Raw genomic sequence first — 57,116 nt, 5'->3', positions numbered from 1 at the left:
GATGACAAGGGCGGTAGCGGTAGCAGCAACACCGACAGCGGCAGGACGTCGGGCGCGCCGCCCGACGACGCGTCGACCAGTCCGCTCAAGCTCTTCGAGAGCTCCCGCTTCACCCCGCAGATCGGCTGGCTGTACCCCCTCGCGCTGAGCGCCTTGGTCTACGGCCTGATACGGCACCGCAAGGGTCCCCGCACCGACGGGGCACGCGCCGGTTACGTGATGTGGGGCGTTTGGCTGATCGGTGTCGCCGCGCTGCTCAGCTCCTTCGACTTCCCCCACACCGCCTACCTGGCTCCCCTTGCGCCACCGCTCGCCGCGCTGTCCGCCGCCGGGACCGTCGCCCTCTGGCGCGCGCACCGCACGGCCGAGGGTGGCCGACGGGGCTGGGTGCTGCCCGCCGTCATCGCCGCCGAGACGGCCTGGGCCGTCCATCTCGCCTGGGACTACACGGACTTCGCTCCCTGGCTGATCCCGGTGCTCCTCGTGGCCGCGCTCACCGCCGTCGTCGCCCTCGGCCTGCGCCGGGGTCCGGACAGCGGGCCCGCCCGCCGTATCGGCGTGGTCGGGCTGCTGGCCGGCTGCGTGGCGATGTTCGCGGCGCCGGCCACGTGGTCGCTGTCGGTGCTGAACGAGCGGCGTGCGGGTTCGGCGTTCGACGCCTCCGCAGGGCCGCTGCCGGCCGGACTGCCGTCCGGGAAGGCGTCCATCAGCCACCGCCCCGGCGTGAGCGGCGGAGCGGGCGGCACGGCGGGCGGCACGCCCGACGGCATGGGCATCGTGGGCCGGGACGTGCGCACCACCCTGACACCCGCTGAGCGCGGGCTCTTGGAGTACGTCAAGGAGCACGACGGCACCGCGAAGCACCCCATGTCCACCGAGACGTGGGCAGCCGCGGCCCCCTACATCTACGCGGAGGGCGTGCCCGTCCTGCCCCTCAGCGGGATGCACTCGGCGTCCGTCACCCTCACCGAGTACCGGGAGCTCGTCGCCGCCGGCGACATCCGGTTCGCACTCGTGAGCGGCGAGCGCACGAAGGCGTCGGCGATCAGCTCCTGGGTCGCGTCGGCCTGTGCCGAAGTCGACCCGCAAGCGTACGGCGGGCCCCGAGGCGACGGCGCGCGGGACAAAGGCGTTCGGGGCGACGGGCCCCGAGGCGACCGCGCCCCGGACGAAGCCGGCCCGAAGGCACCCGAGCAGACCCTGTACCGCTGCGCGCCGTCCGACGCCACGAGTTCCTGACCGGGCGGCACCACGACCACGCGGCGTGCCGGCCACGGCACGCCCCTTCGGGAACGGGGGAGGAGCGGTGGCCGCCCCGGCGACACCCGCCGGTGCGGTCACCGCACCCCGCGTATCCGGCCCCCATCCGTTCGATATTGCAGCCCGGCGTGGGCTTTTCGTGGCCGGATCCCCGTGACGGAGCGCGAGGTACCCGCGCCGAACAGGACGCCACCCCGGCCGGGAGAGGGCGGCCCCGCCGACGGCACGGCGAATGGCAGGAAACGTCTTGTTGCACAGCCCCGCACCCACCCCCGTTCCTGCGTTTCTGCCTATCCGCCGTGCACATGCCGACGGCATGGTGTCCGAAAAGGGCGGAGCGGGGATGAAGTTCCCGATGCCTCCGGTTACGCGTGTGACCACAGTCGATTGACAAACCATCAGGTGGTCCGCGCTCCCTTTCGGACAGACCCCGGGCTTTCGATTTCTCGTTGAATCCGAACGGCCTACGGTTGTTTTCGTGGGGGCAGGCACTGACCATGCCGGAGAGACGGCCGCTGCGCAGACGTATTCGAGGGGGAATCCGTGCGGTCGACGCCGAACGCGCGCCGCAGGAAAGGAGTTACCGTCCGGTTTGACCAGCCGGTCGGTAAGCCTGCGTACTGCCTCTCGATGAAACCTGCCCCCTTGTCCGGCCGGCGCGTGCCGGAACAATCCATGTCGGGTGACACAGGGCTTTCCAAGGGGGGACCCCAGTGACGGAATCTCAATCGAGCGATCCCGAAGCGGAACGGAGGGGCTCACTGGCGGACCGGAGCGGCCTGTTGCTGGAAGCCTTTGATCCGCAGCAGTTCCGGGAGCATTCGGAGACCGCGCTCGCGAAACTGGAGAAACATCTCTCGGACCTGTCGATCAGGGGCCTCGAGCTGATCGAGCCCGCGACACTGTCCCAGGCCGCGAGAGCTCTCATGACGACCGAGCACGAGAAGATCACCGCCTTCGACGAGGAGCGTCTCGCGGGGATCATCGACCTGTACATCCGGACGGGCATCCAGGTCCACTCCCCCGGCTACATGGGGCGGCAGTTCTCCGGCGTCGTACCGCTCGCCGGCGTCATCGACTTCGTCAGCTCCGTGGTCAATCAGCCGGCGTCGTTCTACGAGGCGGGCCAGCTGCCCAGCGCCGTGGAGCGGATCATGGCCGACGAGCTGAACCGCTTCATCGGGTGGGACCCGGACAGCTTCACCATGATCACGACGTCGGGCGGCTCCCTGGCCAACCTGACGGCCCTGCTCGCGGCCAGGAACGAGAAACTGCCCGGGTACTGGTCACAGGGGGGTTCCGCGGTGCGCGGGCAGCCCAGGCCGGCCATCGCGGTGGGCGCCGACGTCCACTACAGCGTGGCGCGGGCGGCCGGCGTGCTCGGCATCGGCGACGCCCAGCTCGTACGCCTGCCGCTCAACCGGCAGCAGCAGATCTGCCCGAGCGAGGTGCGCGCCACCCTGGAGGCGGCCGAGCGGCAGAACCTCAAGGTGTTCTGCCTCGTCGCGTCGGCGGGCAGTACGTCGGTCGGCGCCTTCGACCCGCTCGACGAACTCGCCGACGTGGCCCGCGAGAAGGACCTCTGGCTGCACGTCGACGGCGCGCACGGCGCGAGCCTGCTCGTCTCGGACACCCTCCGCGACCGGCTCCGCGGGATCGACAGGGCCGACTCCCTGACCTGGGACGCGCACAAGATGATGTTCGTGCCCGCGCCCTGCACGATGCTCTTCTACCGGAACAAGGACACCGCGCTCTCCGCATTCCGGCAGAAGGCCAGTTACGTGTTCGAGGAGGAGCAGGACATCTACACCGCGTTCGACAGCGGGGGAAAGAACTTCGAGTGCACCAAGCGCCCGATGATCATGACCCTTTGGGCGCTGTGGTCCATTTACGGACGGGCCCTGTTCGCGGAGAAAATCGAGTATCTCTGCCAGTTGACGCGGGAGGCCCACGACACACTGCGGGCCGACCCCGACTTCGAGACCCTGCACCGCCCGGAAGCGAACATCCTCTGCTTCCGCTACCATCCGCCCGGCCTCGCCAAGAAGGAAGTGCACCGGCTGCAGATCGCCATCAGGAACCGCGTCAAATTCGAGGGGAACTTCTTCATCTCGAAGGTGAACGTCGACGGAGTGGCCGCACTGCGCGTGGTCATGATGAACCACCGGATAACCGGCGAGCACTTCCGCATGCTGCTCTCCGAAATCAGAAAGACGGCCGAGGATCTGCTCGCCGCCGAAGAAGCACCGGAAAAGGGCATGGCAGAGCACACAGCAAAAGGCACAGCAAAGGGAACAGGTAAAGCGTAGAGGGGACGGATGTTGAGTACATCTCACGCTCCACAGGCAACGCATGTCCCACCGCCCGCGCCGGCCCCCGGCGGCGCACGCGAACTGGCCAACTGGCTCATCCCCGACTGGGAGCTGCAGCCCGAATCCGTCGAGGCCGTCACCGTACTCCCCTCCTTCGCGAGCAAGATGCGCGAGTGCGAGCGGGTCTGCCAGACGCTGTACAGCGAGATCCCGCACGAGATCCAGGACGCGGTCGTGCTGCGCCGCCTCCAGCAGATGGTGAACACCGTGCTGCTCAACCCGCTGTGGCGGGAGCGGCTGCGGGGCGCCGGCATCACGCACGCCCCGGAGACGTACGAGGAGTGGCAGCGCGTCCCGCTGTCGGACAAGGACGTCCAGCGCGACTTCTTCATGGACACGCGGCCGGGCATGGTGGTGCCGCTCACCCGCGGCGAGTTCGAGATCGTCGCCAGCGGCGGCACCAGCGGCGGCAAACCGCTCGAAGTCGTCTACGCGTTGCGCGAGTTGAAGGACACGTACGAGATCGCGGGCCGCTTCATGGGGGCCTACCAACTCGCCGGGCACCTCGCGGGCACCGACCCCAAGTGGCTCTTCACCACGCTGGCGGACTACCAGATGTGGAGCAGCGGCACCATGGTCGGCGGCGTGCTCCAGCACGTGCCGGGCGTCAACTACGTCGGCGCAGGACCCGTCACCGCCCCCGTACTCGAGCACATGTTCTCCTACCGGGGCCCCAAGGCCCTCATGGGCATCTCGGCGGGCATCGCGATCCTCGCCGAACTCGGCGCGGGCATGCGCCAGGAGTACCGCGACAGCTTCCGCGTCGCCCTGTACGGCAGCGGTGTGCTGCCGCAGCGCAAGCGGGCGGAGCTCCAGGCGCTGTATCCGAACCTCGCGATCCTCAGCTACTTCGCCGCCACCCAGGCGGAGACCATCGGCCTCCAGCTCGACGCCGCGTCGCCCTGGCTGTCGGCGGTGCCGGGGCTGCACTTCATCGAGATCGTCGACGAGGAGGGGCGCCAGGTCCCCGAGGGCGAGGAGGGCGAGCTCGTCGTCACCCGCCTGCACGCGCACGAGACGCCGCTGCTGCGCCTGAAGCTCGGCGACCGGATGATCCACCGGCCCCGCACGGACGGCCCCGGCCTGAAGACGCGGCAGTTCGAGTTCGCGGGGCGCACCGGGGACGTACTGCATCTCAACGACAGCCAGTACTCGGCGGCGCGGGCCTACGCCGCGCTGCGCGACGAGCTGAAGGCCGCCGACGTGGTGGACCTGGACGCGGTGGCGCACGACGTCCAGTTCGTCAACCACCGGGAGGGCAGGACGATCACCCTCTACGCGGCGGTCGACGACGTGCTCGGCCTGACCTATCGCGCCGACACGGTGCTCGGCCCCTACGGCCTCCAGCAGGTCTTCGTGAACGCGCTGCCGCGCGCCCTGTCGCTGTTCAACCACGGCGAGGCGAACGCGGCGTCGATCGAGAGGACGGGATACACCCTCCAGCTCAAGTTCGTGCCCCGGCTGTCCGCGGAGATCGAGCGGACCGCCGTCGGAAAGGTCCCGCTGGTCCGGGACCGCGGCTAGGCACCCGAGAACAGGGAGAGGAATGAACAGGAGCGGAATGAAGTCGCAGGTCAACATCATCGCCGTCGTCGACGTCATCGGAGCGCTGTCGATCAAGTCGCTGCACGACGGCAACCTCTGCATGGTGGACGACAGCGCGTTCGACAGCACCCATCAGGGCACGCCGAATCTCGTCACCGTCGTCAAGCCCGGCCAGGTCGTGTCCTGGACCGCGCTCGCCGTCGACCTGCAGACCCCGGTCGAGATCAAGAGCATCTCGTTCGCGCCCGCCGAGGACCGGCAGGGGCAGCAGGGACAGCAGGGGCACGGCGCACCCAGTGGGCCCGCCGTCGCCACCGCCACGCCGAGCGCCCCCGGCATGGGCACGGCCGTCCCGGGCCCCACCGGCGCAACGGGCCCCACGGGCACCCAGACCCCGCAGCCCCACCAAACCCCTCAATCCCACCAGCCCCACCAGCCCCACAACTCGCAGGAGTCCGACGGCGAGAAGCTCGACCTCGACGTATGGACCGGAGTGGTGCCGCACTGGATGACGCCGGGCGTGCCCTACCAGTACCGCCTCGAGCTCCAGATGTACGAGGGCGCCAACAGCGTCATGACCATCGACTCACCCGCGTTGATGTGTCAGTAGCGGTCCGCACGACGACGGCAAGGCCGGGAACGACGACGAAGGCGGAATCATGCCCCAACAGTTGGCGATCATCGTGCTCGTGGACGTCGGCAACGCGCTGGCCACCAGCACCCTCGAAGGCAACACCTATCTGTTCGACAACATGAAGCTGCACGGTTCCGAGAACCAGGGGACCGGCGATCTGGTGACCGCGATCCACGGCTCCTACTGGCGGGACGGCTCGCAGGCCAGCGAGCAGGTCCTGAACTGGCTGCCGTACAGCCTCGGCTCCATCCCGCCGACCGTCCCGCGCGGCTACGAGGCCGAGCGGGCGCGGCAGACCGACGACCAGGCGCTGGCCGAACTGCAGGAGCTCGCCGCCAAGTCGACGGTGCCGAGCGCCGACGCGGCCGCGGAGCTCAACCGCATCCGGCGGAGCGTGGGCACCCGGGTCAAGACCACCCGGCGCACCCGGGGCCGGCTGTCCGGGCAGAAGGTCGTGGACGTCCAGGGCCAGGTCGTCACCGAGGACGCCACGGCGGCGGCCAGCCCCCCGGCGCCGGTGATCACCGACATCTACGGCGAGGCCGTGGACGCGAAGATCATGTACCCGGCGGAGTACGGCTCCCCGGACATGGTGACCGACGGCTGGTACTGGTCGGCGTCGGTCGACACGTCCCGCCCTGGGACGTACTCGTACATGATGCGCATCCAGCTGCACAAGCTGTCGCAGGCCAACGGCGAACTCCGGTGGGAACCGGTGAACCTGACGTGCGCGTCGGCCCTGAAGATCACATCCGAGCCGCGGCGCAACGCCTTCACCAAGGCGGGTCTGGGCCAGCTCCCCATCCCGCCCTCGCGCCCGGCCCGCGGCGCCTGACCCCCACCGGACGAGGAGGAGGACCCGATGACGACCAAATCGAAGCCGCGGGAGACCACGGCGAAGCGGCCGGTCTCCATCACCGCCGTCGTGGACTGCGTGGGCGCCCTGGCGGCCGGCGAGATGACAGGCCACCTGTACATGTACGACACGAACCGGGCCGGGGGATCCACCGGGTTCGGCACGGAGGAGCTCCGGACGAAGGTCCGGCGCGGCGACCAACTGCTCTGGAACTGCCTGGCGTTGGAGTGCGAGGCGTACGTGTCGATCGAGGACATCGTGATCGACCGTGAGATCTGCGAGCCGGTGCGGAAGGTGTATCCCGGCACCGACGTGTCGTACTGGGTCGCCACGGTGAAGAAGGCGAGCCTGGAGCCGGTCGCGTATCAGATCAAGTTCAAGCTGGGCACGAGGGACGAGCCGATCACCACCACCCTGTCGTCGTCCCTCGTCGGCTAGGGGTCAGTCATGACGGCGTACGCGAAGGAGGAACGGGTGAGCACCACTACGCGCGGTGGCGTGGAGAAGCAGAACCCCGGCCAGCTGAACTCGGTCCAGCTCAACATCGTGACGCTCATCAACATGGAGCGGGCGACGGCGACGGGTTCGCTGAGCGACGCGATGTACATGATGGACAACAGCATCGGCGGCAAGGGGCAGGGCACCTCGTCCCTGGAGACGGTGTGCAAGCAGGGGCAGGTGATCAACTGGATCGTCCGCCCCATCGACATGGAGAAGCGCCTCGACGGCACCTGGCCGCCCATGCCGAAGATCAACAACATCGTGTTCCTCGACACCGAGCTGGGTGACGAGGAGGACGTGGCGGAGCGGCGGATCTTCAACGAGCTGAAGATCTACGGAATGCCGGACCGCATGCGGGACAAGTTCACGCCGGTCTACTACTACTGGGCCGGCACGGTCATGAGCACCGCGAAGCCGGGCCTGTACCGGTACCGGCTCGTGATGGAGCTGGAGCAGGAGAACAAGAAGGAGCGGCTGTACCTGAACACGGCCATCCACCCGTCGATCCGGGTGATCCCCGTCTAGCCGACGCCACAGTCACGTAGGGCCGCAAGCACTATGAACCGGGTGTATACGCCCTGTGTATAGTGCTTGCATGCCTGCCGTGAACACACCTTCCGCCTTCAAGACGACGCGCTCGGCCAAGAGGTTGCGTCGCACCGCCCCCGTCCTCGCGGCGGGGGCGGCTCTCGCCCTCGCGCTGACCGGGTGCACCCAGCTCGACACCACGTCGCCCAGCTCCGTGCGCAAGGACGGGGCGGCGGCGAAGGCCGCGGACCAGGGGAAGTTCGGCACCGTCGACTGCCGCAAGGCCAAGTGCGTGGCGCTGACCTTCGACGCGGGCCCCAGCGAGAACACGCCCAGACTCCTGAGCATCCTCAAGAGAGAGAAGGTCCCCGCCACCTTCTTCACGCTCGGCAAGAACCACATAGAGAAGTACCCCGAGCTGGTGAAGCAGATGGACGCCGAGGGGCACGAGGTGGCCAGCCACACCTGGTCGCACAAGATCCTCACGAAGATCGGCCCGAAGGAGGCACGCCGCGAGCTGGAGCGCCCGAACGAGGCGATCGAGAAGCTCATAGGCAAGAAGCCGACGCTCATGCGTCCGCCGCAGGGCCGCACCAACGACGACGTCAACAAGCTCTCCAAGGAGCTCGGCCTCTCGGAGGTCCTGTGGACCGTCACCGCGAAGGACTACACGACCAATGACTCGAAGCTGATCCAGCAGCGCGTCATCGACCAGACGAAGCGGGACGGCATCATCCTGCTGCACGACATCTACAAGGGCACGGTCCCGGCCGTCCCCGGTGTCATCACCGAGCTCAAGAAGCGCGGATACGTCTTCGTGACGGTGTCCCAGCTCCTCGCGCCGGGCAAGGCCGAGCCGGGCAAGGTTTACCGCTAGACCTCTGGACCTCGTGGCAGGCTCGGGGCGTGGCCATCTTCCAGATCACCCGAGACACGCACCTGCCCGCCGCCGAGACGTGGCGCAGGCTGACCGCGTGGGAGCGGCACGCCGACGTCGTCCCGCTCACCCGCATCACGGTCCGCACTCCCCCGCCCACCCACGCGGGCACGGTCTTCGTCGCGCGCAGCGCGCTCGGCCCCGCCGGCTTCGACGACGTCATGGAGGTCGTCGACTGGTGCCCGCCGGACGGCACCGCTCCGGGGCGGTGCCGGCTGGAGAAGCGGGGGGCGTTCATGACGGGCTGGGCCGAGATCGAGGTCTTCCCCACGGCCGGCGGTTCCGCCGTGGTGTGGCGCGAGGACCTGCGCGTACGGTGGCTGCCCGCGCTGTGCGACGGGGTGCTGTCGTCCGTGTCACGCCGGGTGTTCGGCCGGGCGGTGGACCAGCTCCTCGCGCCCTGACCGCCGACGCGGCGGACACTCCGCGCCGCGCCCTCAGGCGACGGAACCGATGCGCCCCGAGGGCCGGCTCGACGCGTCGTGGTGGATGGGGGTGTGGGCGCCGGTCAGGGAGGTCCCCGTGCCGCCGCGGCGGTTCGCGACGATCTCCGAGGCGATCGAAAGGGCCGTCTCCTCGGGCGTACGGGCGCCCAGGTCGAGGCCGATGGGCGAGCGGAGGCGCGCCAGCTCCAGCTCGGTGACGCCGACCTCGCGCAGGCGCTTGTTGCGGTCCTCGTGGGTGCGGCGCGATCCCATCGCGCCGACGTAGGCGACGGGGAGGCGCAGGGCGAGCCGCAGCAGGGGGACGTCGAACTTGGCGTCGTGGGTGAGGACGCACAGGACGGTGCGGCCGTCGACCTCGGTGCGCTCCAGGTAGCGGTGGGGCCAGTCGACGACGATCTCGTCGGCGTCCGGGAAGCGCCCGGCCGTGGCGAAGACGGGCCGCGCGTCGCACACGGTCACGTGGTAGCCGAGGAACTTGCCCATCCGGACCAGCGCCGACGCGAAGTCGATCGCGCCGAACACGATCATGCGGGGCGGCGGGACGCTCGACTCGACGAGCACGACCAGCGGCCTGCCGCACCGGGAGCCGTCCTCGCCGATCTCCACGGTCGCGGTGCGGCCCGCGTCGAGCAGCGCGCGGGCCTCCCCCGCCACCGTGCGGTCCAGCTCGGGGTGGCCGCCGAGCCCGCCCTCGTACTCCCCCGTGGGGCGTACGAGGAGAGCGCGGCCGAGCAGTTCGGCGGGCCCGGACGTGACGCGGGCGACGGCCGCCGCCTCCCCCGCCGAAGCGGCGGCGAGCGCCGCGGCGAACACCGGCCTGCACACGGCGTCCGCGCGGACCGGGGTGACGAGGATGTCGATGACGCCGCCGCAGGTCAGACCCACGGCGAAGGCGTCGTCGTCGCTGTAGCCGAAGCGTTCGAGGACGGTCTCGCCGTCCGCCAGGGACTGCCGGCACAGTTCGTAGACGGCGCCCTCCACACATCCGCCGGAGACCGAGCCGATCGCCGTGCCCTCGCTGTCGACGGCGAGCGCGGCGCCCGGCTGCCGGGGCGCGCTCCCGCCGACCGCCACCACGGTGGCGACGGCGAAGTCACGTCCTTGCCCGACCCACCGGTTCAGCTCGTCGGCGATGTCCAGCATGTCGGCCTCCTCAGGGCTCACAAGGCTCTACGGGTGTGCGGAGGGCCGGCGCCTCAGTGGACGCCCAGCCAGCTCTCGATGGGGTTGAGGGCGAAGTAGACGATGAAGATCAGCGTCAGGCCCCACATGAAGGCGCCGATCTCGCGGGCCTTGCCCTGGGCGATCTTGATGGCGACCCAGGAGATGACGCCCGCCGCGACACCGGTGGTGATGGTGTACGTGAAGGGCATGAGCACGACGGTCAGGAAGACCGGGATGGCGGTGGCGCGGTCGGCCCAGTCGACGTGCCGGGCGTTCATCATCATCATCGCTCCGATGACGACGAGCGCGGCGGAGGCGACCTCCTGGGGCACGATCGCGGTCAGCGGCGTGAAGAAGAGGCAGGCCGCGAAGAAGAGGCCCGTGACGACCGAGGCGAGGCCGGTGCGGGCGCCTTCGCCGACGCCGGTCGCGGACTCGACGAAGACGGTCTGGCCGGAGCCGCCCGCCACGCCGCCGATGGCGCCGCCGGCGCCGTCGATGAACAGCGCCTTGGACAGGCCGGGCATGCGGCCCTTGTCGTCGGCGAGGTTGGCCTCGGTGCCGACGCCGATGATGGTGGCCATGGCGTCGAAGAAGCCGGCGAGCACCAGCGTGAAGACGATCATGCCGACCGTCATCGCGCCGACCTCGCCCCAGCCGCCGAACTCGACCTCGCCGATGAGCGAGAAGTCGGGCGACGAGACCGCGCTGCCGTGCAGTTCGGGGGCGCCGTTCGCCCACTGCTTGGGGTCGATCACGTCGAGTGCGTTGAGTACGACGGCGATCAGGGTGCCGGTGACGATGCCGATCAGGATCGCGCCGGGGGTGTTGCGCGCCTGCAGCATGAAGATGAGGAGCAGGGTGCCCGCGAAGAGCAGCACGGGCCAGCCGGAGAGTTCACCGGCGGGGCCGAGGGAGAGCGGGGTGGCCTTGCCGGGGTGCACGAAGCCGCCCTTGACGAGGCCGATGATGGCGATGAACAGGCCGATGCCCATGGTGATGCCGTGCTTGAGGGCGAGCGGGATCGCGTTCATGATCATCTCGCGCATGCCGGTGACCACGAGAAGCATGATCACCACGCCGTACATCACGCACATGCCCATGGCCTGCGGCCAGGTCATCTCGGGCGCGACCTGCGAGGAGATCACACCGGACACGGAGAGTCCGGCGGCCAGGGCCAGCGGCACCTTGCCGACGAAGCCCATGAGGAGCGTGGTGACCGCCGCGGCGAGCGCCGTCGCGGTGATCAGGGCCTTCTGGCCCATGGTGTCCCCCGCCGCGTCCTTGCCGGACAGGATCAGGGGGTTGAGCAGGACGATGTACGCCATCGCCATGAACGTGGTGATTCCGCCGCGCACCTCACGCGCGACCGTGGATCCCCGCCGGGATATGTGGAAGTACCGGTCGAGCCAAGATCTGCCGGCCGGGACGCGTGAGCCGGAGCCCGCGTCCTCCGCGGTGGTCTTGGGCTCCACTGAAGACTGGGTCATGGTGCCTACTCCCAAGGTTCACAGGGGCACCCGCAGAGTTGCGGGATTTGGGATGGTGCGTTGGCTGCACGACCCGGGGGACGGCCCGAGACGAACGACATCTCCCTCAAGGAGAGGGGGAGTTGGGCTCCGAGCGGTGCGGGCGGCGGGAAGTGTGACGTTCCTGGGAGGCACGCACCGCTCGGAGGACTTGCGCTGATCCCCGAGCGGGGGGATCAGATCCGCGGAGGGATCACGTGCCGGTGAGGTGTTCGGGACGCACCGGCGTCTTGTTGAGCTCCAGACCGGTGGCCGCGCGGATCGCCGCGAGGACCGCCGGGGTCGAGGAGAGGGTGGGGGCCTCGCCGATGCCGCGTACGCCGTAGGGGGCGTGCGGGTCGGCGAGCTCCAGGTAGTCGACCGGGATGGTCGGGGTGTCGAGGATGGTCGGGAGCAGGTAGTCCGTGAAGGAGGGGTTCTTCACCTTCGCGGTCTTCGGGTCGACGATGATCTCCTCCATCACCGCGACGCCGAGGCCCTGGGTGGTGCCGCCCTGGATCTGGCCGATGACGGAGAGCGGGTTGACCGCCTTGCCGACGTCCTGGGCGCAGGCCAGTTCGATGACCTTGACGAGGCCGAGCTCGGTGTCGACCTCGACGACCGCGCGGTGCGCGGCGAAGGCGTACTGGACGTGGCCGTTGCCCTGTCCGGTGCGCAGGTCGAAGGCCTCGGTGGGGCGGTGCCTGAACTCCTCCTCGACCTCGACGGCCTCGTCCTCCAGGACCTCCACGAGGGTGGTGAGGACCTCTCCGCCGTCGGTGACGACCTTGCCGCCCTCCAGGAGGAGTTCGGCGTTGGCCCACGCCGGGTGGTACGAGCCGAACTTGCGCCGGCCGATCTCCAGGACCTTCTCGCGGACGATCTCGCAGGAGTTCTTGATGGCGCCGCCGGTCATGTACGTCTGGCGGCCCGCGGAGGTCGAACCGGCCGAGCCCACCTGGGTGTCGGCGGGGGCGATGGTGACCTGCTGGACGCCGAGCTCGGTGCGGGCGATCTGCGCGTGGATGGTGACGCCGCCCTGGCCGACCTCCGCCGCGGCGGTGTGGACCGTGGCGACGGGCTCGCCGTTGATGACCTCGATGCGGACCTTGGCGGTCGAGTAGTCGTCGAAGCCCTCGGAGAAGCCGACGTTCTTGATGCCGACCGCGTACCCGACACCGCGGACGACGCCTTCGCCGTGCGTGGTGTTGGACAGGCCGCCGGGCAGCGCGCGGACGTCGGCGCCCTCGCTGGACTCCCACTGGCGCTCGGGCGGCATCGGGCGGGCCTTGACGCGGCGGAGCAGCTCGGCGACGGGGGCGGGCGAGTCGACCGGCTGCCCGGTCGGCATGATCGTGCCCTGCTCCATCGCGTTCTTCTGCCGGAACTCCACCGGGTCCATGCCCAGCTTCGCGGCGACCTTGTCCATCTGCGCCTCGTACGCGAAGCACGCCTGGACCGCGCCGAAGCCGCGCATGGCGCCGCAGGGCGGGTTGTTGGTGTAGAGGCCGATCGCCTCGATCTCCACGTCGTCGACGACGTACGGGCCGACCGAGAGGGACGAGGCGTTGCCGACGACCGACGGGGTCGACGACATGTAGGCGCCGCCGTCCAGGACGATCTTGCACTTCATGTGCGTGAGCTTGCCGTCCTTGGTGGCGCCGTGCTCGTAGTAGAGCTTCGCCGGGTGCCGGTGGACGTGGCCGAAGAAGGACTCGTAGCGGTTGTAGACCATCTTCACGGGCTTGCCCGTGCGCAGCGCGAGCACGGAGGCGAGGATCTGCATCGAGATGTCCTCGCGGCCGCCGAAGGCGCCGCCGATCCCGGCCATCGTCATGCGCACCTTGTCCTCGGGGAGGCCGAGGCACGGGGCGATCTGCTTGAGGTCGGAGTGCAGCCACTGGGTGGCCACGTAGAGGTCGACGCCGCCGTCCTCGGCGGGCACGGCGAGGCCGGACTCCGGGCCGAGGAAGGCCTGGTCCTGCATGCCGAAGGTGTACTCGCCCTTGACGATCACGTCGGCCTTCTTGGCGGCCTCGGCGGCGTCGCCGCGGATGATCGGCTGGCGGTGCACGATGTTCGGGTGCGGGGAGTGGGCGGCGTGGTGGTCGCCGCGGTTCTCGTGGACCAGGACAGCGTCAGGGGCGGTCGCGGACGCCTCGTCCGTGATGACCGGGAGCTCCCGGTACTCGATCTTGATCTTGGCGGCGGCGCGGCGCGCGGTCTCCGGGTGGTCGGCGGCCACGAGGGCGACCGGCTCGCCGTGGTGGCGGACCTTGCCGTAGGCGAGGACGGGGGTGTCCTGGTACTCCATGCCGTAGTTCTTGGCGGCCGGCAGGTCGTCGGCGGTCAGGACCGCGTAGACGCCGGACAGGGCCACGGCCTCGGAGACGTCGATCGACACGATCTCGGCGTGCGCGACCGTGGACCGCAGGGCCTGGCCCCAGATCATCTCCTCGTGCCACATGTCCGAGGAGTAGGCGAATTCGCCGGTGACCTTCAGGGTGCCGTCGGGGCGCAGCATCGACTCGCCGACGCCGCCCTTGGTCTGCGAACCCTGGGTGACGTTGGCGGGGATGCCGGTGGTGGTGCCAGCCATGTCAGACCGCCTCTCCCTGACGGGCCGCGGCCAGGCGGACCGCGTCCAGGATCTTCTCGTAACCGGTGCAGCGGCAGAGGTTGCCGGAGAGCGCCTCGCGGATGTCCGCGTCGGACGGCGTGTCGTTGCGCTCGAGGAGCTCGTCGGCCGCGACGAGCAGACCGGGGGTGCAGAAGCCGCACTGGACGGCGCCCGCGTCGATGAACGCCTGCTGGATCGGGGAGAGCTCGGCGCCCTCGCCGGTCTGCGAGTCCTGGCCCTTGGCGCTCCAGTTCTGCGCCTCTTGGAGGGAGGTGCCGCAGGCGCCGGAGGCGCCCGAGACGCAGCCGCCGCCGGGGTGGGCGTCGGCGCGGTGCTTGGCGTAGTCGGCGAGGCCCTCGACGGTGGTGACCTCGCGGCCCTCCACCTGGCCGGCCGCGACCAGACACGAACACACCGGCACGCCGTCGAGCCGGACGGTGCAGGAGCCGCACTCGCCCTGCTCGCAGGCGTTCTTGGAGCCGGGCAGGCCCATGCGCTCACGCAGCACGTAGAGCAGGGACTCGCCCTCCCACACGTCGTCCGCTTCCTGCTGACGGCCGTTGACCGTGAAGTTCACGCGCATTATGCGACTCCCTCAGTGCTGCGGCCCTCGCCGCGGTACGACTCCCAGGTCCAGCCGAGCGTGCGGCGGGCCATGATGCCGACGGCGTGGCGGCGGTAGTTCGCCGTGCCGCGCACATCGTCGATCGGGTTGGCGGCTCCGGAGGCGAGCTCCGCGAACTGCTTGGCGATCGAGGGGGTGATGATCTTCTTGCTGTCCCAGAAGCCGCCCTCTTCGAGCGCCGCGTTCAGGAATTCCTCGGCCGCCTTCGCCCGGATGGGGGTGGGGGCGGCGGAGCCGATGCCGGTGCGCACGGTGCGGGTCTCGGGGTGCAGCGCGATGCCGAACGCGCAGACGGCGATGACCATGGCGTTGCGGGTGCCGACCTTGGAGTACTGCTGCGGCCCGTCCGCCTTCTTGATGTGGACGGACTTGATCAGCTCGTCCGCGGCGAGCGCGTTGCGCTTCACGCCGGTGTAGAAGTCGTCGATGGGGATCAGGCGGGAGCCGCGCACCGACTCCACCTCGACCTCGCAGTCGGCGGCGAGCAGCGCCGGGTGGGCGTCGCCGGCCGGGGACGCCGTGCCCAGGTTGCCGCCGACGCCGCCGCGGTTGCGGATCTGCGGGGAGGCGACGGTGTGCGAGGCGAGCGCTAGACCGGGGAGCTCGGCACGGAGCTCCTCCATGATCTGGGTGTACGGGACGGAGGCGCCCAGCTGGACCGTCTCCTCGCCCACCTCCCACTCGCGCAGCTCGACGATGCGGTTGAGGTCAAGCAGGTACTCGGGACGACGGTGGTCGAAGTTGATCTCGACCATCACGTCGGTGCCACCCGCAATCGGCACAGCCGTGGGGTGCTCGGCCTTGGCGGCGAGCGCCTCCTCCCAGCTGGCGGGGCGAAGGAAGTCCATGAGGCTCTCTTCTTCGTATCGAGGGTCGTTCGCTTCAAGGGACGGGAGGATTCCGTTCCGGCCACTCGGGCCGTTCGTCCCTCGACTGCTCGTTCATGTGCTGTTAACGCGGAGTGGGGCAAGTACACCGCCCGCTCGTCCGATGGGGTCAGTCACCGAAACCATGAAGGAGTTGGCTGGCCAAGCCGCGCGTCTTGTAGATTCGTATGAAGAACGGGCCCCAGTAACCTCGCGGATTCCCCCGGGAAACGGGAGACGCACGGCGGCCCAGGACCGCGGCGCTACCGAGCGCACATGTTTGTACACACCATTCGAGACAGATCGGCGGCGACGACCCCATGCGGCTGCGCGCACTCCTTGACACCGACGCGCTGGGCCTGCGGCTGCTCGGCGGCGAGGACGAGCTTGACCGCACCGTGCGCGGTGTGATGACCACGGACCTGCGGGACCCGAGCCGCTATCTGGCGGGCGGCGAGCTGGTCCTCACCGGCCTCGCCTGGCGCCGCGACGCCTCGGACACGGAACCCTTCGTGCGGATCCTCGCGAGCGCCGGAGTCGCGGCCCTGGCCGCCGGCGAGGCCGAGCTCGGCGACATCCCCGAGGACATCGTCGAGGCCTGCGCCCGGCACCGGCTTCCGCTCTTCGCGGTCAACGAGTCCGTGGCCTTCGCGACGATCACCGAGCACGTGGTGCGGCAGGTCTCCGGCGAGCGCGCCGGGGACCTGGCGGCCGTCGTCGACCGGCACCGGCGCCTGATGACGTCGGGCCCGGCGGGCGGCGGCCCCGACGTCGTCCTCGACCTGCTCGGCACCGACCTGGACCTGCGGGCCTGGGTGCTCTCCCCGGCCGGGCGCGTGATCGCCGGGTCCAGCGCGGCCGGGACCGCCCTGCCGGGGCCGCTCTGCGCGCGCCTCGCCGGGGAGCACCTGGCGGCCGTCCGGACGGGCCGGCGCGGCCCGCACCGCGTCTCGGTGGACTCCGTGACGTACTCGCTGTTCCCCGTTCGGACCAGTGGGCGCGGCACGGCCGGCGCGTCGCGGGACGTGCGCGAGTCGGTGCTCTCCGACTGGGTCCTCGCGGTGGAGGCCGACGCGGGCGACTGGCCCGAGGAGCGGCTCGACCTGCTGCAGGGTGTGACGCAGCTGATCGCCGTGGAGCGCGACCGGCGCGACGCGGCCCGCACGGTGCGCCGCCGCCTCGCCCAGGAGGTCCTTGAGCTGGTGCAGACGGGCGCGGCCCCCGCGGAGATCGCGGCCCGGCTGCGCGTCGCCGCGCCGGTGCTGCTGCCGGGGCTCGGCGCGGCCCCGCACTGGCAGGTCGTGGTGGCCCGGGTGGAGTGGGAGGGCGGGGAGATCGACGGCGGTCCCGTCGCCCAGTCGCTCCTGGAGGAGATCCTCGTCGACCCCCGGTCGGCGGGCCCCGAGCCGTCCGACCGGATCGCGGTCGCGCACACCGGCGACGAGGCGATCGCCCTAGTGCCGCTGCCCGCGGTCGCCGGCGAGCACGACGGCCCTGAGACGGGGCTGCTCGCGGACGCGCTCCTCGCCTCCGTCCACGACCCGCTGGCCGCGGGCCTCGACGGCGACGGCCGCCTCACGCTGGGCGTCAGCGCCTCCGTGCACTCGGCGGAGGGGCTGCGCGGCGCCCTGGAGGAGGCGCGGCACGCCCGCCGGGTGGCGGCGGCCCGGCCCGGCCGGGTCTGCGCGGCCGGGCACCAGGAGCTGGCCTCGCACGTCCTGCTGCTGCCGTTCGTGCCGGACGACGTGCGCCGGGCGTTCACCGCGCGGCTCCTGGACCCGCTGCGGGAGTACGACCAGCGCCACCGCGCGGAGCTCATCCCGACCCTTGAGGCGTTCCTCGACTGCGACGGTTCGTGGACGCGCTGCGCCGCGCGGCTGCACCTCCACGTCAACACGCTGCGCTACCGGGTGGGCCGTATCGAGCAGTTGACAGGTCGTGACCTCTCGCGCCTGGAGGACAAGCTCGATTTCTTCCTCGCCCTGCGCATGAGCTGAGGGAATCCGGCACGGGCCCGGCCGGAGGGAAGTCACCACCGACCGGACCCGGCACGTCCCCTCCCCCTCCCTTTGTGAATTCTTTCACCCGACCTCTTGGCCGCACGCCGCGATCCATGCTGAGATTCGCCCACGACTCAACAGCTCAATGGTGTGCTCGGGGAGGGCAACGTGGCGCATACCGCCATGTCTGGTACCGGAACGACTGCAGAGCACGATCCACTCCAGACCGCGGTATGGCGGCTGCGCTCGCGCGGCTGCTGGACCGACGCCGCGGAGCTGCTCGCCTCACGGGCGGGGGCCGCGGCGGCACTTCAGAGGGCGGCCCTCCTCGTCGAGCGGTGCCTGTTCACGGGGGACGGCTGGGGTGAGGCGGAGGACGTCCTGCGGACCGCGGAGGCCCTCGCCGAGGACGACGACGACCGGGGCGCCGCGGCCTGCGAGCGGGGCCAACTGGCGTACGCCTCCACGGTCTTGGGGGTACGCGACCGGGCCGACGAAGCCCGCACGGCGCTCGGCAGGGCGGCGGCGCTACTCACCCCGAACGCCTCCGGGCGGCCGCTCCTCGACTTCCGCCGCGGCCTGATCGCGGAGCACATCGCGGACTCGCCGCAGTCCGCGAAGGCGGCCTACCGCAGGGCACACGCGGGCGCCACCGCGCGCTCCGACTCGCTGCTGCTCTCCTTCACCTGGCGCCACCTCGCCGGACTCGCCCTGCGCGACGGGGAGTTGGCGGAGGCCCGGCACGGCTTCGCCGAGTCCCTGCGCATCCGCGAGGAACTCGGCTACCTGGTCGGCACGGCCCCCGCACTAGCCGCCCTCGCGGACGCGGAACCGGAACCGGAAGCCACCCGCCTACGCGCCGAAGCCACCCGCCTCTTCCGCCTCCTGGACGGCATCCCATCCTGGCTGGCCCACCACCTGCAACCTCCGGCGGCGGTCTAGCACCCCAAACGGGCGCCGACTCCCACGCGGGCCGGCGCCCACGGGGCCCACACTCCGACACCCGAACCACCCGGGAAGCACGACCCACGCCACACGGCGCCGCGCTGCCGGGGCAGCATGCGACAGGCAGCGCACCGCGGCAGGCAGCACAGCGCGGCGCGCGAGCCGCACACCTGCCGCCACCCCGAGGCGGGTCGCAGACCGCCCGGCGCCGACGAAACACCCCCGCCCGTGTCGTCTACCGCACGCCCCCGGCCGCGCGGGTGTCGGCCACCCGGGGCACTGGGCGCCGTCGGGTGGGCGCCGGGCTGAGGGATCACCAGCCCCTCAGGCCGCCTCACCCCCGTGCCGCGGCACGCCTGACGCGCCTCGGGCCCGGCCCGCATGCTGCCCAGCACCGCGCCGGTGTAGCGCCCCCTCCCATGCCGTCTACCGCTCGCCCCCAGCCACCCGGGGCGCTGGGCGCCCGATGGGCACCGGTGCTGAAGGGTTCCGGCCCCTCAGGCCGCCCCGGCCCCGTGCCGCGGCACGCGAGCGCCTGCCGCCGCGCCCGGGCCGGCCGAAGGCCGCCCAGCGCCCCGCGTCGGCGAAGCGCCCCCGCCCGTGCTATCTGCCGTACGCCCCGGCCACCCGGAATGCTGGGCGCCGGGTGAGCGCCGGAGTTGAGAGGTCCCGGCCCTCTCAGGCCGTCCCGAGCCCCGTGCCGCGGCAAGCGAGCCGCACACCCGACATTCCCCCGGGCCGGCCGCAGGCCGCCCGGCGTCGGCGGCCCCGCGCCTGTGCCGTCCACCGCTCGCCCCCCGGCCACCCGGGGTGCTTGGCGCCGGGGCTCAGGCCGCCCCAGCCCCTGTGAAGTGTTCCTGGACCAGGGACGAGACCACGTGGAAGTCCTGGGCCGCGAGGGCGTCGAGGAGGGCCATGTGTTCTGCTGCGTCGGCGATGAGGTCGGCTCGGCGGCCTGCTACGGGGCCGCTCGACAGGGGCCACTGGGAGCGGCGGTGGAGGTCGTCCGCGACCTGGACCAACTGCTGGTTGCCGGAGAGGGCGAGGACGGCGCCGTGGAAGGAGCGGTCGGACTCGGCGTAGCGCGCGAGGTCGCCGACGGCCGCGGCCGTCACCGTCGCCTCCGCCAGCGGCCGCAGCTCGGCCCAGCGCGCCGCGGGCACCGTGCGGGCGAGCCGCAGCATCACCGGCACCTCGATGAGCGCCCGGACCTCGGCCAGCTCGGCCAGCTCGCGGCTGCTGCGCTCGGTGACCCGGAAGCCGCGGTTGGGCACGACCTCCACGGCACCCTCGTTGGCCAGCTGCTGCATCGCCTCGCGGACGGGTGTCGCGGAGACGCCGAAGCGCTCGCCGAGCACCGGCGCCGAGTACACCTCACCGGGCGCGAGCTCACCGCCGACGAGGGCGGCCCGCAGCGCGGCGAGGACCTGTCCGCGCACGGAGCTGCGCCGGACCGTGCGGCGCGGCCCGCGCGCCCCGGAGCCCGCCTGCTCCGGCACCCGGACGCGCGGCGCCCCGGCGAGGGACGTCCCCTCGCGTGCTCCGGTCTGCTCCACGACGTCCGCCCGCCCCGCTTTCCACTGCTCCGAAAGGTACGAGAGGCACCATAGGCGGACAGCACCCGAGTTGAAACCTCGATCACGTCGGGTAAGGTAAGGCTTACCTGCTATCGATCGCGATTCGGTGGTCCCCCGTATGTCCGTACCCACCTTGGCCGCACCCCTCCAGGGCGCCTCCAGTGCCGTAGCGGGCTCGTACGCCCGTCTCAACGAGGTGTACTCCGGACTGCGCATCACCGAGCTCGCCCCCGGCGAACGGATCCCCCAGGGCGCCGGCTGGGTCACCGCCGCCCGGCTCGCGGAGGGCGGCGCCGACCTCGACGCGTTCCTCGCCTGGGACAACGCACAGATCCTGAAGGACTACGGCACCCAGGCCCGCCCCGACGTGGTCGCCAGCTTCGGCCTGCACCGCTACGCCTGGCCGGCCACCCTCCTCATCACGGTCCCGTGGTTCCTGCACCGCCGCGTCCCCCGCTTCCCGGTCGCCGACGTCTCCTTCCAGCGCACCCTGGGCCACCTCGCCGTACGCACGGGCGCCTTCGCCTGCCTCCCCGACGACCCGGCCGCGACGCTCCCCGGCGCCCGCGTCGTAGCGGACGAGGAAGCACTGCGCGGCGAGGTGCGGGCCTCCGTCGCCGAGCACCTGGGCCCGCTCCTCGACGGCTTCGGCCCCCGGATGCGGCGCCGCTCCCGCGCCCTGTGGAGCCTCGCCACCGACGAGATCGTCGAGGGCCTCTGGTACGTCGCCCACCTCCTCGGCGAGGAGCAGCGGGCGATGACGGAGCTGGAGCGGCTGCTGCCCGGCGCCACCAAGCCGTACGTCGGCACGGCCGGCTTCCGGGAGCTGACGGGACCGAACGGCGAGAAGCTGCCGACCCGCGACCGGGCGAGCTGCTGCATGTTCTACACGCTGCGCCCCGACGACGCCTGCGTCACCTGCCCGCGCACCTGCGACGCGGAGCGCATCGTGCGGCTGAGCGCGGCCGCCGCGGCGAGCTGATCCCCCCGCAGCCGCCCGAACCACCCTTTCGTGCACGGTTAATCGAACTCAACCAGCGGCGTTCCGCCGCGAGTTCGAGCAAAAGTACGCCGTGCGCGGTCCCTTGCACCCCCATGGCGTCCTCTTGTCCCGAAACGCCTTGAGGGCCATCCGGGTTGGGTCAATATGGCGCCCGAAACGCCCTACCGCGACGCAAGGGACCCCAGATGAGACTGACCGACATATCGCTGGACTGGCTGCTTCCCGGCGGCGTCCTGCTCCTGGGCATGCTGGTGGCGGTGGCGGTGCTCGCGCGCGGCAAGCGAGGCCACGACAAAACGGCGAAGGGAACCGCGAGCGACGACTCGTGGGAGCGCAGCGAGGAACGCCGCAGACGCAAGGAAGCCATCTACGGAACCGCCTCCTATGTGCTGCTGTTCTGCTGCGCCGCCGTCGCCGCCGCGCTCTCCTTCCACGGCCTGGTCGGCTTCGGGCGGCAGAACCTCAGCCTCACCGGCGGCTGGGAGTACCTGGTCCCGTTCGGCCTCGACGGCGCGGCGATGTTCTGTTCCGTCCTCGCCGTGCGCGAGGCCAGCCACGGTGACGCGGCGCTCGGCTCGCGCCTCCTCGTGTGGACGTTCGCCGGCGCGGCCGCCTGGTTCAACTGGGTGCACGCGCCGCGGGGCCTCGGCCACGCGGGCGCTCCGCAGTTCTTCGCCGGGATGTCCCTGTCGGCGGCGGTGCTCTTCGACCGCGCGCTGAAGCAGACCCGCCGGGCGGCGCTGCGCGAGCAGGGCCTGGTGCCGCGGCCGCTGCCGCAGATCCGCATCGTGCGGTGGCTGCGGGCACCGCGGGAGACCTTCGGCGCCTGGTCGCTGATGCTCCTCGAAGGCGTCCGCACCCTGGACGAGGCCGTCGAGGAGGTCCGGGAGGACCGCCGCGAGAAGGAGCGCACCCGGCTGCACCGGCGCGACCGGGAGAAGCTGGAACGCGCCCGGCTCAAGGCGATCAGCCGGGGCCACCGGGGGTACGCCCGCGGCGGCGGCCGGCAGGTCGAGGTGCAGGCCGTCGCACCGGCCGCGGGGTCCGCGCAGGTCGGCGCGGACCCTGCGATAGCGGAGCAGGAACAGCTGCCGGTACGCTCCCGCCCCTCCCTCCAGGCCGTCAGGACCGGCCATGACGAAGCCGACCCCGCCACCCCCGTCACCGTCGACCTGACGGCGGAGGACGACACGCAGACCCTGCCCCGGCTCGACTCACTGGAGCAGAAGCTGAAGGATCTGGAGCAGCAGTTCGGCTGACCGCCGGGCGGCGGCGGGCTCACGCCGTGCCGCCGCCGTCCAGCTCGAACCACACCGCCTTTCCGACCCCGTGCGTCCGCACGCCCCACGCGTCCGCGAGGGACTGCACGAGGACCAGGCCCCGGCCGCTCGTGCCGTCGCCGGGGCTCGGCACCCGCGGTTCGGGGCGGCGCCCGACGAAGTCCCGCACCTCGACGCGCAGACCGCGCGGGCCCACGGTCGCGGTGACAACGGCGTCGTGATCGGTGTGCACCAGTGCGTTCGTGACCAGCTCGCTGGTGAGCAGTTCGGCTATGTCGGACCTGCCTGGTTTCCCCCAGTGTCTCAGGAACTCCCTCAGGGCCTTCCTGACCTCGGACACCGCGCGCAGATCCGCTCTCCCCAGCCTGCGCGTGAGCTGACCCCGATGGGGTCCGCCCGGCGCTTCACCGGTCCTCTCGTCCCGTACGTTCGATGAAGAGGCCCCGATCGCCCCGGAGCCGCCCCCTCGTGATTGCCTCCTCATGACCCCCGCCCACAAAGCGATGTGTCAGCCTCCCTGCTCGAACAGCCTCACGGGATGCATGCCCCGGGCCCGTGGCAGCAAGCCTGTCGAATCGTCAACCAATCGCGGGGGGGTGCGTCCGGGGATCGGGGGGAAGTGAAGCGGTGGACCCCACCGCCGAGCGTTCCGAGGAGCCCCCGAGTGCACGACGACAGACTGCTGGTGGAAGGCCGCCTGGAGCGGGCGCTGCGCCAGTTCATCCGCCCCGCCCAGTACGCGCGACGCACCCCGCTGACCCTCTCCGTCTGGCACGCGCCGGGCGAGCCGGTGCCCGTCGAGACCGTGCTCGAAGCGGAGTACGTGCCCTTCGAGACCGGCACGGAATGGGGAAACCCCTGGTCGACCAGTTGGTTCCGGCTCCAGGGGCAGGTGCCGGAGGAGTGGCGGGGCAGCCGGGTCGAAGTGGTGATCGACCCCGGCTTCAGCGGGGAAGGACCCGGCTTCCAGGCGGAGGGTCTGGTCTACGACGCGGCGGGCGTCCCCCTCAAGGGTGTTCACCCGCGCAACCGGCATATTCCGGTGGCCTCCCCCGCCCGGGGCGGCGAGCCGGTGCACCTACTCCTCGAAGCGGCGGCCAATCCCGCCGTTCTGCACGACTTCGTGCCGACACCCCTCGGCGACGTACTGACCGCAGGCAGTAGTCCGATCTACCGATTCGCGTCTGCCGATCTCGCCGTACTGGACGAGGACGTCTGGCAGTTGACCCTGGACATCGAGGTCCTCTCCGAGCTGATGCGCGAACTGGACGCCGAACGTCCGCGTCGCCACGAGATTCTGCGGGCACTTGAGGACATGCTCGACGCACTCGATCTGCACGACGTCTCCGGCACCGCCGCCGCGGCCCGCGCCGAGCTCGCCGACGTCCTCGCCCGGCCCGCACACGCCAGCGCACACCGCGTATCGGCTACCGGACACGCGCATATCGACTCGGCATGGCTGTGGCCGCTGCGCGAGACGGTGCGCAAGGCTTCGCGGACCTTTGCCAATGTGACGGCGCTCGCCGGGGAGTATCCGGAGCTGGTCTTCGCCTGCTCGCAGGCCCAGCAGTACGCCTGGGTGAAGGAGCACCAGCCGCACATCTGGGAGCGCATCAAGAAGGCGGTGGCCGCGGGCAACTGGGCGCCGGTGGGCTCGATGTGGGTGGAGTCGGACGCCAACATGCCGGGCGGCGAGGCGCTGGCGCGGCAGATCACGCACGGCATGCGGTTCTTCCGCGAGGAGCTCGGCGTCGAGACGGAGGAGATCTGGCTGCCGGACTCCTTCGGATACACCGCGGCCTTCCCGCAGTTGGCGAAGCTCGCGGGCGTCCGCTGGTTCCTCACGCAGAAGCTGAGCTGGAACCAGTCCAACAAGATGCCGCACCACACCTTCTGGTGGGAGGGCATCGACGGCACCCGCGTCTTCACCCACTTCCCTCCGGTGGACACGTACAACTCGCAGTTCCACGGCGCCGAACTGGCGCACGCGGAGCGGAACTTCGCCGACAAGGGCCGGGCATCCCGCTCCCTGGTGCCGTTCGGCTGGGGCGACGGCGGGGGCGGGCCCACCCGCGAGATGATGGAGCGGGCGCGACGCCTTCGCTCCCTGGAGGGGTCGCCGCGCGTCGAGATCGAGAAGCCGTCGGCGTTCTTCGCGGCGGCCGAGGAGGAGTACGGCGCGCAGGCCCCGGTCTGGTCCGGTGAGCTGTATCTGGAGCTGCACCGCGCCACGTACACCACCCAGGCGGCCACCAAGCGCGGCAACCGCCGCAGCGAACACGCGCTGCGGGAGGCGGAGTTGTGGTGCACGGCCGCCGCGGTGCGCGACCCGGCGTACGTCTATCCGTACGACACGATCGACCGGCTGTGGAAGACGGTCCTGCTGCACCAGTTCCACGACATCCTGCCCGGCTCGTCGATCGCCTGGGTGCACCGCGAGGCACGCGACACGTACGAGCGGGTCCTGGCGGAGCTCGACGAGCTCACGGCGTCGGCCGTGCGGTCGCTCGGCGCGGGCGGGCCCGTGGCCTTGAACGCCTCGCCGTACGCCCGTGACGAGGTCGTCGACCCCGGGGACGGCACGCTGGTGCGCGTCGACGTCCCCGCGCTCGGCACGCGGAGCCTCGACGCCGCCCGCGCGGCCGGGTCCGGCGCGGTCGCGCACACCACCGGCGACACGATCCTCCTCACCAACGAGCACCTGAGCGTCACGGTCGACGCCGCCGGGCTCCTCGTCTCCGTGATGGACCTGGCCGAGGGCCGCGAAGTCCTGGCGGCGCCCGGCAACCTCCTCCAGCTGCACCCCGACCACCCCACGCACTACGACGCCTGGGACCTCGACAAGCACTACCGGCGCCGGCACACCGACCTCACGGACGCCGAGTCCGTCGAGCTCGTCGAGGACGGGCCACTGCGGGTCGCCGTGCGGGTGGTGCGGGCCTTCGGGGAGTCGCGGATCACGCAGGAGATCCGGCTGGCGGCGGGCAGCCGCCGCGTCGACGTCGTCACGGACGTCGACTGGCGGGAGTCGGAGAAGGTCCTCAAGGCGGCGTTCCCGCTGGACGTGCACGCCGAACGGTCCGCCGCCGAGATCCAGTTCGGCCATGTGCACCGCCCGACGCACGCCAACACCGGCTGGGACGCGGCGCGTTACGAGATCTGCGCGCACCGCTGGCTGCGGGTCGCCGAGGAGGGGTACGGCGTCGCGGTGCTCAACGACTCGACGTACGGCCACGACGTGACGCGCACGGAGCACGACGGCACCCTCGGCACCACCGTGCGGCTGACGCTGCTGCGGGCCCCGCACAGCCCGGACCCGGAGACGGACCAGGGCGCGCACCGGTTCACGTACGCGCTGCTGCCCGGCGCGACGACCGGCGACGCGGTCGCGGAGGGGCTCGCGCTCAATCTGCCGCTGCGGGTCGCCGACGCGCCCGTGCTGCCGCCGCTGGTGAGCGTCGACCATCCGGCGGTGACCGTCGAGTCGGTGAAGCTCGCCGACGACCGCAGCGGTGACGTGATCGTACGGCTCTACGAGTCGCGCGGCGGGCGGGCCGCGGCCACGCTCGCCACGTCGTTCCCGGTGGCGCGGGCCGAGGTGACCGATCTGCTGGAGCGGCCGCTGCACGAGGCCGCGACGGGCGAGGCCGGGCTCGCGCTCGCGCTGCGGCCGTTCCAGATCGTCACGCTGCGGCTGCGTCCCGCCTGACGCGTCCGCGTGCCGGGGCCATGCAGGCCGGAGTCACGGCCTCGGCACGTTCCGCAGGTTCGAGCGGGCCATCTGGAGCATGCGGCCCACCCCGCCGTCCAGGACGATCTTGCTGGCGGAGAGGGCGAAGCCGGTCACCATGTCCGAGCTGATCTTGGGCGGCATGGAGAGGGCGTTCGGGTCGGTCACGATGTCGACGAGGGCGGGGCCCTTGTGCGCGAAGGCGTCCTTGAGGGCGCCCGCGAGCTGTTTGGGCTTCTCCACGCGGACGCCGTAGGCCCCGGCGGCGCGGGCGACGGCGGCGAAGTCGGGGTTGTGGTTCGCCGTGCCGTAGTTGGGCAGCCCTGCGACCATCATCTCCAGCTCCACCATGCCCAGGGAAGAGTTGTTGAACAGGACGACCTTCACCGGCAGGTCGTGCTGGACGAGGCTGAGGAAGTCGCCCATCAGCATCGAGAAGCCGCCGTCGCCCGACATCGAGACGACCTGGCGGCGCCGGTCGACGAACTGGGCGCCGATCGCCTGCGGCAGGGCGTTCGCCATGGAGCCGTGGCTGAACGAACCGATGATGCGGCGCCTGCCGTTGGGGGTGAGATAGCGGGCCGCCCAGACGTTGCACATGCCGGTGTCGACGGTGAACACGGCGTCGTCGGCGGCGACCTCGTCTAGGACCGACGCGACGTACTCGGGGTGGATCGGGATGTGCTTGTCGACCTTGCGGGTGTACGCCTTCACGACGCCTTCGAGGGCGTCCGCGTGCTTCTTGAGCATCTTGTCGAGGAACTTGCGGTTCGTCTTCGGCGAGACGCGCGGGGTCAGACAGCGCAGCGTCTCGCGCACGTCGCCCCAGACGGCGAGGTCCAGCTTGGAGCGGCGGCCGAGGTTCTCGGGGCGCACGTCGACCTGGGCGATCTGCACGTCGTCCGGCAGGAACGCGTTGTACGGGAAGTCCGTGCCGAGCAGGATCAGCAGGTCGCACTCGTGGGTGGCCTCGTACGCGGCGCCGTAGCCGAGCAGGCCGCTCATGCCCACGTCGAACGGGTTGTCGTACTGGATGAACTCCTTGCCGCGCAGGGCGTGGCCCACCGGGGACTTGATCTTCTCGGCGAACTCCATCACCTCGGCGTGCGCGCCCGCCGTGCCGCTGCCGCAGAAGAGGGTGACCTTGCCCGCCTTGTCGATCATCTTCGCGAGCTTGTCGATCTCCTCGTCACCGGGGCGCACGGTGGGCCGCGAGGTCACCAGGGCGGTCTCGGCGGCCTTGTCCGGGGCGGGCTCGGAGGCGATGTCGCCGGGCAGCGAGACGACGCTGACGCCGCTCTGGCCGACGGCGTGCTGGATGGCGGTCTGGAGCAGCCGGGGCATCTGCTTCGGGCTGGAGATCAGCTCGCTGTAGTGGCTGCACTCCTGGAACAGGCGGTCCGGGTGGGTCTCCTGGAAGAAGCCGAGGCCGATCTCGCTGGACGGGATCTGCGAGGCGAGGGCGAGGACCGGCGCCATGGAGCGGTGCGCGTCGTACAGGCCGTTGATCAGGTGGAGGTTGCCCGGGCCGCAGGAGCCCGCGCAGGCGGCCAGCCTGCCGGTGATCTGGGCCTCGGCGCCGGCCGCGAAGGCGGCGGTCTCCTCGTGCCGCACCTGGACCCAGTCGATCTCCTTCGTGCGGCGGATGGCGTCCACGACCGGGTTGAGGCTGTCGCCGACGACTCCGTACAGACGCTGCACGCCCGCGCGGACGAGGATGTCGACAAACTGCTCGGCGACGTTCTGCTTGGCCATGCTGCACGCACCTCTTTTGGACCGTATGGGCTGTCTTGGTGTCTCTTGCCCGATCTTTCTCGGTCCATGAATTCACAGGTGCGGCGGTCATGCCTCCCAGACCGCGGCGGCCGTCCGGTCGTCGGCGTACCCCTTGACCCTCACCTGGACGTCGGCCAGGAAGGCGGCGAGGCCCGGCGGGCCCGTCTTCTCCCATCTGCGGGTGAGGTGCGCGGCCAGCTCGGGCTCGCCGCGCAGCGGCTCGGCGAGGCCTCCGCTGCACAGGACGAGCGTGTCACCCGGGCGGGCGACCGAGGCGCGGAAGCGGAAGGGCTCGCGGGGCGGTTCGGGTGCGGGCTCGTAGGGACTGGGGGGTGTGGTGATGCCCAGGTCCATGGTGAGCCGGTCCGCGTCCGGGGACTGCGGGGGCGGCGAGCCGAAGCCGACCACGGCGTCGCCGGTGGCGTCGGCGACGCGGGGCTCGATGTCCTGCCACTCGCCGTCGCGCAGCCGGAAGAGGCCGCCTCCGCCGACGCCGAAGAAGACGCGTGTACGACACCGCGGATCGGCCGGAAGGAGGAGGCAGCGCAGGGACGCCGCGTACTCCTCCGGCGCCAGGCTGAGGTCGGCGGCGTGTGCGCGGAGCCTGCCGAGGCTGCGGTCGGTGAGGCGGTGCAGGCCCGACTTGAGGTCGCCGCGCCGGGCGGCCGCGATGTCCTCGGCGAGCCGCCGGTGGCTGCGGCCCACGGCACGGCCGATCCACGCGCAGGCCTCCGCGGCGGCGCGGTGCGCTCCCGGGGTCGCGCGGGCGCCGGTGGCCATGGCGACGAGCACGAGGGCGTCCTCGCCGGTGCCGAAGCGGGCGGTGAGGAGGGCGTCGCGGCGCGGCTCGCCCCGGTATCTGGCGGAGTCCCCGCGCACGGAGGCGGCGCGCAGCGTGCTGCCGCCGTACCGCGCGCCTTCGAGCACGGTGTCGGGGACGAGATCGGCGAGGTCGTCCGGATCGGCGGCGGGCAGGCCGGTGGGCTCGGCCTCATAGGTGGGCGGCCCGTCCCCCACGTGAGCGACGCCCGGGTCGCCGGGCGCGCTTTCGGTGCCGTCCGCATCCGCAAAGATCCCGCTCGCCCGGGTAGGCGGGGCGGGCGCCGGGGTCGGCGAGGCGGGCGCCGGGGTCGGCGAGGCGGGCGCCGGGGTCGGCGAGGCGGGCGCCGGGTTCATCGAGGCGGCCTGCGGCCTTGGCGGGGCGGGCGCCGGGCTCGGCGAGGCGGGCTCCGGGATGCGCGGGGCGGGTTCCGGACCTGGCGGGGCGGGCGCCGGGGTCGTCGAGGCGGCCTCCGGCCTTGGCGAGGCGGACTCCGGGATGCGCGGGGCGGGTTCCGGACCTGGCGAGGCGGGCTCCGGGGTCGTCGAGGCCGGCTCCGGACTTGGCGAGGCAGGCTCCGGGATGCGCGGGGCGGGTTCCGGACCTGGCGAGGCGGGCGCCGGGTTCGTCGAGGCGGCCTCCGGCCTTGGCGAGGCGGACTCCGGGCTCGTCGAGGCCGGCTCCGGGATGCGCGGAGCGGACTGTGGGGTGCCCGGGGCGGGCTGAGGGGCGCCCGGGGCGGGCTCCGGGATGTCCGGGGTGGGCTGTGGGGCGCCCGGGACGGACTGCGGGGTGCCCGGGGTGGGCTGTGGGGTGCGTGGGGCGGGGAAGTCCGCCTTCAAGGCGTCCGCCGCCGAGGCGAATCTGTCGTCCAGGGTGTCCGGCGCGGGCGCGGGACCCGTGTCCGGCGCGGAGTCGTCGTACAGCTGTCCCCACCAGTCGTCGTCGCGGCCGGTGGGTGTGTCCCCCTGCTGGCTCATGCCCTTATTTTCCACCGCGGAGGCCGTACGAAAACGGTGCATCCGGAAATTCCGGCCATTCCGGGGACGTTGGGGACCGCCGGGCGGACCCACCCCCCACAGGAGGACCGCCCGGCGGGGCCGGTGTGGCCGACGCACCTCGTCGGCGCGAGCCACGGTCTGTGTGACGGGGGTGTCGTGACCGCCCGTCAGTCGGCCTCTGAGCCCGGCCTGTTGTCCCGAAGGACGGGCAGGCCGGATTCGCTTTTGTGAGCGAACCGTGCTCGTGACCCGCGTTCCCAGCCGCGGTGAGTTCAATCGTCCTCGTCGCCGACCGCACCGTTCCGGAGTCGCGGGTGGTGCGGGGATGATGTCCCGCATGCTGGCAGCGATCGGTCTGGACGAGACGCACGAGGCGGCGTACCGGGCGCTGGTGTCGGTGGGCGCCGCCGATGTCGCGGATCTCGCGCGGCGGCTCGCGCTCGGCGAGCCGGAGGCCGAGCGGACGCTGCGCCGCCTGGAGCGGCACGGTCTGGCCGCGCAGGCGTCCGGCAGGGCGGGCCGCTGGGTGGCGGCGCCGCCCGGCGTCGCGCTCGGCGCGCTCCTCACCCAGCGGCGGCACGAGCTGGAGCAGGCCGAGCTCGCGGCGAAGCTGCTCGCCGAGGAGTACCGGGCGCAGGCCGCCGAACCGGCCGTCCACGACCTGGTCGAGGTGGTCACCGGCGCGGCCGCCGTCTCGCAGCGCTTCCTCCAGCTGCAGCTGGGCGCGAGGGACGAGGTGTGCGCGCTGGTGACCGGCAGCCCCGTCGCCGTCACCGGCATGGAGAACAGCGCCGAGGAGCAGGCCGCGGGGCGCGGCGTCCGCTACCGCGTGGTGATCGAGCGCACCGTCCTCGACCTGCCGACGGGCCTGGTCGAGCTGTCGACGGCGATGGGCCGCGACGAGCGGGTGCGGGTGGTGGACCGCGTCCCGACCAAGCTGGTGATCGCCGACGGCTCGCTCGCGATGGTCCCGCTGACCTCGCGCACGGCGGAGCCCGCCGCCCTCGTCGTGCACGCCAGCGGTCTGCTCGAATCCCTGACGGCCCTCTTCGAGGCAGTGTGGCGGGAGGCGCTGCCGCTGCGTCTCGGCGAGGACGGCAGCACACTCACCGAGGACGCCCCCGAAGGGCCGGACGGCACCGATCTGGAGATCCTGTCGCTGCTCCTCGCCGGTCTGACGGACGCGAGCGTCGCCAAACAGCTCGATCTGGGGCTGCGCACGGTGCAGCGCCGGGTGAAGCGTCTGATGGAGCTGACGGGTGTGACGACGCGGCTGCAGCTGGGCTGGCACGCGTACGAGCGCGACTGGGTGGCGCGGCGTCCTCGGCCGCCCCGGAGCCGGGTCCCGGGGGCGCCGGGGCAAACCTGACCTGCGGTTTCGCCGGATCTCGGGCACTCTGGGCAGATGGGAGCGTGGGAACTCCTGCTGGTCGGTGTGGTGATGCTGCTCGGCCTGTGCGGAGTGCTGGTGCCCGGCGTACCGGGGTCGTGGCTGGTGTGGGCCGCGGTCCTCTGGTGGACGCTGCAGGACCCGAACGGCCTCGCCTGGGGCATCCTCGTCGGCGCGACGGCCGTGCTGCTCGCGTCGCAGGCCGTGCGCTGGCAGCTGCCGCCCCGGCGGCTGCGCGAGAGCGGCGCCACGCGCCGGATGGGCGTCTTTGCCGGGGCCGGCGCGCTCATCGGATTCTGCGTACTGCCGGTGATCGGGGCGATCCCCGGCTTCGTCGGCGGGATCTACACCGGGGAGCGGCTGCGGCTCGGCGGGCACGGGGAGGCGGTGGCGGCGACGCGGGCGGCCATGCGGGGCGGCGGCGGCAGCGTGCTGACCGAGCTGTTCGCGTGCCTGCTGATCCTGGGGGCGTGGCTGGGGGCACTCATCTGGGGCTGAGCCGCGCTCATGCCGACCGGTGCCGCTCCTCTTCGGCCAGGTCGATGTCGATCTGGTCCCTGATGAGCCGGTGGGTGCCGCCGCCGGGATCGTGCGGTGCCGGCGCCTCCTGGAGCATCGCGGCGGGCTTCCGGTGTACGTGAACGGTGGGGAAGGCCGCGCCGGTCGTCCCGGCCAGCACGGCTGCGGCGGCCGCGGCGAGCACGGCTCGGCGGACATGGCTGCGCGTCACGGGCACCTCCATGGGTCGGGGGGACTACGTGCAGTCTCCCTCCCCAGGATGAGAGTGCCTCTTAGAAACCGGCGGGGGCCGCCAAGGTCAGGTGGCGCAGGGCGTACGAGCGCCACGGGCGCCAGGAGTCGCGGGGCGGTTCCGGTGTGCCGGGCAGGGCCACGTCGGGGTCGCCGAGCGCCCGCATCCGGATGACCGCTGCCGTCCTCGCGTCCAGGCCGGGCAGGGCGCGGAGCGCCGCCTCCGCGTCGTCGCGGTCCGCGCCCGCGTCCAGGCGCAGGGAGCCGTAGGCGAGCGCCGTGGCCAGCGCGCCGAGCGGGCCGGGCTCGGCGGCCAGCTCGGCCGGTGCCGGGAAGAGGTGGGTGAGCCGCCCGCACGCCGCGTCGAGCACCTTGCCGTGCCGCGCCACGAGCCGCTCGGCGCCCTCCCGCCCCACCAGCGCGCGCACCGCGAACTCGTCGGGGTCGGCGGCGCCCGGCGACCGCAGCCCGGGCCTGGCGGCGACGAGCGGGGCGAGACGGGGGTCGGCGGCGAGCCGCTCGTCCACGGCGTACGGATCGGCGTCCAGGTCGAAGAGGCGGCGCAGGCGTTGCACGGCGGTGGTGAGGTCGCGCAGGTCGGTGAGGTGCAGCCGGGCGTCGAGCCAGCCGCCGCGGTGCAGGGCATGGGTGCCCGACCCGCCGCCGGGGCCTGCCGCGGAACCGTCGCGCGCCTCCTCGACGGCCACAATGCCCGTGCCGTACGGCAGCCGGAGCGTACGCCGGTAGGTGCGGGTGCCGCGCTCGCCGGTGATCTCCTCGATCCCGGTGACCGCTTCGGCGGCGAGCAGGTCGAAGACGGCGTCGGCGCGGTAGGGGCCCCGGTGGGCGAGGCGCAGCGGGATGCCGGCGGCGGGGGTGGCGCGGGCGGGGCCGCCGCGGGGGGCGGCGGCGCGCAGGGCCGTCGGCGTCAGCGCGTACACCGCCTTGACGGTGTCGTTGAACTGCCGGACGCTGGCGAACCCGGCGGCGAACGCGATCTCCGTGATCGGCAGGTCGGTGGTCTGCAGCAGCACGCGGGCGGTGTGCGCGCGCTGCGCCCGCGCCAGGGCGACGGGTCCCGCGCCCAGCTCGGCGGTGAGCTGGCGCTGCACCTGCCGGGCGCTGTAGCCGAGACGCACGGCGAGCCCCGGGACGCCTTCGCGGTCGACGACGCCGTCGCCGATCATGCGCATGGCGCGGCCCACCACGTCGGCGCGTACGTTCCAGTCGGCGGAGCCGGGCACGGCGTCCGGCCGACAGCGCCGGCAGGCACGGAAGCCGGAGGTCTGGGCGGCGGCCGCGGTGGTGTAGTAGCGGACGTTCTGCCGCTTGGGGGTGACGGCGGGGCAGCTCGGCCGACAGTAGATGCCGGTCGTCGCGACGGCGAAGAAGAACTCCCCGTCGAACCGGGCATCCCGACTGCGCACGGCTTCGTACCTGGTCTCTTCATCGATCACAGGTCCATTGTGGAGCGGGGGGAGGGCGAGGGCTGGCGGCTTTCGGACACGAGGCTGCACCCCCGCCCGGCCCGGGGGGGCGCAGCCCCCATCAGGGGCGCGGGGAACTGCGCGAGCAACCACGACGCTCCCGCAGCAGCCCACGCACCCCTTGAGGCCCACGCCCCCACCGCCCATGCTCAGCGCAAGCGACCTCGCTTGATGTCCACCGCCGCGCGCCCCTCCGCCCCCCGCAGCCGCCACTGGCGGCGCATCTCCGCGCGGGCCCGCGCGTCCGTCTTGGCGACGATGCGCTGGTTCTCGCGGATCAGCTTGCGGTAGCTGTCGAGGCGGCGCTCGGGCAGGGTGCCGTCCTCGACGGCGGCGAGCACCGCGCAGCCGGGCTCCGCGGCGTGGGCGCAGTCGTGGAACCGGCAGTCGGCCGCCAGCTCCTCGATCTCGGAGAAGACCTGTCCGACGCCGCTCTCGGCGTCCCACAGGCCCACCCCGCGCAGTCCGGGCGTGTCGATGAGGACTCCGCCACCGGGCAGCAGGATGAGGTTGCGGGTCGTCGTGGTGTGGCGGCCCTTGCCGTCGACGTCACGGATCGCCTGGACCTCCATGATGTCGGCGCCGGCGAGCGCGTTGGCCAGTGTCGACTTGCCCGCGCCGGACTGGCCGAGCAGCACCGACGTACCGCCGGAGACGACGGCGGACAGGATGTCGACGCCCTCTCCCGTGGCGGAGCTGACCGGCAGCACCTGCACGCCGGGTGCCGAGGACTGCACGTCCTCGACGAGATGGCCGAGCGTGGCGGCGTCCGGCACGAGGTCGGCCTTGGTGAGGACGATGACGGGCTGCCCGCCCGACTCCCAGCCGAGGGCGAGGAAGCGCTCGATCCGGGCGAGGTCGAGCTCCGCGGTGAGCGGCACCGCGATGATCGAGTGGTCGACGTTGGCCGCGAGGACCTGTCCCTCGGACCGCTTGGACGAGGTGGACCGTACGAAGGACGTGCGCCGCGGCAGATACGCCTGTACGTAGCGGGGGTCGGCGCTGTCCGGGTCGACGGCGACCCAGTCACCGGTGCACACGACCTTCAGCGGGTCGCGCGGGGTGACGAACTCGGTGTCGGCCCGCACGGTTCCTTCGGCGGTGACGACGTCGCACTGGCCGCGGTCGACCCGGACGACGCGCCCGGCGACGAGGCCTCGCGCCGCGTACGGCGCGAACTCGGTTTCCCAGTAGGAGTCCCAGCCGTAGGCGCTGAGGAGGAGGGATGAAGAGGTTGCAGAGGAAGACAAGGGGTGACCCTTCACAGGGTGGCCCCGGCACACGCGCTGTCGGCGCGGAGAGAATGCAGGTCAGCCGGAGGCCACGGAGGTGGACTTGATGAACTTCCGGATGCGGGCAGCGCCCATCGCAACGACAGCCATCGGTCTACACCTCCACTTCCTGCTCGGGCCCGGCGAACCGGACCACCCAGCCGGACAGCCGACCGGCCACCTGGCAACACGCAGAGCCTAGCCCCGCCGCCTCCCGGACCACCACTGCTTTTTCCGCGCCCCTGATTCCGTGGCGCTGTGCCCGGTGAACGCCCACACCGCGAGGCCCAGGCAGCTGAGCGTGGCGCCCAGCGCGCAGACGGCGCCCCAGCCGGCCGCCGCGTAGAGGGAGGTGGCGGCCAGGGCGCCGGTGGCGCTGCCGATCGAGTAGAAGACCATGTATCCGCCGATCAGACGGCTGCCCGCGTCCGGGTGCAGGGCGTAGATCAGGGTCTGGTTGGTGACGTGGACCGCCTGCACGGCGAGGTCAAGGAGGATCACCCCGGCGGCCAGGGCCCAGAGCGAGCTGCGGGTGAAGGCCACGGGCAGCCAGGAGACGGTGAGCAGCGCCAAGGCGATGCCGGTGGTGTGCCGGGAGTGTCCGCGGTCGTTCAGGCGGCCCGCCGCGCTCGCGGCCAGGGCGCCGACGACACCGATCAGCCCGAACGCCCCGATCGCACTGTGGGACAGGGAGTACGGCGCTTCGCTGAGCGGCAGCGCGACGCTGCTCCACAGGGTGCTGAACGCGGCGAAGACCAGCAGGCCGAACAGGGCCCGCAGGCGCAGCAGTCGTTCCTGGGCGAACAAGGTGACTGTGGAGCGCAGGAGTTGTCCGTAGCGCAGGGTCGTCTGCGGGGCGGCGCCGTGGCGCGGGAGTACTCGGTGCAGGACCAGGGCGAGCAGGGCGGTGAGCGATGCCGAGGCGGCGTAGACGGAGCGCCAGCCCGCGAGGTCGGCCAGGAGGCCGGAGGCGGTGCGGGCGAGCAGGATGCCGATGACGACGCCGCTGGTGACGAGGCCGACGACCCGGCCGCGCCCGTCGGCCGGTGCCAGTGACGCCGCGAAGGCCACCAGGGTCTGCGTGACGACCGCGAGGAGCCCGGTCGCGGCCACGCCCACGAGCAGCATCGCCGCGGTGGGGGCGGTGGCGACCACGGCCAACGCCACCACGAGGAGCAGGAGTTGGACCACGACGAGGCGTCTGCGGTCGGCCATGTCGCCCAGCGGCACGAGGAAGAAGAGCCCGAGGCCGTAACCGACGTGCGTGAGGGTGACCACGCTGCCGACGAGTGCCGGGCTCATGGCGAGGTCGTGGCCCATGGTGACCAGGAGCGGCTGGGAGAAGTAGACGTTGGCCACCGCGGCACCGCAGGCGACGGCGAACAGGGCGACGACGCCGCGGGACAGGACGTACGCGGAGTCCTCTCCGCCTCCCCTCTCGGCAGCGGCCTCGGTCCGTCGTGGCACGGCCGCACAGTTGCCGGGCATGGGCACTCCCCTTCCGCACATCGGGTTGCATCTTGCTACCAGTGGTGACGGCGCCGACGGTAATCTGCTTGGTAGCATGTTGCAACCACAGCCGGGCGGGAGCGCCGGGTGCAGGAGACGTGAGAGTGAGGGACGCCATGGTGAGCAGGACCCGCTTCGACGACAGCGCATGCCCCGTCGCCCGGTCGGTGGACGCGATCGGCGACTGGTGGTCCCTGCTGATCGTGCGGGACGCCTTCGACGGGAGCCGGCGCTTCGGGGAGTTCCAGCGCAGCCTCGGCGTGGCGAAGAACATCCTCACCGCACGCCTGCGCACGCTGGTCGCCGGCGGCATCCTCGCATCCGTCCCCGCCTCGGACGGCAGCGCCTACCGCGAGTACGTACTGACCGAGAAGGGCGAGGCGCTCTTCCCCGTCATCGTGGCCCTGCGGCAGTGGGGCGAGGGGAACTTCTTCGCCCCCGGCGAACCGCACTCGGAGCTGGTCGACCGCCGGGAGGGGCAGCCTCTGCGCGCACTCGACGTGCTGGCCGCGGACGGGCGACGGCTGCGTCCGGACGACACCGTCGTGCACAAGGTCACTTCTGACGACGGGAGTTGAGGCCCCACCTCAGTCGCGGCTCTCCCCTGGCCTGTGCGCCACGAACACCAGCTCCCGGCCCGGCCGGTCCGGCGCGTCGCGGACGGCGTCCCATACGTAACCCGCCGCGGCCAGTTCCGCCTCGACCTCCGCGCGGTCGCGGAAGCGCAGGGTCGAGTCCGACGTCAGCACCTCGCCGTCCGCGGCGAAGACGTAGGTCCAACGGAATGACACCAGCGGGCCGTTGACCTCCGTCACGTCCACCCAGCTCTCGACCGCGCCCACGCCGGGGATCTCCATGACGCCGTGCGAGGCCTCGCGGTTCCAGTTCTCCCAGGCGCGCCGGGCCGGGTCGCGGGTCTCGAAGACCAGGTGTCCGCCCGGGCGCAGCGCCTCGCGGGCGCCCCGCAGGGTCCCGCGCCACGCGTCCGGGTCGGTGATCTCCTGGGCGACGTTCGCCGTCATGGTCGCGAGATCGACACGCAGCGGTGGCAGCGATGGCAGCGCCGTCGCGTCGCCGTGGAGCCAGCGCACGCGTTCGCCGCCCGGCTTGGCGCGGGCCACGTCGAGGGACGCCTTCGCGGGGTCGACGCCGACGACATCGAGGCCGCGCGCGGCGAGGAGCAGCGCGAACACGCCGGTGCCACAGCCGATGTCGAGGACCCGGCGCGCCCCGAACTCCTCCGCCATGCGGAGATACGGGTCGAGGTCGCCGCGGTCGGGGTCGAGTACGTCGTAGAGCGCCGCGAGGCGGGGGTTCCCGAACTCCGCGGCGACGGCGCCTTCGACACCGTCGGTCATGTGATGCCTCCTCAGTTCGCGGCCGGAGCGGCGGTACCGGCGCGTTCGGCGTGCGCGGCGCGCCACTCGGGTGCCAGGACCGACCAGATCTCGGTGTCCTGCCGTACGCCCCGATAGGGGTCGTTCTCGCGCTGGAGCCCCTCGCGGCTCATGCCGAGCCGTCGGGCCACGTTGACACTCGGGACGTTCTCGGGGGCCACCAGCCACTCCACGCGGTGGATGCCGCGCGTCTCGACCGCCCAGTCGATGACGACGCGCACCGCGCGAGTGATGAGGCCGCGTCCGGCGGCGTCCGGTTCCAGCCAGCAGCCGACTTCGCAGGTGCCCGCCGCCGCGTCGAAGGCCCGCAGGAGGACACCGCCGACGAGTCGTCCGTCGAGCCACACGCCGTACAGCCGGCCGGTGTCCGCGGCGGTCTTGTCGGCGTACCCCTGGAGCCAGGAGCGCGCGGAGTCCAGGTCGGCCGTGATGTCGGGGAGGCCGACGTAGCGGCCGATGAAGTCGCGGCCGCGGTCCATGTGCGCGAGGAACTCCTCGGCCTGCCAGGGCTCCAGCGGCCGCAGCTCGGCCCCGTCGCCTCCATCGCCTCCGTCGCCCAGGGGTATCGCGAACATCCTCTTCCTCCACAGTGGCCGCGCGGTCGCTCCGGATCTTCGCACGACGGTGCGCGGACTCGGCCGGAATTTGTCCGTCGGCAGTGGCCGAGAGCGGTCGCCAGGCGGAGAGGAGGCCCGGCTCGCCGCCCGCGCTCACCGGGCGGCACGCGCCGGCCCGTCGCGGAGCCGTACTGGGGCCATGGACGCAGACAGGTTGAGCGGAGGGGGCTGTTCCGGACAGATGTGGCGCCCCGGCGATCTGGCCGGTCTTGTCGTGGACGAATTAGTTGCCTCAGCCATCCAATGGGGATGGATCAGGGACGAACTGCGCTTGCGAGGTGCTTCCATGACCGAGACGACGAAGCCGATCGAATCCATCGCCTTCCCCCAGGACCGCACGTGCCCGTACCACCCGCCCACCGCCTACGCACCGCTGCGCGAGGACCCGCCGTTCTCCCGCGTCAGCCTGTTCGACGGCCGCTCCGTCTGGCTGGTCACCGGCCGGGCCGCGGCGCGTGAGCTGCTCGTCGACCCGCGGCTCTCCGCCGACCGCGAGAACGCGGCCTTCCCCATCCCGACCGAACGCTTCGCCCGGCTCCGCGACCGCCGCGTCGCCCTGCTCGGCGTCGACGACCCGGAGCACAACACCCAGCGCCGGATGCTGATCCCCAGCTTCTCCGTCAAACGTATCGCGGCCCTGCGCCCGCAGATCCAGGCGACGGTCGACCTGCTCCTCGACGACATGGTCGAGCAGGGGCCGCCCGCCGAGCTGGTGAGCGCGTTCGCGCTGCCCGTCCCCTCGATGGTCATCTGCGCCCTGCTGGGGGTGCCCTACGCCGACCACGAGTTCTTCGAGGAGCAGTCACGGCGGCTCCTGCGCGGCCCCACGGCCGACGACACGCAGCGGGCGAGGGAGGAACTGGACGCGTACTTCTACGAGTTGATCGACCTCAAGCGTGCCACCCCGGGCGACGGGCTGCTCGACGAGCTCATCCAGCAGCAGCTCGCGGCGGGCACGGTGGACCGGGACGAGCTGGTCAGGCTCGCCACCATCCTGTTGATCGCCGGGCACGAGACGACGGCGAACATGATCTCCCTCGGTACGTTCACGCTGCTCCAGCACCCCGAGCGGTTCGCCGAGCTGCGGGCCGGGCTGCGCGCCGACCCGCCGCTGATGCCGGCCGCGGTCGAGGAGCTGCTGCGCTTCCTGTCCATCGCGGACGGGCTGCTGCGGGTGGCGAAAGAGGACATCGAGACCTCCGCCGGCACCATCCGCGAGCACGACGGCGTCATCTTCGCCACGTCCCTCATCAACCGTGACGGCACGGTGTACGAGGGTCCGGAGGACCTGGACTGGCACCGGGCCGACCGGCACCACCTCGCCTTCGGCTTCGGCATCCACCAGTGCCTGGGCCAGAACCTCGCACGGGCCGAGATGGAGATCGCGCTGGGGACCCTCTTCGAGCGCCTGCCGGGGCTGCGCCTCGCAGCGCCTCCGGAGGACATCCCCTTCAAGCCGGGCGACACGATCCAGGGGATGCTCGAACTCCCCGTCACCTGGTAGGGGGCGGCCGTGGAGCTGGAGCGCGTGACGATTCACGTCGAGAAGGACCGGTGTGTGGGCGCGGGCATGTGCGCGCTGACCGCGCCGAACGTCTTCACCCAGGACGACGACGGCCTCAGCGAGGTGCTGCCCGGCCGCCGGGACGGCGGCGGGGACCCGCTGGTACGGGAGGCCGTGCGGGTGTGCCCGGTGCAGGCCATCACCGTCAAGCCGGGCTGACGCCCTATCAATCTGCGGCGCTTGAGGGGTTTTACTGTCCTAGCGTGGCCGTGAAGCTCCTGCCGTACGCGTGGTGGGTGTCCACCTCGATACGGGTGCCGCCGGGAGCCCTGCTCACCCGGACCTGTGGATCCGCGGTCACCTTGCGCAGGGGGCGGCCGCGGAGGAGGACCGTCACGGTGCTCCGGTCCGTCGTCGGGTCGGACACCGCGACGGAGACGGTCCGGGACCCCTTCGCGGCCCGTCGGTGCACGATGACCGAGGCCGGGCCGTGCACGCGCAGGCCCGCGGTCTCGTGCCACCCCCGGGTGAAGGCGTTGGCGGCCGTGATACCGAGCCCCGCGTGGGAGACGGCTTGCAGGTGACGGGAGTTGGCGAGGACCTTGAGCGGCCCATGGCGGTGGGCGCGCAACCGGTCGTCGTCGGCGTTCGGCACCAACGCGTAGGCGAGCCGCGCGGGTCGGGCGCCCGCCGCCCCGTCGACGGTGACGCCGAACACCGAACGCGTCACCTGCGTATCGGGGTTGGCGGTGCGCACGACCCTGCGGCTGCGGGTGACCCGGTCCAGGGAGACCCGCACCCGCGGGGTGTCGAGGAGGACATAGCCGACCGCGGTGCCCTCCGTGGCGTTGGCGTAGCGCAGCCAGCGCAGGTCGGCGGTGCCGGGGCCGGTCCAGGGGCGGCCGTCGCGGAGCATGCCGGTGAGCGTGATCCGGTCGTCGGGGGCCGCGGTGCGGGCGTCGACGGTCGTGGTGACGGCCCGGCCCGCCGCGTCGCCGACATCGGCGGCGAGCACCACGATCTCCTCGTCGAGCAGGAACCACGACTTCGTCGCCGTCGCGTTCCGGTACACCACGAAGTCGTCGGGCAGCAGCGCCCGGTCGCGGTACGCCGCGTCGTCGGACTGCACCATCCCCGCCGCGCCGTACGCCCCGAGGACGGCACCGCCCGAGTACCGGGCGGTGCCGCGCGGGAAGTAGACGTACTTGTTCTGCGACTCGGACGAGGAGGTGAAGTGGAGAGGGTGGCCGGGGTTGTCGTAGAACGGCTTGCCGTACAACTCCGGTACCGTGCGCCGCTGTTCGACCGGCGCGGTGACGCCCGCGAGGCCGTACGGCGAGACCGTCGTGTAGTAGTCGACGCCGTACGCCCGCGTCTGGTCCTGCCCGGAGAGGTAGAGGTAGTACGCGCCGTCGCCCTGGAACCACGGCATGAGGTTCTCGCCGCTCATGTACTCGTACTTGCTGATCCGGTCGGAGCTCCGCGCGAGCGCGAAGGCGTAACCCGGTCTGCGGTGCACGGTCTTGTCCATGGCGTTGAACGCGACGCTGCGGGCCGCGGGATTGAGGTCGGCGGGCGGGACGGTGGTGTCGCCGAGGATGTCGGCGTAGCGGACGACGCTGACCGGTGAGACGAACCGGGCCGGGTCGAGGGCGGTGCGCGAGGTGGCCCTGACGTGTTTGACGTAGCTCTTGAGGGCGGTGGCCGCGGCCCCCGTCGCGAGTGAGGAGAGGTCGACGACCGCCTCGACGACCACTGCCACGTCGGTGTACCCGGAGTCGGGGCGCGCCACCGCCCGGCCCTTGACGATCTCCATCATCCAGCCCTCGAAGATCAGCGGGGCGAACCCGTTCCGCACCCAGCCGTGCACGGTCGGCACGAGCTCCTCGCCGTGCGCGAACCCGGTGCCTTCGAGGATCTTGAGGGTCTGTACGACGCGGGTGAGCAGGCCCTTCCCGTACGAGCCGGTGTACGCGACGGACGCGTGCTGGATGAAGGAGCCGTCGGCGTAGTGGCCGTCCGTCACGCCGTGCCGCAGCCGGTAGGGGTCGATGGTGAGGAAGACCGTCAGCTGGTCGGTGAGGGCCTTGCGGATCCGCGCCTCGCCCGGCTCGCCCAGGAGCGCGCCCTGGAGGATCCGGTTGGTGGTGATGTCGGCGAGGTTGGCGCCGGTGTGGAAGCGCGAGTCGAGGTCCACGTCGCCGTCGGTGCCGTTGCGCAGGTAGGCGTCCATCGAGGCGATGTAGGCGGGCAGCAGGTCGGGGCGGTGGTCGGCCACTTCGTCGGCGAGCAGCACGAGTGTCCTGCTGATGTGCTGCGAGATGCCGATCTCCCAGTGGAACCAGTTGCCGTAGTAGCCCTTGGACTGGTCCCCGTAGTAGCGCTCGTGCAGCCAGGCAAGCCCGTCGATCACCCGGCGCCGCACGGTCCGGCTGCCGTACAGGTCGGTGGGGAGGCCCGGCGTGCGGGTGGCGAGGGCGGTCTCGTACAGCCTGCGGTAGGCGGTGTTCAGGTTGGCCTCGTCGGTGCCGAGCACCAGGCCCGCGAAGAGCTCGCCCTCGCCCGCGTCGTCCATCGCCTTCAGGTTGGCCCGCGCGGTCCGCTCGACGGCGGCGAGCTTCGCGGCCGTCTCGGGGCGCGCGTTCGACGCGGCGGTACCGGCGAAGACCGCCACGGTGTTGGCGAGGAGCCGGGCGCGGCCCGCCTCGCTCGCGGCGGCGGTCAGCCGGCCCACGGGGACCACCGCCAGGAGACCGGCGGCCGACAGGGCGGACAGCAGGCGTCTGCGGGTGAGCTCCATGACGGCCTCCAACGACGGCGTACGACGGTGTGCGTGGCGTTCCGGGGGCGTGCGGCGAGCGGAGTCAAGCAGACGCCCCGACCGGCGACAAGGGTCCCCGGCCGGGGTGGCCCGGGCGGATTGATAGCGTCCACCCCGATCATGGTGCCGCTCTTGGTGCCGTTCACGGGGGAAGGGGAGCGCCGTGCCCGAGAGAGGCTCGCCGCGCACGGTGCGGCGGCGCACCTGGCTGGTGGCCGCGTCGGTGGTGACGCTGCTGGCCGCGTCGTCGGTGACCTGGGTCGCCGTGTCGCGGGCCGAGGAGCGGGAGGACCGGCTCGACGCCAACCGGGAGCTGGTGGCGCGGGGCTGCGCGGGCCTGCTCCGGGAGGAGTGGTACGCCTCCGTGCCGGATGACGAGCGTGGTGTCCTTGACGAGTTCGGGACGCTGCTCCAGCCCCGGCAGGAGAGCCGTGCGCTGCTCGACTGCACGCTGGCCTGGGGCGGCGACGGCGAGACGTCGGAGGCGGACGTCCAGGCGCGGGTGCGGGCCGAGGCGGTGCCGGAGCGCATGTCACCGGCGGCGCTGACGGGCGACTTCGGCCTGCCTCTGCCACCGAGCGCGGCGGGCGGTGTGGGCTCCGTGGACCGCTGGGACGACGACTCGGTCGCGGCCTTCCTGCTCGTCGACTGCCCGAAGGGGCTGTCGGGGCGCGGCCGGTCCACGCGGGACCTGCTCGTGTCGGTGGACCTGCCGTCCGAGACCGGGGAGTACGCCGACGAGTCCGACATTCCCGAGGCCGACCGGCTCGCCACCGCCAGGACCGCCGCGAAGGTCGCCAACTGGGTGTCCCGCAAACAGGGGTGCGGCAGCGAGCCGCTGCGCACCGAGCCCGGCGGCACCCCGGACAAGGCGCCGAAGCTCTGCGCCTGGCTCTCCCCCGAGGCGCAGCGGCTTGCCGCCGGCGAGTGGACCTTCGACGGCAACGACTCGGCGTACAGCCGGCGCACCGGCGCGTGCGGCGGGCGGTGGGACGACACCGCGGGCTCCCCCGACCACCTCTCGATCGTGGCGACGGACGTGGAGAGCTGGTCGGGCGTCCTCGCCCGCGGCGCCTACGAGGAGCACGCGGAGAAGGCTCCGGGGCCCGGCCCCGAGGTGTCGGCCCCGCACGACAAGCCCGTGACGGTCGAACGGTCGGGGGACGACCCGCGACTCGCCCTGTGGGCGCGGTCCTCGTGCGTGGCGGGGCCGACGTATCACCGCGTGACGGTGGCCCCCGCGTTCGACTTCGACCGCGGGCCCGAGGAGGACGAGGTCGTCCTCGAACCGAAGGACCAGCGGCGGCTCTCCCGGCAGGCACGGGCCGTGCTCGACCGCTATCTGGCGGCGCCGGACGGATGGCCCCGGCGTTCGCACTGCCGTGCGACGAAGATCGTGGGAGAGGTGGCGGAGTGGCGCGAGCGGGACTGACCTGGCGGACGAGGACGGGACGCGTGGTCCTGTCCTCCTGCGGGGCGCTCGTCGCCCTGGCCCTCGTCACGGGCGGCTACTACTGGTGGGGCGGCCCGCACGAGCGCCGCGTGGCCCAGCGGGTGCTCGACGAGGCGTGCGACGGCGTACTGCCCTCGCGCGAGCTGCGGGACGTGCTCGGGGACGGGCCGTTCGAGACGGGGCCGGGCCGGGTGGACGTGTTGTCGGCTTCCGGCGGTGACGGAGATCTGGAGGCGGCCGGGACCGGGGTACGGACGGTCACGTGCGGCGTCAGTGGTGAAGGTGCTCCCGTGGCGGGCGGCGCCGGGGGTGAAGCCGAGGTCGAGGTCACCGTGCAGAGCGTGCCGCGGCGGCACGGCGACGGGACCGCGGCCGAGGCCGGGGCCGACCGTGACGCCGGACGAGGTTACGACGAGGGCCCTTTGTACCCGGAGCCGGAGACCGAGCTGCCGCCCGTGGGGCTCGGCGGCGGCTGGCGGGGCCTGTTCTCGACCGGTGTATCTTTCCCGAGCGGTTCCACCACCGGTCAGGGGACCGCGGTGACGCTCCTCGACTGTGCCGGGGACGGCGGGCTGCTCGTCACGGTCGTGGCGAAGGACGAGGACGTCACGCTGGACGACCCGCGCCGCCGCACCGCCGTCGCGCGGATCGCCACCGCGACGGCCGCGAAGGCCGCGGCGAAGTGGGACTGCGACGCCGAGATGGGCAAGCCGCTCCGTACGGTGGCACTCCCCGTGAACGCCGACGAGAGCGTGCCGCTCGCCGACGCGTCCGGTACCTGCCGGGGCGTCCCCGGCCGGGGCGGGCGGCTGTCCCGGGCATGGGAGAGCGCGAGCTCCGGTGCTCCCGTCGAGGTGTGCGTCGTGGCGGGCGAACAGCCCGCCCTGCCGGGGCCGGAGACGGAGACGGAGATGGGTGAGGGTGCGGGTGCGGCGGACGAGGTGCGCCGCTATCACCTCGTCGCGTCCTACGGCCCGTACGCGGAGGCCGAACGGCTCGCCCACCGGGAACGCCACGGCGAGTACACCGAGAAGCCGGTCCCCGGCGAGGCCCCGGCGGGCCGGCTGGCGGGCGGCGGCCACTGGGCGACCGCGGTGTGCCGGGACGGGAGCGGCCCCGCGCTGTTCACGGTCCGGGACGAGGAGGCGTGGCAGGAGGACCGTTCCCGTACGTACGGGAAGGACCGCGCCAAGCCGTCCGCGGCCGACCTGGCGTACGAGCGGGCCGCGCTGGCACGGTTCGCCCGGCACTCGGCCCGTACGCACGGCTGCGATGCCCCGACCCTGCCCTGAACCCCCGCCCGGGGAGGGCGACTTCCCTTCCCTCACCCCTGCCGGGTCCCGGCCCGCCCCGTGATGTGCGGCGGCGGTGCGATCCCCGTCCGCAGCAGCGGGTCCGGCACCGGTTCGCCCCAAGTAGCCGTCAGCGGCAGGTTTCCGGCCCAGACGTCGAGCTCGGCGTCCGGGCCGTCGCCGTCGTCCGGCGGACCCGCCGCCACCTTGACCGAGGCCTCCGCGAGGGAGAGGGCGAGCAGGGTGGTCGCGGCGAGTTCCTTGCGGCTGGGGCGGCGGGCGTAGTCCCACTGCCCGGGCGTCGCGTGCTCGGTGAGCAGCCGCAGGCCGCGCAGCTTCTCCTCGGGGTCGGTCACCCGGCGCGGGACGCCGTGGATCATCGCGCTGCGGTAGCTGACGCCGTGTTCGAACACCGAACGGGCGAGTATCAGCCCGTCGATGTGCGTCACGGTGACGCAGACCGACGCCCCGGGGTCCGCCGCCAGGCTGCGGCTGGCGACGGAACCGTGCAGGAAGAGGTGGGTGTCGTCACGGCCGTACACGGTGGGTACGACCATCGGGTGGCCGTCGACGACGACGCCGAGGTGGCAGACGAAGCCCGCGTCGAGGATCGCCTCCAGGTCGGCGCGGTCCAGACTGCCCTGCTCGCGCAGGCGGCGGTGGCGGGTGCGGTCGGTGAGGGGCAGGGTGGCGGGGAGCGTGGCGTTGTCTCCCACAGATACTTGGGGCTGGGGCTGGGGCTGGGGCTGGGGCTGGGGCTGCTCATGGTCGTCGTTCACGACGGGACAAGTTACCGAGCGTCGGGGGCGGGTGGGGCGGGCAGGGCAGCGGTGGGGGCGGGGGCGGCGACCGCCGTGTCGGGCGCGGTGGGTGCGTCGGGCGCGGGCACGGCGACAGGCGCGGCGATCGCGGCGACGATGGCGAGGGTGGCGACGGCTCGCAGGGTCCACTTCATCGCGGTCTGGTTCGGCACGGTCTGGTTCAGCACGGTCAGGCTCCGATCTCGGCGTGTGACGGCACGTCATGGCATGCAAGGCGCGTCGCGACACGGCATGTGATGCATGGATACGTGCGGTGGCACGCGTCTTGATCGTCGCCCCCGCCCCGCCCCCCCGGCATCGTCCGCAAGTCGGGACCGGCTCCGCCCCACGGGGGAGGCCGCCCTCCCCGCCCCCGCTCCCCCGTCAGACGACCAGCACCCGCCGCCCCCGCGTATGGCCGGCCTGGCTGTCGATGTGGGCCGCCGCGGCATCGGCCAGGGCGTACGACGTGTCGACCGGGATGTGGAGCCTTCCCCGCGAGATGAGGTCGGCGGCCTCGGCGAGTGCGTCCGGGACGCTCCCGGCCGTGCCGGAGAACCGGACACCGTGCTCCGGCGCCGTGAGATCGGCGATGGAGACCACCTTCCGCGGGTCCCCGGTCAGCTCGACGAGCTCCCGGAGCACGCCCGCGCCCGCGAGGTCGAGGGCCGCGTCGACCCGGCCGAGCCCCCGCACCCGCTCGACCCACCCCTCCCCGTACGTCGTGGCGAGGGCCCCCAGCCCCCGCAAATAATCCTGGTTCGCGGCCCCGGCCGTCCCGATGACCGTGATGCCACGCTCGCGGGCGATCTGCAGCACCGCCGATCCGACCCCGCCGGACGCGCCGCTGACCAGCAGCGTCTGCCCGGCCTGTACGCCGACCTCGCGGAGGACGCGCAGCGCGGTCTCCACCACGGAGGGATACCCGGCCGCCTCCTCGAACGACAGCCCCTCCGGCATCCGCGCCCACGCCGACAGCACGGCGAACTCCGCGTAAGTGCTCGCCCCTTCGCCGAACACGTGGTCACCGACCCGCACCCCTTCGACGCCCTCACCGACCTCGTCCACCACCCCGGCGGCGTCCAGGCCGACCCCGGCGGGCAACTCGAGCGGATGGGCCGACAGGACCTGGCCCTCCCTGACCCGCCAGTCGACGGGGTTCACGCCCGCCGCCCGCACGGCGATGCGTATGCGGCCGGGGCCCGCGTGGGGCTCCTCGGCGTCGATGAGGCGGAGGACGTCCGGACCGCCGAACTCGGCGAAGCTCACTTTCTTCATGCGGCGGACGCTAACACTAACGGTTAGTGTTTCACAACAACTAGCTTTTCCTAACGGATACAGTTTTGCATTTGGTAGCGTGCGCGCATGACCGTGCCGACCGGGCGCCGCGAGCGCAAGAAAGCCGCGACCCGCCAGAAGATCGCCGACACCGCCCTGCGGCTCTTCCTCGAACGCGGCTACGAGGCGGTGGGCATCCGGGACGTGGCCGCCGAGGCCGACGTGGCCGTGACCACGGTCTTCTCCCACTTCGCCTCGAAAGAGGCGCTGGTGTTCGAGCAGGACGAGGACTTCGAGCACCGCCTCGCCCGGGCGGTCACCGACCGGGCGCCGCACGAGCCGCTCATCCCCGCGCTGCGGCGCGAGGTCCTGGCACTGGTGCGGCACTGCACGGCGGACGACGCCGCCCCTGTCTGGCGCATGATCGACGAGTCGGCCGCCCTGCGGAAGTACGAGGAGTCGATGAGGCTGCGCCACGCGGAGTCGCTGGCGGCGGCCATCGCCGCCGAACCCGGTCTGGCGCGGACCGGGACGGCCTGCCGGGCGACCGCGAGGTTCGCGGTCGACGCCTATTCGGTGGCCCGCGAGGCGGACGACCCGGAGGCCGCGGTGGACGAGATCTTCCAGATGATCGAAGCAGCCTGGCAGGCCGCGGGCCCTTCTTGAGGGACGCCTCGGCCGGAGGAGCCGGAGGAGCGGAGGACCGGAGCGTGGTGGGTCCAAGTCCGGCTCGAAGAATCCAACGACTTGCGGGCCGGGGCGATGGCGGTGGCCGGGGCCCGCGCGGTCTCATGGAGTCCATGGAGCTCTCCCACCACGAGGACGTGTCCCCCGGCACCGGCGTTCTTCCGCCCCGCGCGTGGTACGCGGCGTCGGACGCCGCCACCCTTTCCCTCAACGGCGACTGGCGGTTCCGCCTCTCGCCCACGGCCGACGCCGAGGACGCCTCGTTCGCCGCCGACGGGTACGACCCGGACGCCCCGGATGCCGAGGGCGCCTGGGGCGAGATCACCGTGCCCGGCCACTGGGTGCTGCAGGGCCACGGCGCGCCCCAGTACACCAACCAGCTCTACCCGTTCCCCCTCGACCCGCCCCGCGTGCCCACCGAGAACCCGACCGGCGACCATCTGCGCCGCTTCGACCTGCCCGCCGACTGGCCGCGGGACGGTGCCGCCGTCCTCCGCTTCGACGGTGTCGAGTCCTGTGCCCGCGTCTGGCTGAACGGCACGGAGCTCGGCGACTTCAAGGGCTCACGCCTCCCCCACGAGTTCGCCGTCGGCGAGCTGCTGCGGCCCGGGGGCAACGTCCTCGCGGTCCGCGTCCACCAGTGGTCCGCCGGTTCGTACCTGGAGGACCAGGACCAGTGGTGGCTGCCGGGGATCTTCCGCGACGTGACGCTGCTGCACCGGCCCGAGGGCTGCGCCCGCGACTTCTTCGTCCACGCCGCGTACGACCACCGCGCCGGGACGGGCACGCTCCGGGTGGACATCCCAGAGGCGGACGTCCAAGGGCGCGTCGTGGTCCCCGAGTTGGGGATCGACATGGCGACCGGTGAGGAGGTCACCGTGGCCGTCGAGCCGTGGACGGCCGAGACGCCGCGGCTGTACGACGCGACGCTGGCCACGCCCGGCGAGCGCATCCCGCTGCGCGTCGGCTTCCGCACGGTGGCCGTCGAGGACGGCCTCATCAAGGTCAACGGCCGCCCCGTCCTCTTCCGCGGCGTGAACCGCCACGAGTTCCACCCCCGCACGGGCCGCGCCCTCGACCTCGAAACGATGCGCGCCGACGTCCTCCTGATGAAGCGTCACAACATCAACGCCGTCCGCACCAGCCACTATCCGCCGCACCCCGCCTTCCTCGACCTCTGCGACGAGTTCGGCCTGTGGGTCATCGACGAGTGCGACCTGGAGACCCACGGCTTCCAGGCGGTGGGCTGGCGCGGCAACCCGGTCGACGACGACCGCTGGACGCCCGCCCTCCTGGACCGCGCCGCCCGCATGGTCGAGCGCGACAAGAACCACGCATCCGTCGTCGTCTGGTCGCTCGGCAACGAGTGCGGCACGGGGCGCGGCCTGACCGCCATGGCCGAGTGGATCCGCGCCCGGGACGGCAGCCGCCTCCTCCACTACGAGGGTGACGCGTCCTGCGCGGACACCGACATGTACTCGCGGATGTACGCCGACCACGCCGAGGTCGAGCGCATCGGCCGGGGCGACGACGAAGGCCCGAAGGAGCGGCGCAGGCTCCCCTTCGTCCTCTGCGAGTACGCGCACGCCATGGGCAACGGACCCGGCGGACTCAGCGAGTACCAGCGGCTGTTCGAGACGTACGACCGGCTCCAGGGCGGCTTCGTCTGGGAGTGGATCGACCACGGCATCGCGCACCCCACGTACGAGTACGCCTACGGCGGCGACTTCGGCGAGGAGCTGCACGACGGCAACTTCGTCTGCGACGGCCTGGTCTTCCCCGACCGGACGCCGTCCCCCGGTCTCGTCGAGTACAAGAAGGTGGTCGAGCCGGTCCGGATCGAGGGCGACGGGCGCGCCGGTACGGTCGCGATCACCAACCTCCACGACTTCGCCGGCCTCTCCCACCTCGCCTTCACCTGGTCGTACGAGAAGGACGGCACCACCGTCGCGGACGGCGTCCTCACCATGCCGGAGGTCGGCCCCGGTGAGCACACGGAGGTGAAGCTGCCGCCCCCGCCACCCCGGGACCCGGCCGCCGAGACCCAGTGGACGGTGCGCGCGTCACTCGCCGAGGACACGGCGTGGGCGCCGCAGGGGCATGTGGTGGCGTGGGCGCAGCTGCCCGTCGAGTACGGCACGGTCCTGCCCGTGCCCGGCGGCGCGGCACCCGTGCGCGACGCGGACGGCCGCCGCATCACCCTCGGTGCCGCGGAGTTCGACGCGCGGACCGGCTCGCTCCGCACCTTCCGCGGCCGCGAGATCAGGGATCTGCGCCTGGACGTATGGCGGGCCCCCACCGACAACGACAACGGCATGCCCTGGCGGCCCGAACCGTCCGTGGCAGCGCTCTGGCGCACGCACGGACTCCACCGGATGCGGCACCGCGTCGACTCCGTCGAGACGACCGGGGAAGGTCTCACCGTGCGCACCCGGGTGGCGCCCGCGGCGAGCGACCTGGCGCTGCGCACGGAGTACCACTGGGCGTCCGACGGCGGCAAGCTGCTGCTGCGGATGTCCGTGACGCCGGAGGGCGACTGGCCCGTGCCGCTGCCGCGCCTCGGCATCCGCTTCGGGCTGCCCGGCGCGGCCGGCCGCGTCCGGTGGTTCGGCGGCGGGCCCGGCGAGGCCTACCCCGACACCGCGGCCGCCTCGCTGATCGGCGTCTGGGAGTCGGACGTCGACGCGATGCAGACGCCGTACGTGCGCCCGCAGGAGAACGGGGCCCGCCCCGCCGTCCGCTGGGCCGAGGTCGGCGGACTGCGCGTCGAGAGCGACGGCGCCCCCGCGTTCACCGTCCGGCGCTGGACGACCGAGCAGCTCGACGCCGCACGGCACCGCACCGACCTCACGCCCGGCGACACGGTCTGGGTCAACCTCGACATCGCCCGGCACGGCATCGGCACGCAGTCGTGCGGCCCCGGCGTCCTGCCCCAGTACGAACTCCGCGCGACACCCCGGCCGTCCTCGCTGAGCTGCGTCTTCTCACTCGCGGACGGCTGAGCCCGGGGCCGCCTGAACCGGGCGCCGCCCGGTCACCCGGTGATCGCCCGGTCACCCCGTGGCCGTCAGGCGTTCCCGCAGGAACTGGACGACCCGCTCGCGCGCTTCGTACGCGGGGTGTCCTGGCTCCTCCCGGACCTCCTCCGTGAGGACGGAGTGCGCCGACCTCGCGAAGCCCGTCGCGTTGCCCGGCGACGAGTCCAGTTCGATGACCTCGAACGCGTCGCCGAGGTGGCGGCGCAGAGTGGCGAAGCGGTCGCGCGGGACCAGCTTGTCCTCGCTGAAGCGCAGGCCGAGCGCGCACAGGCCGTCGTTCCTCGTGCGGGCCACGACCGTGTCGAACTCGGCGCGGGACAGGCCCGGGTCGACCCGCCGCGCGGCGCTCACCGGGAGGGGCAGCGAGGGCTGGGCGAGCACAGGGGCCAGGACGGCCTCCTCCGTGGCGGCGGCCAGCGCGAAGCCGCCCGTGAAGCACATCCCGATGACGCCGACGCCCGGGCCCGGCGTGCGGGACGCCAGATCGCGGGCGAGGGCCCGGAGGTGGTCCGCGAAGGGACGCCGGGCGTTGGTCGCGAAAGCGCGGAACTCGGCGGCGACGCAGACCCGGCCGAAGACACCCAGGGCGTACGGCGTGGACAGCGGGCGGCCCGGCTCGCCGAAGGGGGACGGGATCGCGACGGTGAAGCCCTGCTTCACCAGATGCTCGCCGAGGCCGAGGACCCCGGGATGCACACCGGGGATCTCGGGAACCAGGACGACGCCGGGGCCTGTCCCCTTCTCGTGGACATCATGCGTGAGGCCGGCCCCCGTGAACGGGGCCACGTGCCATCCTGTGAGGTCCGCTGTCGGTCCCGAACCGGGCACGGCGCTCACTCCCTTTCGTCACAAGTGCCTGATGGGTAAGTGGAGTTCATGCCTACAGCACCCATGCGCGGAAACACAGACCCCGCCGGGCGGCCCGAGCCGCCCGAGCCGCCGCCGGGGCCCCCGCCCGGACGGCTCGTGGAGTGGCTGGGCAGACTCGGCCCCGTCGCCGTGGGATACGCCGTCTTCCAGTCCCTGGTGGGGCTGCTGCCCGACGGGCTCTTCGGGGACACGGCCCGCTATTCGCTGGCCGTGGTCAGCGGCCTCGGCACGGGGATCTCCGCCTGGCTGGCCGGGGCGCTGCTGCGGGCGCGGGCGGCGGCGCACGGCGGGGCGGGCGGTGACCTGGACGGGGTGCCCTCGCCGCGCCGCCCCTTGGCCGGAACGGCCGCCGCCGTGGCGGAACCGGTGGGGCCTGGGCCGCTGCCGGGGCTGTCCGCCGCCACGTTCACCACGCTCGCCGACCGCCTCACGGTCTTCGACGACCCGCTGCGCGGCCGTCTCGTGGGCTGGCCGCACGCCCTCGACGAGCAGTCGGAACCGGTACGGCCGACACCCACAGGCACCGCGTACGGACTGCACATCGTCCTCGAACTCGGCATGCCCGACGGACGGTTGCGCGCGTCCGAACTCGTGGAGACGCTGTGGCGGCTGCGGCTGCCCGAGGGCGGCTGGGCCGCCCGCTCACAGGGCGCGGTGGGGCGCCCCGAGGTGACGGCGCTCGTGCTCGGCGCACTCGCGCGGGCGGGCGCCGACCCGCGCCTCCTCGCCACGGAGGCGGAGCGGTGCACCGAGCGGTTCAGCCGCGAACTGGAGCCCTCGGGCGTGGAGTTGACGCACGTCGTGACCACGGTACTGCGCGGGCTGCTGCGCGCCGCGCCCGACTCGCCCGCCCTGCCGCTCCTGCGGGACGCGCTCGTCGACGGGGCCGTCACCGACCCGGCGCGCGGCCACCGGCGCTGCTGGGGCTCCCGGCTCACCCCGCCGCGCGGCCGGGCGGTGGCGCCGTCGGCCGTGCACACCGCGCAGGCCGTCGTCGCCCTCGACCGGGCGGCGCGGGTGCTCGGCGAGGACGCGAACGCCCGCGCCACCCGCGAGGAAGGCATCCGCTGGCTGCTCTCCTGCCCCGGGCCCGCGCACGACGGCTGCGACGACCTGGAGAGCGGGCACGAGACGGTGCGCCGCCCGCACCCCGTCGACGCCTCGCGCCACGAGGTGCTCTCCGTACGGCACTTCTCGGCGGCCTGGGTGGTGCGGGCGCTGCTCACCCCGGGCGTCCCCGCGGTCGCCGCCGACGAGGAGAGGGAAGCGGCCCGGCAGGAGCTCCTGTCGGGTGCGGCCGCGTGTGTGTGGCGGCAGCAGGACAACGGGATCTGGACGTGGGACGGGGTCGATCTCGCCTACCCGCTGTGGATGACCTATCAAGGCCTTTCCGCGCTGCGGGCACATGCCGTATGGATGTATCAGCCGGGTGGCTGAACGCCGGCGGGCGCGTGGACGAGGGGGAGAGTGCATTGGGTGGTCGGCACGTCCACGACGCCGAGCGGCTCCTGGCGGAGACGCTGGACCGGTCGACGGGGGACGAACTGCTGCGGGCGGCCCGCGCGGTCGTCGCCGAACTGGGCGCCCCGCGGCGCCTGGTGCCGCTGATCCGTGAGCTGGCGGGCGGCACGGGCGACCCCTCCGGATGCGCACTCCTCTCGTACCGGCACATCCTCGGCTTCGACAAGCTGCTCCTGATCGACGGCGGCCCGCGCCACATGCTGCGCGCACACGTCTGGCATCCGGGCCGGGACACGCGCGAGGACATCCACAACCACCGCTCCCCGCTGGCCTCGTACGTGGTGCGGGGCGCCCTCGGCGTGGAGCTGTACGAGCGCGCGGACACCGCCGCCGACGAGGGGATCGCGACGTCCTGGTACCGGGAGTCCCTCGCGGGCGAGGACGGCGACTGGCTCCTGGAGCCGGCGGGCGGGGCGCGGCTGCGCCTCACGCAGACCGCGCTGTACGCGGCCGGGAGCGGGTACGGGCTGCCGCCGCACGTGCTGCACCGGGCGTGGTGCGCCTCACCGGGGCCCGCGGTCTCGCTGTTTCTGGAGACGGGGGCGGGGCGGCGGCGGTACACGGACGTGTTCGCGGGGCCGGACGTGGGAGGCCGGGCGGTGGCGAAGAAGCCTTTGGAGGTGAACGACTACCTGGCCGAGCTGTCGACGCTGGCCGAGCTGATCGGCTGACAGGTTGACGGCCCGATGGGTTGACGCATTGCTCAGGCGAGGGCCTGGCGGACGATCTCGCGGTTGTAGTCGTCGATCCGGACCGTGCCGAGGTCGGCGGGGGCGAGCCAGCGGTGGTCCTGGTCGGGCAGGGGCAGGGTCACGTCGAAGGTGAGGGGGCGGACCAGGAAGTTGTCCTGCCAGTTCTTCACCTCGTGCCCGCGGTACGTACTGACGAAGGAGGACTCGCCGACCTTGCGGAGGACCTGGCCGAGCAGTCCCGTCTCTTCCTTGAGCTCTCTCAGGACGCCGTCCGTCGGACTCTCGTCGGGCTCCAGCTTCCCGCACGGAACACCCCACACACCGGGCAGGAACCGCTCGGTCCGACTGCGTCGCACGAGCAGCACACGGCTGCGGTGCATCACGACAGCCGCCGCGAGCCGGTTGTCACCGGGATAGTCCATGCCTTCCAACGTAGCGGGGATTCGGGTCCCATGACAGTCGGGGTGTCCGATTCCTTCAAGACCTGGCGCGAAGGCGCTGCCTACGCTGCCGGGCATGAACAGCACACCGAAGTCACCCACTCCCCGGTTCGATCTCATCGGTCTCGTCGTCTCCGACCTGGCCGCGTCGCTCGCCTTCTACCGCCGGCTCGGCCTGGAGTTCCCCGCCGGGTCGGAGAGCGCGCCGCACGTCGAGGCGGCGCTCCCCGGCGGTCTGCGCCTCGCCCTCGACACGGAGGACACCGTCCGGTCCTTCCACCCGGACTGGCGGCCGCCCGCGGGCGGGGGCCGGATCGGGCTCGCCTTCCACTGCGGCACGCCCGCCGGGGTCGACACCGTGCACGAGGATCTGACGGGCGCCGGGTACGGGAGCGAGCTCAAGCCGTTCGACGCGCCCTGGGGCCAGCGGTACGCCGTCGTGCTCGACCCGGACGGCAACGGCGTCGACCTCTTCGCGCCCCTGGGGACGGCCCCTGCCGAGTAGCTCACTCAGCGGCAGCCCGGTGAACTCCTTGACGTCGCGCGCCAGATGGGCCTGGTCGGCGAAGCCCGCGGCGGCAGCCGTCTCCGCGTACGGCAGGCCGTCGCGGGCCAGCGCGAGGGCCCGCTGAAGACGCAGCACCCGGGCCAGCGTCTTGGGGCCGTAGCCGAACGCGGGCAGCGAACGGCGGTGCAGCAGGCGGGTGTTGACACCTGCGTCCGCCGCGGTCCGCGCGACCGAGTGGCCCGCGCTCAGCGATCTGACGACGTGGGCGATGAGCGGGTCCGGGGGCTCGGTGCCGGCTGCGCGGTCCGTCACGACCGCTTCCAGGGCGGCCACCGGGTCGCGCGCGGCGTCCACGCGCTCGGCGAGACGGCGCGCCTCGGCCGCGGTCCACAGGTCGGCGAGCTCCACCCGCCGGTCGCGCAGTTCGTGGGCGGGCACGCCGAGGAAGGCCGGGGCGGTGCCGGGGTGGAAGCGGATGCCGACGTACCGTCCCGGCCCGCCCTCGGGGGCGTACGCGTGGGTGTCGGGGCCCGCGACGAACAGCCTGCCCTCGGTCCACAGCAGGTCCATGCAGCCGTCGGGCAGCACCGGGCGGGCGTCGCCGGGGACGCCCGTGGCGACGCGGGTCCACACGACCGCGCCGGTCAGCGCGGCCGGCCGCTCCCGGTAGGCCCCGTCGGACATCACGCCCCCCGGTGCTCCTGCGGGCTGATCCCGTAGACCCGCTTGAAGGCGCCGGAGAGCGCGAACGCGCTGCCGTATCCGACTCTGCGCGCTATCGCGCCGATGGTCAGGTCGCTGTCGCGCAGCAGGTCGGCGGCGAGCGCGAGCCGCCACTTCGTCAGGTACGTCATCGGGGGCTCCCCCACGAGGTCCGCGAACCGCCGGGCGAGCGCGGCCCGCGAGACGCCCGCCTTCGCCGCGAGGCCCGCGATCGTCCAGGGGTGCGCCGGGTCGTCCTGCAGCAGGCGCAGCGCGCGGCCGACGACGGGGTCGCCGAGCGCCAGGTACCAGGCGGGGGCCGCCGCCTCGGGGCGGGAGAACCAGGCGCGCAGCGCGGCGATCAGGAGCAGGTCGAGGAGCCGGTCGAGCACGACGTCCTGGCCCGGCTCGTCCCTGCGGATCTCGTCGGCGAGCAGCGGCGTGAGCGGGCAGTCCCACACGTCGGTGGGCAGCACGAGCAGCGGCGGCAGCGCGTCGAGGAGGCGTCCGGTGAGCTCGCCCCGCAGCTGGTAGGTGCCGATCAGCATCTCCACGGAGCCGTCGTGCGACTCGCCCCAGGCGCGCAGGCCCAGGTCCCGGTAGCGCGCGATGGGGGCGCCGTCGAGCGGCACGCAGCGCTCTCCCGGCTGGATCTCGGCGAACGGCGCGGTGGTGGCCTCGTCTGCGCAGGTGTAGTGGTCGGGGCCGCGGGCGATGGCGAGGTCGCCGGGGCCGATGCGCTGTGCGGGCGCGCCGTCCGCGGGGACGATCCAGGCGGTGCCGCGCACCATGACCATGACGGAGAGGGGCGCCTCGTCCGCGATGCGGACGGACCAGGGCGGGTCGAAGAGCGCGCGGATCATGAAGGCTCCGCGCGCCCGCGGTCCTTCGAGGAGGCCGGCCAGTACGTCCATGACGGCAGCGTAGACGCACACGTATGGGGGTGAGCCTTTCGCCGATGGCCGGCCGGCGGGCGGGCCGATTGACTGACGTACATGACGAACAAGGCGAACACAGCAGGCATGACGAACACAGCGGGCATGACGGCCACGGCGGGCATGACGGTTCTGGTGACGGGTGCGGGCGGGCGGGTGG

49 protein-coding genes and 1 pseudogene (2 of these 50 only partly in view) are annotated in these 57,116 nt (G+C 72.5%); 27 read left to right on the top strand and 23 right to left on the bottom strand.

Annotated features, from left to right (window positions below; genetic code table 11):
• The 9 genes from ACZ56E_RS16295 to ACZ56E_RS16255 form a co-directional block, all read left to right on the top strand.
• Window positions 1-1,239, top strand: partial view of an ArnT family glycosyltransferase gene (locus tag ACZ56E_RS16295; RefSeq protein ID WP_471214623.1) — the 3' portion only. The gene continues 1,023 nt to the left of window position 1, outside the view; 1,239 of the gene's 2,262 nt are visible here — the last part of the coding sequence; its start codon lies off the left edge, out of view; the stop codon is at window positions 1,237-1,239.
• Between the two features lie 803 nt (window positions 1,240-2,042).
• Window positions 2,043-3,569, top strand: a complete 1,527-nt coding sequence (locus ACZ56E_RS16290; protein WP_471214621.1) for a pyridoxal phosphate-dependent decarboxylase family protein — start codon at window positions 2,043-2,045, stop codon at window positions 3,567-3,569.
• A gap of 9 nt (window positions 3,570-3,578) precedes the next feature.
• Window positions 3,579-5,156, top strand: coding sequence for a phenylacetate--CoA ligase family protein (locus ACZ56E_RS16285; RefSeq protein ID WP_471214620.1), 1,578 nt, complete (start codon window positions 3,579-3,581; stop codon window positions 5,154-5,156).
• A 22-nt stretch (window positions 5,157-5,178) separates the two neighbouring features.
• Window positions 5,179-5,787 carry a hypothetical protein gene (locus ACZ56E_RS16280; protein ID WP_471214618.1) on the top strand — a complete coding sequence of 203 codons (609 nt, stop codon included), beginning with the start codon at window positions 5,179-5,181 and terminating at the stop codon, window positions 5,785-5,787.
• Between the two features lie 49 nt (window positions 5,788-5,836).
• A complete protein-coding gene (locus ACZ56E_RS16275) occupies window positions 5,837-6,646 on the top strand; it encodes a hypothetical protein (RefSeq protein ID WP_471214617.1) in 810 nt (269 codons plus the stop codon).
• A 27-nt stretch (window positions 6,647-6,673) separates the two neighbouring features.
• Window positions 6,674-7,105: a hypothetical protein gene (locus ACZ56E_RS16270; RefSeq protein ID WP_471214616.1), complete on the top strand. Its 432-nt coding sequence runs from the start codon at window positions 6,674-6,676 to the stop codon at window positions 7,103-7,105.
• A gap of 36 nt (window positions 7,106-7,141) precedes the next feature.
• A complete protein-coding gene (locus ACZ56E_RS16265; RefSeq protein ID WP_471214614.1) occupies window positions 7,142-7,693 on the top strand; it encodes a hypothetical protein in 552 nt (183 codons plus the stop codon).
• A gap of 70 nt (window positions 7,694-7,763) precedes the next feature.
• Window positions 7,764-8,573: a polysaccharide deacetylase family protein gene (locus ACZ56E_RS16260; RefSeq protein ID WP_471214613.1), complete on the top strand. Its 810-nt coding sequence runs from the start codon at window positions 7,764-7,766 to the stop codon at window positions 8,571-8,573.
• Window positions 8,574-8,602: 29 nt separating this feature from the next.
• Window positions 8,603-9,037 (top strand): SRPBCC family protein, encoded by a 435-nt coding sequence (locus ACZ56E_RS16255; protein WP_471214612.1) that lies wholly within the window; start codon window positions 8,603-8,605, stop codon window positions 9,035-9,037.
• A 33-nt stretch (window positions 9,038-9,070) separates the two neighbouring features.
• Here ACZ56E_RS16255 and ACZ56E_RS16250 read toward each other — a convergent pair whose 3' ends face one another.
• The 5 genes from ACZ56E_RS16250 to ACZ56E_RS16230 form a co-directional block, all read right to left on the bottom strand.
• A complete protein-coding gene (locus ACZ56E_RS16250; protein ID WP_471214611.1) occupies window positions 9,071-10,222 on the bottom strand; it encodes an XdhC family protein in 1,152 nt (383 codons plus the stop codon).
• Between the two features lie 53 nt (window positions 10,223-10,275).
• Window positions 10,276-11,733, bottom strand: a complete 1,458-nt coding sequence (locus ACZ56E_RS16245; protein WP_471214610.1) for an NCS2 family permease — start codon at window positions 11,731-11,733, stop codon at window positions 10,276-10,278.
• A 232-nt stretch (window positions 11,734-11,965) separates the two neighbouring features.
• A complete protein-coding gene (locus tag ACZ56E_RS16240; RefSeq protein ID WP_471214608.1) occupies window positions 11,966-14,350 on the bottom strand; it encodes a xanthine dehydrogenase family protein molybdopterin-binding subunit in 2,385 nt (794 codons plus the stop codon).
• A 1-nt stretch (window position 14,351) separates the two neighbouring features.
• On the bottom strand, window positions 14,352-14,954 hold the full coding sequence (locus ACZ56E_RS16235; protein ID WP_468561149.1) for a (2Fe-2S)-binding protein: 603 nt from the start codon (window positions 14,952-14,954) through the stop codon (window positions 14,352-14,354).
• Window positions 14,954-15,844, bottom strand: a complete 891-nt coding sequence (locus ACZ56E_RS16230) for an FAD binding domain-containing protein (RefSeq protein WP_471214607.1) — start codon at window positions 15,842-15,844, stop codon at window positions 14,954-14,956. Before ACZ56E_RS16230 ends, ACZ56E_RS16235 begins: the two co-directional genes overlap by 1 nt.
• Window positions 15,845-16,182: 338 nt before the next feature.
• On the opposite strand from ACZ56E_RS16230, the gene ACZ56E_RS16225 reads away from it, so the two are divergent.
• Window positions 16,183-17,859, top strand: coding sequence for a PucR family transcriptional regulator (locus ACZ56E_RS16225; protein WP_471214606.1), 1,677 nt, complete (start codon window positions 16,183-16,185; stop codon window positions 17,857-17,859).
• 186 nt (window positions 17,860-18,045) lie between these two features.
• Window positions 18,046-18,804 carry a hypothetical protein gene (locus ACZ56E_RS16220; RefSeq protein WP_471214604.1) on the top strand — a complete coding sequence of 253 codons (759 nt, stop codon included), beginning with the start codon at window positions 18,046-18,048 and terminating at the stop codon, window positions 18,802-18,804.
• An 830-nt stretch (window positions 18,805-19,634) separates the two neighbouring features.
• Here the strand turns inward: ACZ56E_RS16220 and ACZ56E_RS16215 are convergent.
• Entirely contained in the window at window positions 19,635-20,363 is a 729-nt protein-coding gene (locus ACZ56E_RS16215) for a GntR family transcriptional regulator (RefSeq protein ID WP_471214603.1), read from the bottom strand.
• 139 nt (window positions 20,364-20,502) lie between these two features.
• On the opposite strand from ACZ56E_RS16215, the gene ACZ56E_RS16210 reads away from it, so the two are divergent.
• The gene (locus ACZ56E_RS16210; RefSeq protein ID WP_471214602.1) at window positions 20,503-21,366 is read left to right on the top strand and encodes a (2Fe-2S)-binding protein; all 864 of its coding nucleotides are present in this window, start codon (window positions 20,503-20,505) and stop codon (window positions 21,364-21,366) included.
• 206 nt (window positions 21,367-21,572) lie between these two features.
• Window positions 21,573-22,646 carry a DUF2637 domain-containing protein gene (locus tag ACZ56E_RS16205; RefSeq protein ID WP_471214601.1) on the top strand — a complete coding sequence of 358 codons (1,074 nt, stop codon included), beginning with the start codon at window positions 21,573-21,575 and terminating at the stop codon, window positions 22,644-22,646.
• Window positions 22,647-22,665: 19 nt separating this feature from the next.
• Here the strand turns inward: ACZ56E_RS16205 and ACZ56E_RS16200 are convergent, their stop codons facing one another.
• The gene (locus ACZ56E_RS16200; RefSeq protein WP_468602260.1) at window positions 22,666-23,151 is read right to left on the bottom strand and encodes an ATP-binding protein; all 486 of its coding nucleotides are present in this window, start codon (window positions 23,149-23,151) and stop codon (window positions 22,666-22,668) included.
• A gap of 180 nt (window positions 23,152-23,331) precedes the next feature.
• Here ACZ56E_RS16200 and ACZ56E_RS16195 point away from each other — a divergent pair, with 180 nt between their 5' ends.
• The gene (locus ACZ56E_RS16195; RefSeq protein WP_471214599.1) at window positions 23,332-26,376 is read left to right on the top strand and encodes an alpha-mannosidase; all 3,045 of its coding nucleotides are present in this window, start codon (window positions 23,332-23,334) and stop codon (window positions 26,374-26,376) included.
• A gap of 33 nt (window positions 26,377-26,409) precedes the next feature.
• On the opposite strand, the gene ACZ56E_RS16190 is transcribed toward ACZ56E_RS16195, so the two are convergent.
• Window positions 26,410-28,152, bottom strand: a complete 1,743-nt coding sequence (locus ACZ56E_RS16190) for a pyruvate dehydrogenase (RefSeq protein ID WP_471214598.1) — start codon at window positions 28,150-28,152, stop codon at window positions 26,410-26,412.
• Window positions 28,153-28,239: 87 nt separating this feature from the next.
• Complete coding sequence (locus ACZ56E_RS16185; RefSeq protein WP_471214596.1) at window positions 28,240-29,973, bottom strand: protein phosphatase 2C domain-containing protein; 1,734 nt, start codon at window positions 29,971-29,973, stop codon at window positions 28,240-28,242.
• 358 nt (window positions 29,974-30,331) lie between these two features.
• Between ACZ56E_RS16185 and ACZ56E_RS16180 the strand changes: the two genes are divergently transcribed.
• Window positions 30,332-31,363, top strand: coding sequence for a helix-turn-helix domain-containing protein (locus ACZ56E_RS16180; protein ID WP_471214595.1), 1,032 nt, complete (start codon window positions 30,332-30,334; stop codon window positions 31,361-31,363).
• Between the two features lie 36 nt (window positions 31,364-31,399).
• Window positions 31,400-31,882 (top strand): DUF456 domain-containing protein, encoded by a 483-nt coding sequence (locus tag ACZ56E_RS16175; RefSeq protein WP_398309585.1) that lies wholly within the window; start codon window positions 31,400-31,402, stop codon window positions 31,880-31,882.
• Between the two features lie 7 nt (window positions 31,883-31,889).
• Here the strand turns inward: ACZ56E_RS16175 and ACZ56E_RS16170 are convergent, their stop codons facing one another.
• The 4 genes from ACZ56E_RS16170 to ACZ56E_RS16155 form a co-directional block, all read right to left on the bottom strand.
• Window positions 31,890-32,114: a hypothetical protein gene (locus tag ACZ56E_RS16170; protein ID WP_471214594.1), complete on the bottom strand. Its 225-nt coding sequence runs from the start codon at window positions 32,112-32,114 to the stop codon at window positions 31,890-31,892.
• A 61-nt stretch (window positions 32,115-32,175) separates the two neighbouring features.
• Window positions 32,176-33,588, bottom strand: coding sequence for a DNA-3-methyladenine glycosylase 2 family protein (locus ACZ56E_RS16165; protein WP_471214837.1), 1,413 nt, complete (start codon window positions 33,586-33,588; stop codon window positions 32,176-32,178).
• 182 nt (window positions 33,589-33,770) lie between these two features.
• Window positions 33,771-34,871, bottom strand: a complete 1,101-nt coding sequence (rsgA, locus tag ACZ56E_RS16160; RefSeq protein ID WP_471214593.1) for a ribosome small subunit-dependent GTPase A — start codon at window positions 34,869-34,871, stop codon at window positions 33,771-33,773.
• A gap of 219 nt (window positions 34,872-35,090) precedes the next feature.
• Complete coding sequence (locus ACZ56E_RS16155) at window positions 35,091-36,380, bottom strand: MFS transporter (protein ID WP_471214592.1); 1,290 nt, start codon at window positions 36,378-36,380, stop codon at window positions 35,091-35,093.
• A gap of 137 nt (window positions 36,381-36,517) precedes the next feature.
• Here ACZ56E_RS16155 and ACZ56E_RS16150 point away from each other — a divergent pair, with 137 nt between their 5' ends.
• Window positions 36,518-36,979 carry a winged helix-turn-helix transcriptional regulator gene (locus ACZ56E_RS16150; RefSeq protein ID WP_471214835.1) on the top strand — a complete coding sequence of 154 codons (462 nt, stop codon included), beginning with the start codon at window positions 36,518-36,520 and terminating at the stop codon, window positions 36,977-36,979.
• A gap of 9 nt (window positions 36,980-36,988) precedes the next feature.
• Here the strand turns inward: ACZ56E_RS16150 and ACZ56E_RS16145 are convergent, their stop codons facing one another.
• Both ACZ56E_RS16145 and ACZ56E_RS16140 read right to left on the bottom strand, forming a co-directional pair.
• The gene (locus tag ACZ56E_RS16145) at window positions 36,989-37,759 is read right to left on the bottom strand and encodes a class I SAM-dependent methyltransferase (protein ID WP_471214591.1); all 771 of its coding nucleotides are present in this window, start codon (window positions 37,757-37,759) and stop codon (window positions 36,989-36,991) included.
• A gap of 11 nt (window positions 37,760-37,770) precedes the next feature.
• Complete coding sequence (locus ACZ56E_RS16140) at window positions 37,771-38,373, bottom strand: GNAT family N-acetyltransferase (RefSeq protein ID WP_471214590.1); 603 nt, start codon at window positions 38,371-38,373, stop codon at window positions 37,771-37,773.
• A gap of 328 nt (window positions 38,374-38,701) precedes the next feature.
• On the opposite strand from ACZ56E_RS16140, the gene ACZ56E_RS16135 reads away from it, so the two are divergent.
• Together ACZ56E_RS16135 and ACZ56E_RS16130 are read left to right on the top strand one after the other, a co-directional pair.
• Window positions 38,702-39,919, top strand: a complete 1,218-nt coding sequence (locus ACZ56E_RS16135) for a cytochrome P450 (protein WP_471214588.1) — start codon at window positions 38,702-38,704, stop codon at window positions 39,917-39,919.
• A gap of 24 nt (window positions 39,920-39,943) precedes the next feature.
• On the top strand, window positions 39,944-40,138 hold the full coding sequence (locus tag ACZ56E_RS16130) for a ferredoxin (RefSeq protein ID WP_471214586.1): 195 nt from the start codon (window positions 39,944-39,946) through the stop codon (window positions 40,136-40,138).
• Window positions 40,139-40,169: 31 nt separating this feature from the next.
• On the opposite strand, the gene ACZ56E_RS16125 is transcribed toward ACZ56E_RS16130, so the two are convergent.
• Window positions 40,170-42,719 carry a polysaccharide lyase family 8 super-sandwich domain-containing protein gene (locus tag ACZ56E_RS16125; protein WP_471214585.1) on the bottom strand — a complete coding sequence of 850 codons (2,550 nt, stop codon included), beginning with the start codon at window positions 42,717-42,719 and terminating at the stop codon, window positions 40,170-40,172.
• A 184-nt stretch (window positions 42,720-42,903) separates the two neighbouring features.
• On the opposite strand from ACZ56E_RS16125, the gene ACZ56E_RS16120 reads away from it, so the two are divergent.
• Window positions 42,904-44,172 (top strand): hypothetical protein, encoded by a 1,269-nt coding sequence (locus ACZ56E_RS16120; protein WP_471214584.1) that lies wholly within the window; start codon window positions 42,904-42,906, stop codon window positions 44,170-44,172.
• Between the two features lie 23 nt (window positions 44,173-44,195).
• Window positions 44,196-45,485 carry a hypothetical protein gene (locus ACZ56E_RS16115; protein ID WP_471214582.1) on the top strand — a complete coding sequence of 430 codons (1,290 nt, stop codon included), beginning with the start codon at window positions 44,196-44,198 and terminating at the stop codon, window positions 45,483-45,485.
• A gap of 32 nt (window positions 45,486-45,517) precedes the next feature.
• On the opposite strand, the gene ACZ56E_RS16110 is transcribed toward ACZ56E_RS16115, so the two are convergent.
• From ACZ56E_RS16110 to ACZ56E_RS16100, 3 genes are all read right to left on the bottom strand, one after another.
• Entirely contained in the window at window positions 45,518-46,201 is a 684-nt protein-coding gene (locus ACZ56E_RS16110; RefSeq protein ID WP_471214832.1) for a pyridoxamine 5'-phosphate oxidase family protein, read from the bottom strand.
• 74 nt (window positions 46,202-46,275) lie between these two features.
• Window positions 46,276-46,473, bottom strand: coding sequence for a hypothetical protein (locus ACZ56E_RS16105; RefSeq protein ID WP_471214581.1), 198 nt, complete (start codon window positions 46,471-46,473; stop codon window positions 46,276-46,278).
• Between the two features lie 196 nt (window positions 46,474-46,669).
• A complete protein-coding gene (locus ACZ56E_RS16100; protein ID WP_471214580.1) occupies window positions 46,670-47,563 on the bottom strand; it encodes an NADP-dependent oxidoreductase in 894 nt (297 codons plus the stop codon).
• A gap of 87 nt (window positions 47,564-47,650) precedes the next feature.
• On the opposite strand from ACZ56E_RS16100, the gene ACZ56E_RS16095 reads away from it, so the two are divergent.
• Together ACZ56E_RS16095 and ACZ56E_RS16090 are read left to right on the top strand one after the other, a co-directional pair.
• Window positions 47,651-48,229: a TetR/AcrR family transcriptional regulator gene (locus ACZ56E_RS16095; protein ID WP_471214579.1), complete on the top strand. Its 579-nt coding sequence runs from the start codon at window positions 47,651-47,653 to the stop codon at window positions 48,227-48,229.
• A 134-nt stretch (window positions 48,230-48,363) separates the two neighbouring features.
• On the top strand, window positions 48,364-51,252 hold the full coding sequence (locus ACZ56E_RS16090) for a glycoside hydrolase family 2 TIM barrel-domain containing protein (RefSeq protein WP_471214577.1): 2,889 nt from the start codon (window positions 48,364-48,366) through the stop codon (window positions 51,250-51,252).
• A gap of 51 nt (window positions 51,253-51,303) precedes the next feature.
• On the opposite strand, the gene ACZ56E_RS16085 is transcribed toward ACZ56E_RS16090, so the two are convergent.
• Window positions 51,304-52,074, bottom strand: coding sequence for a dienelactone hydrolase family protein (locus ACZ56E_RS16085; protein WP_471214576.1), 771 nt, complete (start codon window positions 52,072-52,074; stop codon window positions 51,304-51,306).
• Between the two features lie 105 nt (window positions 52,075-52,179).
• On the opposite strand from ACZ56E_RS16085, the gene ACZ56E_RS16080 reads away from it, so the two are divergent.
• On the top strand, window positions 52,180-53,595 hold the full coding sequence (locus ACZ56E_RS16080; RefSeq protein ID WP_471214575.1) for a hypothetical protein: 1,416 nt from the start codon (window positions 52,180-52,182) through the stop codon (window positions 53,593-53,595).
• 35 nt (window positions 53,596-53,630) lie between these two features.
• Window positions 53,631-54,350, top strand: coding sequence for a cupin domain-containing protein (locus ACZ56E_RS16075; protein ID WP_471214573.1), 720 nt, complete (start codon window positions 53,631-53,633; stop codon window positions 54,348-54,350).
• Between the two features lie 32 nt (window positions 54,351-54,382).
• Here the strand turns inward: ACZ56E_RS16075 and ACZ56E_RS16070 are convergent, their stop codons facing one another.
• Window positions 54,383-54,793, bottom strand: a complete 411-nt coding sequence (locus ACZ56E_RS16070) for an NUDIX hydrolase (protein ID WP_471214572.1) — start codon at window positions 54,791-54,793, stop codon at window positions 54,383-54,385.
• 94 nt (window positions 54,794-54,887) lie between these two features.
• On the opposite strand from ACZ56E_RS16070, the gene ACZ56E_RS16065 reads away from it, so the two are divergent.
• Entirely contained in the window at window positions 54,888-55,316 is a 429-nt protein-coding gene (locus ACZ56E_RS16065; protein WP_471214831.1) for a VOC family protein, read from the top strand.
• Here the strand turns inward: ACZ56E_RS16065 and ACZ56E_RS16060 are convergent.
• Window positions 55,305-56,003 (bottom strand): annotated as a pseudogene (locus ACZ56E_RS16060) (DUF6597 domain-containing transcriptional factor); the annotation flags it as partial. The gene ACZ56E_RS16065 and the pseudogene ACZ56E_RS16060 sit on opposite strands and share 12 nt — an antisense overlap.
• Complete coding sequence (locus ACZ56E_RS16055; protein ID WP_471214570.1) at window positions 56,003-56,935, bottom strand: AraC family transcriptional regulator; 933 nt, start codon at window positions 56,933-56,935, stop codon at window positions 56,003-56,005. The gene ACZ56E_RS16055 and the pseudogene ACZ56E_RS16060, both read right to left, overlap by 1 nt.
• A gap of 108 nt (window positions 56,936-57,043) precedes the next feature.
• On the opposite strand from ACZ56E_RS16055, the gene ACZ56E_RS16050 reads away from it, so the two are divergent.
• Window positions 57,044-57,116: the 5' portion of an SDR family oxidoreductase gene (locus ACZ56E_RS16050; RefSeq protein WP_471214569.1), read on the top strand. The gene runs 782 nt beyond the window's last position; only the first 73 of its 855 coding nucleotides appear in the window; its start codon is at window positions 57,044-57,046; its stop codon lies beyond the right edge, outside the window.

The organism is Streptomyces sp. NPDC039480 (genome assembly GCF_055597165.1).
Note: the sequence above shows the minus strand (reverse complement) of the source record. Positions and strands in the feature narration are given on the sequence as shown.

Bases quoted from the DNA above. Each gene is read 5' to 3' on its own strand.
- ACZ56E_RS16140 (WP_471214590.1), bottom strand. From the start codon at position 38,373: ATGTTCGCGATACCCCTGGGCGACGGAGGCGATGGAGGCGACGGGGCC.
- ACZ56E_RS16280 (WP_471214618.1), top strand. From the start codon at position 5,179: ATGAACAGGAGCGGAATGAAGTCGCAGGTCAACATCATCGCCGTCGTC.
- ACZ56E_RS16225 (WP_471214606.1), top strand. From the start codon at position 16,183: ATGCGGCTGCGCGCACTCCTTGACACCGACGCGCTGGGCCTGCGGCTG.
- ACZ56E_RS16185 (WP_471214596.1), bottom strand. From the start codon at position 29,973: ATGAGCCAGCAGGGGGACACACCCACCGGCCGCGACGACGACTGGTGG.
- ACZ56E_RS16055 (WP_471214570.1), bottom strand. From the start codon at position 56,935: ATGGACGTACTGGCCGGCCTCCTCGAAGGACCGCGGGCGCGCGGAGCC.
- ACZ56E_RS16150 (WP_471214835.1), top strand. From the start codon at position 36,518: ATGGTGAGCAGGACCCGCTTCGACGACAGCGCATGCCCCGTCGCCCGG.
- ACZ56E_RS16240 (WP_471214608.1), bottom strand. From the start codon at position 14,350: ATGGCTGGCACCACCACCGGCATCCCCGCCAACGTCACCCAGGGTTCG.
- ACZ56E_RS16080 (WP_471214575.1), top strand. From the start codon at position 52,180: ATGCGCGGAAACACAGACCCCGCCGGGCGGCCCGAGCCGCCCGAGCCG.
- ACZ56E_RS16155 (WP_471214592.1), bottom strand. From the start codon at position 36,380: ATGCCCGGCAACTGTGCGGCCGTGCCACGACGGACCGAGGCCGCTGCC.
- ACZ56E_RS16090 (WP_471214577.1), top strand. From the start codon at position 48,364: ATGGAGCTCTCCCACCACGAGGACGTGTCCCCCGGCACCGGCGTTCTT.
- ACZ56E_RS16275 (WP_471214617.1), top strand. From the start codon at position 5,837: ATGCCCCAACAGTTGGCGATCATCGTGCTCGTGGACGTCGGCAACGCG.
- ACZ56E_RS16260 (WP_471214613.1), top strand. From the start codon at position 7,764: ATGCCTGCCGTGAACACACCTTCCGCCTTCAAGACGACGCGCTCGGCC.
- ACZ56E_RS16205 (WP_471214601.1), top strand. From the start codon at position 21,573: ATGAGACTGACCGACATATCGCTGGACTGGCTGCTTCCCGGCGGCGTC.
- ACZ56E_RS16095 (WP_471214579.1), top strand. From the start codon at position 47,651: ATGACCGTGCCGACCGGGCGCCGCGAGCGCAAGAAAGCCGCGACCCGC.
- ACZ56E_RS16235 (WP_468561149.1), bottom strand. From the start codon at position 14,954: ATGCGCGTGAACTTCACGGTCAACGGCCGTCAGCAGGAAGCGGACGAC.
- ACZ56E_RS16245 (WP_471214610.1), bottom strand. From the start codon at position 11,733: ATGACCCAGTCTTCAGTGGAGCCCAAGACCACCGCGGAGGACGCGGGC.
- ACZ56E_RS16135 (WP_471214588.1), top strand. From the start codon at position 38,702: ATGACCGAGACGACGAAGCCGATCGAATCCATCGCCTTCCCCCAGGAC.
- ACZ56E_RS16220 (WP_471214604.1), top strand. From the start codon at position 18,046: ATGTCTGGTACCGGAACGACTGCAGAGCACGATCCACTCCAGACCGCG.
- ACZ56E_RS16175 (WP_398309585.1), top strand. From the start codon at position 31,400: ATGGGAGCGTGGGAACTCCTGCTGGTCGGTGTGGTGATGCTGCTCGGC.
- ACZ56E_RS16230 (WP_471214607.1), bottom strand. From the start codon at position 15,844: ATGGACTTCCTTCGCCCCGCCAGCTGGGAGGAGGCGCTCGCCGCCAAG.
- ACZ56E_RS16200 (WP_468602260.1), bottom strand. From the start codon at position 23,151: ATGAGGAGGCAATCACGAGGGGGCGGCTCCGGGGCGATCGGGGCCTCT.
- ACZ56E_RS16285 (WP_471214620.1), top strand. From the start codon at position 3,579: ATGTTGAGTACATCTCACGCTCCACAGGCAACGCATGTCCCACCGCCC.
- ACZ56E_RS16125 (WP_471214585.1), bottom strand. From the start codon at position 42,719: ATGGAGCTCACCCGCAGACGCCTGCTGTCCGCCCTGTCGGCCGCCGGT.
- ACZ56E_RS16145 (WP_471214591.1), bottom strand. From the start codon at position 37,759: ATGACCGACGGTGTCGAAGGCGCCGTCGCCGCGGAGTTCGGGAACCCC.
- ACZ56E_RS16065 (WP_471214831.1), top strand. From the start codon at position 54,888: ATGAACAGCACACCGAAGTCACCCACTCCCCGGTTCGATCTCATCGGT.
- ACZ56E_RS16100 (WP_471214580.1), bottom strand. From the start codon at position 47,563: ATGAAGAAAGTGAGCTTCGCCGAGTTCGGCGGTCCGGACGTCCTCCGC.
- ACZ56E_RS16210 (WP_471214602.1), top strand. From the start codon at position 20,503: ATGTCCGTACCCACCTTGGCCGCACCCCTCCAGGGCGCCTCCAGTGCC.
- ACZ56E_RS16180 (WP_471214595.1), top strand. From the start codon at position 30,332: ATGCTGGCAGCGATCGGTCTGGACGAGACGCACGAGGCGGCGTACCGG.
- ACZ56E_RS16270 (WP_471214616.1), top strand. From the start codon at position 6,674: ATGACGACCAAATCGAAGCCGCGGGAGACCACGGCGAAGCGGCCGGTC.
- ACZ56E_RS16250 (WP_471214611.1), bottom strand. From the start codon at position 10,222: ATGCTGGACATCGCCGACGAGCTGAACCGGTGGGTCGGGCAAGGACGT.
- ACZ56E_RS16070 (WP_471214572.1), bottom strand. From the start codon at position 54,793: ATGGACTATCCCGGTGACAACCGGCTCGCGGCGGCTGTCGTGATGCAC.
- ACZ56E_RS16190 (WP_471214598.1), bottom strand. From the start codon at position 28,152: ATGGCCAAGCAGAACGTCGCCGAGCAGTTTGTCGACATCCTCGTCCGC.